General features: G+C 52.5%; 48 protein-coding genes (1 of these 48 only partly in view). 23 read left to right on the forward strand and 25 right to left on the reverse strand.

Annotated elements, in window-relative coordinates; genetic code table 11:
- From B4C79_RS09920 to B4C79_RS09935, 4 genes are all read right to left on the reverse strand, one after another.
- A partial coding sequence (locus B4C79_RS09920; RefSeq protein WP_291751463.1) for a hypothetical protein occupies positions 1–381 on the reverse strand: 381 nt, incomplete at its 3' end.
- A gap of 28 nt (positions 382–409) precedes the next feature.
- Positions 410–856, reverse strand: coding sequence for a hypothetical protein (locus B4C79_RS09925; RefSeq protein WP_291740219.1), 447 nt, complete (start codon positions 854–856; stop codon positions 410–412).
- Positions 857–957: 101 nt separating this feature from the next.
- Positions 958–6,615 carry an excinuclease ABC subunit UvrA gene (uvrA, locus tag B4C79_RS09930; protein WP_291740217.1) on the reverse strand — a complete coding sequence of 1,886 codons (5,658 nt, stop codon included), beginning with the start codon at positions 6,613–6,615 and terminating at the stop codon, positions 958–960.
- A gap of 112 nt (positions 6,616–6,727) precedes the next feature.
- The gene (locus tag B4C79_RS09935) at positions 6,728–7,375 is read right to left on the reverse strand and encodes a hypothetical protein (RefSeq protein ID WP_291740215.1); all 648 of its coding nucleotides are present in this window, start codon (positions 7,373–7,375) and stop codon (positions 6,728–6,730) included.
- Positions 7,376–7,525: 150 nt separating this feature from the next.
- Here B4C79_RS09935 and B4C79_RS09940 point away from each other — a divergent pair, with 150 nt between their 5' ends.
- The gene (locus tag B4C79_RS09940) at positions 7,526–8,758 is read left to right on the forward strand and encodes a YjgN family protein (RefSeq protein WP_291740214.1); all 1,233 of its coding nucleotides are present in this window, start codon (positions 7,526–7,528) and stop codon (positions 8,756–8,758) included.
- Complete coding sequence (locus tag B4C79_RS09945) at positions 8,755–9,768, forward strand: M48 family metallopeptidase (protein WP_422655490.1); 1,014 nt, start codon at positions 8,755–8,757, stop codon at positions 9,766–9,768. Before B4C79_RS09940 ends, B4C79_RS09945 begins: the two co-directional genes overlap by 4 nt.
- Before the next feature lie 170 nt (positions 9,769–9,938).
- Here B4C79_RS09945 and B4C79_RS09950 read toward each other — a convergent pair whose 3' ends face one another.
- Both B4C79_RS09950 and aroG read right to left on the reverse strand, forming a co-directional pair.
- Entirely contained in the window at positions 9,939–10,490 is a 552-nt protein-coding gene (locus B4C79_RS09950; protein WP_105027214.1) for a hypothetical protein, read from the reverse strand.
- 174 nt (positions 10,491–10,664) lie between these two features.
- Positions 10,665–11,729: a 3-deoxy-7-phosphoheptulonate synthase AroG gene (aroG, locus tag B4C79_RS09955; protein WP_291740210.1), complete on the reverse strand. Its 1,065-nt coding sequence runs from the start codon at positions 11,727–11,729 to the stop codon at positions 10,665–10,667.
- A gap of 29 nt (positions 11,730–11,758) precedes the next feature.
- Between aroG and B4C79_RS09960 the strand changes: the two genes are divergently transcribed.
- Complete coding sequence (locus B4C79_RS09960; protein WP_146106550.1) at positions 11,759–12,034, forward strand: hypothetical protein; 276 nt, start codon at positions 11,759–11,761, stop codon at positions 12,032–12,034.
- Between the two features lie 57 nt (positions 12,035–12,091).
- On the forward strand, positions 12,092–12,679 hold the full coding sequence (locus tag B4C79_RS09965; RefSeq protein ID WP_291740209.1) for a hypothetical protein: 588 nt from the start codon (positions 12,092–12,094) through the stop codon (positions 12,677–12,679).
- Between the two features lies 1 nt (position 12,680).
- Here the strand turns inward: B4C79_RS09965 and tldD are convergent, their stop codons facing one another.
- From tldD to B4C79_RS09980, 3 genes are read right to left on the reverse strand one after another with little or no spacing between them, the layout of a single operon-like run.
- A complete protein-coding gene (tldD, locus tag B4C79_RS09970) occupies positions 12,681–14,150 on the reverse strand; it encodes a metalloprotease TldD (RefSeq protein ID WP_105027218.1) in 1,470 nt (489 codons plus the stop codon).
- Positions 14,151–14,160: 10 nt separating this feature from the next.
- Positions 14,161–14,967, reverse strand: a complete 807-nt coding sequence (locus B4C79_RS09975; protein WP_291740203.1) for a carbon-nitrogen hydrolase family protein — start codon at positions 14,965–14,967, stop codon at positions 14,161–14,163.
- A 1-nt stretch (position 14,968) separates the two neighbouring features.
- Entirely contained in the window at positions 14,969–19,015 is a 4,047-nt protein-coding gene (locus B4C79_RS09980; RefSeq protein WP_291751473.1) for a YhdP family protein, read from the reverse strand.
- 75 nt (positions 19,016–19,090) lie between these two features.
- On the opposite strand from B4C79_RS09980, the gene glnE reads away from it, so the two are divergent.
- Positions 19,091–21,805 carry a bifunctional [glutamate--ammonia ligase]-adenylyl-L-tyrosine phosphorylase/[glutamate--ammonia-ligase] adenylyltransferase gene (gene glnE / locus B4C79_RS09985; RefSeq protein ID WP_291739174.1) on the forward strand — a complete coding sequence of 905 codons (2,715 nt, stop codon included), beginning with the start codon at positions 19,091–19,093 and terminating at the stop codon, positions 21,803–21,805.
- Positions 21,806–21,912: 107 nt separating this feature from the next.
- Here glnE and B4C79_RS09990 read toward each other — a convergent pair whose 3' ends face one another.
- The 8 genes from B4C79_RS09990 to mpl form a co-directional block, all read right to left on the reverse strand.
- Positions 21,913–25,737: an SIR2 family protein gene (locus B4C79_RS09990; protein ID WP_291751476.1), complete on the reverse strand. Its 3,825-nt coding sequence runs from the start codon at positions 25,735–25,737 to the stop codon at positions 21,913–21,915.
- Between the two features lie 458 nt (positions 25,738–26,195).
- On the reverse strand, positions 26,196–26,945 hold the full coding sequence (gene mtgA / locus B4C79_RS09995; RefSeq protein WP_171100501.1) for a monofunctional biosynthetic peptidoglycan transglycosylase: 750 nt from the start codon (positions 26,943–26,945) through the stop codon (positions 26,196–26,198).
- Entirely contained in the window at positions 26,942–27,841 is a 900-nt protein-coding gene (gene aroE, locus B4C79_RS10000; RefSeq protein WP_291751479.1) for a shikimate dehydrogenase, read from the reverse strand. The genes mtgA and aroE overlap by 4 nt, the downstream gene beginning before the upstream one ends.
- A gap of 15 nt (positions 27,842–27,856) precedes the next feature.
- Entirely contained in the window at positions 27,857–28,690 is an 834-nt protein-coding gene (locus B4C79_RS10005) for an energy transducer TonB (RefSeq protein WP_291739510.1), read from the reverse strand.
- Entirely contained in the window at positions 28,687–30,702 is a 2,016-nt protein-coding gene (locus B4C79_RS10010) for a ribonuclease catalytic domain-containing protein (protein ID WP_291739509.1), read from the reverse strand. The genes B4C79_RS10005 and B4C79_RS10010 overlap by 4 nt, the downstream gene beginning before the upstream one ends.
- Before the next feature lie 8 nt (positions 30,703–30,710).
- The gene (locus B4C79_RS10015) at positions 30,711–31,274 is read right to left on the reverse strand and encodes a chorismate--pyruvate lyase family protein (RefSeq protein WP_171100508.1); all 564 of its coding nucleotides are present in this window, start codon (positions 31,272–31,274) and stop codon (positions 30,711–30,713) included.
- Positions 31,271–31,915, reverse strand: a complete 645-nt coding sequence (locus B4C79_RS10020) for a YqiA/YcfP family alpha/beta fold hydrolase (protein WP_291739508.1) — start codon at positions 31,913–31,915, stop codon at positions 31,271–31,273. The genes B4C79_RS10015 and B4C79_RS10020 overlap by 4 nt, the downstream gene beginning before the upstream one ends.
- Complete coding sequence (mpl, locus tag B4C79_RS10025; RefSeq protein ID WP_291739507.1) at positions 31,912–33,303, reverse strand: UDP-N-acetylmuramate:L-alanyl-gamma-D-glutamyl-meso-diaminopimelate ligase; 1,392 nt, start codon at positions 33,301–33,303, stop codon at positions 31,912–31,914. Before mpl ends, B4C79_RS10020 begins: the two co-directional genes overlap by 4 nt.
- Before the next feature lie 62 nt (positions 33,304–33,365).
- Between mpl and B4C79_RS10030 the strand changes: the two genes are divergently transcribed.
- The 8 genes from B4C79_RS10030 (at position 33,366) to B4C79_RS10070 (ending at position 39,755) form a co-directional block, all read left to right on the forward strand.
- Positions 33,366–33,977 (forward strand): UDP-N-acetylmuramate--alanine ligase, encoded by a 612-nt coding sequence (locus B4C79_RS10030; protein WP_291739506.1) that lies wholly within the window; start codon positions 33,366–33,368, stop codon positions 33,975–33,977.
- Positions 33,974–34,471 carry a TlpA disulfide reductase family protein gene (locus tag B4C79_RS10035; RefSeq protein ID WP_291739505.1) on the forward strand — a complete coding sequence of 166 codons (498 nt, stop codon included), beginning with the start codon at positions 33,974–33,976 and terminating at the stop codon, positions 34,469–34,471. Before B4C79_RS10030 ends, B4C79_RS10035 begins: the two co-directional genes overlap by 4 nt.
- A 179-nt stretch (positions 34,472–34,650) precedes the next feature.
- Entirely contained in the window at positions 34,651–35,118 is a 468-nt protein-coding gene (accB, locus tag B4C79_RS10040) for an acetyl-CoA carboxylase biotin carboxyl carrier protein (RefSeq protein ID WP_105027231.1), read from the forward strand.
- Positions 35,119–35,134: 16 nt separating this feature from the next.
- Positions 35,135–36,484, forward strand: a complete 1,350-nt coding sequence (gene accC / locus B4C79_RS10045; protein ID WP_291739504.1) for an acetyl-CoA carboxylase biotin carboxylase subunit — start codon at positions 35,135–35,137, stop codon at positions 36,482–36,484.
- The gene (gene prmA / locus B4C79_RS10050) at positions 36,485–37,399 is read left to right on the forward strand and encodes a 50S ribosomal protein L11 methyltransferase (RefSeq protein WP_291739503.1); all 915 of its coding nucleotides are present in this window, start codon (positions 36,485–36,487) and stop codon (positions 37,397–37,399) included.
- Between the two features lie 61 nt (positions 37,400–37,460).
- Entirely contained in the window at positions 37,461–38,261 is an 801-nt protein-coding gene (locus B4C79_RS10060) for a zinc-ribbon and DUF3426 domain-containing protein (RefSeq protein ID WP_371133790.1), read from the forward strand.
- A gap of 37 nt (positions 38,262–38,298) precedes the next feature.
- Complete coding sequence (locus B4C79_RS10065) at positions 38,299–39,255, forward strand: carbohydrate kinase family protein (RefSeq protein WP_291739502.1); 957 nt, start codon at positions 38,299–38,301, stop codon at positions 39,253–39,255.
- Positions 39,256–39,275: 20 nt separating this feature from the next.
- Positions 39,276–39,755 (forward strand): glycine zipper 2TM domain-containing protein, encoded by a 480-nt coding sequence (locus B4C79_RS10070; RefSeq protein WP_291739501.1) that lies wholly within the window; start codon positions 39,276–39,278, stop codon positions 39,753–39,755.
- Between the two features lie 75 nt (positions 39,756–39,830).
- Here the strand turns inward: B4C79_RS10070 and B4C79_RS10075 are convergent, their stop codons facing one another.
- A complete protein-coding gene (locus B4C79_RS10075) occupies positions 39,831–40,400 on the reverse strand; it encodes a YggT family protein (RefSeq protein ID WP_105027235.1) in 570 nt (189 codons plus the stop codon).
- 18 nt (positions 40,401–40,418) lie between these two features.
- Positions 40,419–40,724: a hypothetical protein gene (locus B4C79_RS10080; RefSeq protein ID WP_105027236.1), complete on the reverse strand. Its 306-nt coding sequence runs from the start codon at positions 40,722–40,724 to the stop codon at positions 40,419–40,421.
- Positions 40,725–40,823: 99 nt separating this feature from the next.
- Here B4C79_RS10080 and B4C79_RS10085 point away from each other — a divergent pair, with 99 nt between their 5' ends.
- Positions 40,824–41,072 carry a DUF1653 domain-containing protein gene (locus tag B4C79_RS10085; protein WP_291739500.1) on the forward strand — a complete coding sequence of 83 codons (249 nt, stop codon included), beginning with the start codon at positions 40,824–40,826 and terminating at the stop codon, positions 41,070–41,072.
- Between the two features lie 2 nt (positions 41,073–41,074).
- Here the strand turns inward: B4C79_RS10085 and B4C79_RS10090 are convergent, their stop codons facing one another.
- Positions 41,075–42,583, reverse strand: a complete 1,509-nt coding sequence (locus B4C79_RS10090; protein ID WP_291751482.1) for a flavin-containing monooxygenase — start codon at positions 42,581–42,583, stop codon at positions 41,075–41,077.
- Positions 42,584–42,762: 179 nt separating this feature from the next.
- Here B4C79_RS10090 and B4C79_RS10095 point away from each other — a divergent pair, with 179 nt between their 5' ends.
- Complete coding sequence (locus tag B4C79_RS10095) at positions 42,763–43,662, forward strand: alpha/beta hydrolase (protein ID WP_105027238.1); 900 nt, start codon at positions 42,763–42,765, stop codon at positions 43,660–43,662.
- 53 nt (positions 43,663–43,715) lie between these two features.
- Positions 43,716–44,939, forward strand: a complete 1,224-nt coding sequence (locus tag B4C79_RS10100) for an MBL fold metallo-hydrolase (protein WP_291751484.1) — start codon at positions 43,716–43,718, stop codon at positions 44,937–44,939.
- Here B4C79_RS10100 and B4C79_RS10105 read toward each other — a convergent pair whose 3' ends face one another.
- Both B4C79_RS10105 and B4C79_RS10110 read right to left on the reverse strand, forming a co-directional pair.
- On the reverse strand, positions 44,940–45,776 hold the full coding sequence (locus B4C79_RS10105; protein ID WP_291740082.1) for a DUF4105 domain-containing protein: 837 nt from the start codon (positions 45,774–45,776) through the stop codon (positions 44,940–44,942).
- Positions 45,776–46,549: a helix-turn-helix domain-containing protein gene (locus B4C79_RS10110; RefSeq protein WP_291740084.1), complete on the reverse strand. Its 774-nt coding sequence runs from the start codon at positions 46,547–46,549 to the stop codon at positions 45,776–45,778. Before B4C79_RS10110 ends, B4C79_RS10105 begins: the two co-directional genes overlap by 1 nt.
- Positions 46,550–46,672: 123 nt before the next feature.
- Here B4C79_RS10110 and B4C79_RS10115 point away from each other — a divergent pair, with 123 nt between their 5' ends.
- The 7 genes from B4C79_RS10115 to B4C79_RS10145 all read left to right on the forward strand — a co-directional run bounded on the left by B4C79_RS10115 (position 46,673) and on the right by B4C79_RS10145 (position 53,604).
- Positions 46,673–47,128, forward strand: a complete 456-nt coding sequence (locus tag B4C79_RS10115) for a hypothetical protein (RefSeq protein WP_291740085.1) — start codon at positions 46,673–46,675, stop codon at positions 47,126–47,128.
- A gap of 116 nt (positions 47,129–47,244) precedes the next feature.
- Positions 47,245–48,138, forward strand: a complete 894-nt coding sequence (locus B4C79_RS10120) for a PAAR domain-containing protein (protein ID WP_291740087.1) — start codon at positions 47,245–47,247, stop codon at positions 48,136–48,138.
- Positions 48,089–48,664 (forward strand): hypothetical protein, encoded by a 576-nt coding sequence (locus B4C79_RS10125; protein WP_291740089.1) that lies wholly within the window; start codon positions 48,089–48,091, stop codon positions 48,662–48,664. The genes B4C79_RS10120 and B4C79_RS10125 overlap by 50 nt, the downstream gene beginning before the upstream one ends.
- Before the next feature lie 94 nt (positions 48,665–48,758).
- On the forward strand, positions 48,759–50,381 hold the full coding sequence (locus B4C79_RS10130) for an NAD(P)/FAD-dependent oxidoreductase (protein ID WP_291740091.1): 1,623 nt from the start codon (positions 48,759–48,761) through the stop codon (positions 50,379–50,381).
- Positions 50,382–51,009: 628 nt separating this feature from the next.
- Positions 51,010–51,537, forward strand: a complete 528-nt coding sequence (locus tag B4C79_RS10135; protein WP_291751488.1) for a S24 family peptidase — start codon at positions 51,010–51,012, stop codon at positions 51,535–51,537.
- A gap of 148 nt (positions 51,538–51,685) precedes the next feature.
- Complete coding sequence (locus B4C79_RS10140; RefSeq protein WP_291742094.1) at positions 51,686–52,738, forward strand: hypothetical protein; 1,053 nt, start codon at positions 51,686–51,688, stop codon at positions 52,736–52,738.
- Positions 52,739–52,740: 2 nt separating this feature from the next.
- Positions 52,741–53,604: a hypothetical protein gene (locus B4C79_RS10145; protein ID WP_291742097.1), complete on the forward strand. Its 864-nt coding sequence runs from the start codon at positions 52,741–52,743 to the stop codon at positions 53,602–53,604.
- On the opposite strand, the gene B4C79_RS10150 is transcribed toward B4C79_RS10145, so the two are convergent.
- The 3 genes from B4C79_RS10150 to B4C79_RS10160 form a co-directional block, all read right to left on the reverse strand.
- A complete protein-coding gene (locus B4C79_RS10150; protein ID WP_291742100.1) occupies positions 53,585–54,067 on the reverse strand; it encodes an Hcp family type VI secretion system effector in 483 nt (160 codons plus the stop codon). The two genes, B4C79_RS10145 and B4C79_RS10150, sit on opposite strands and share 20 nt — an antisense overlap.
- 166 nt (positions 54,068–54,233) lie before the next feature.
- The gene (locus tag B4C79_RS10155; protein ID WP_105027253.1) at positions 54,234–55,442 is read right to left on the reverse strand and encodes a ribonucleotide-diphosphate reductase subunit beta; all 1,209 of its coding nucleotides are present in this window, start codon (positions 55,440–55,442) and stop codon (positions 54,234–54,236) included.
- A gap of 118 nt (positions 55,443–55,560) precedes the next feature.
- A protein-coding gene (locus tag B4C79_RS10160) for a ribonucleoside-diphosphate reductase subunit alpha (RefSeq protein ID WP_291742103.1) crosses the window boundary here: on the reverse strand, positions 55,561–57,671 show its 3' portion. 826 nt of this gene lie beyond the right edge of the window; the window shows 2,111 of its 2,937 coding nt (coding positions 827–2,937); its start codon lies beyond the right edge, outside the window — the gene reads right to left on this strand; its stop codon occupies positions 55,561–55,563.

Genomic DNA, 57,671 nt, shown 5'->3' on the forward strand with positions numbered 1-57,671 from the left:
TGGTGTTGCTGCTGGTGTTGCTGCAGCGGGAGTTGCAGCCACTGCTGGGCCTGCTTTTTTCATGAGTCCAATGATGAAATTCTTCACATCATCCGACTTGTGACCACCACCCAGTTTTTCAACACGAACCGCCAACTCATCAACAATCGATTTCAACTCATTACTTACTTCTTCAGTGCCAGCAATCTGATGGCACTCAGTAAGTAACTCGATGACATTGGGCCGCGCCTGTGGTGAGCGTGTGAAATCCGCTTTGGTTTGAGTTGCAAGCAACTGTGAAGAAGGCCGAGGCTGAACCACCGATTTATTGGATGCGGCCGCCGGAATGGGCGGAACAACTGTGCCTTTTGAATTGGATGAAATAGGAGAATGCTGAGTCACGAATTAGCTCCGAGTCTGAATCATGGGGTCAATTTGAAGAATTCTTCTTGAGACTGTGAAGGGTCTGGAGTTGCTTGGAGGTGGTGACAACATTCAACTTTAAAACCGAGAGCAGCTCTTTGATATGGGGGCCGGGGACAAGTAGTCCGTCCGTAGATTGAATTTTCAACCCCAACAATGTTTGTTCAAGCAGATTGAGATTGCCGATAAGATCAGCTTGAAAATCTTCGGGAAGATCCTGGCCACATACTGACCGAGCCAGTTCATCGGCGGTGCTCAGTGCATTTTGCCAATGCAGCGCGGGGTTCTGCTTCAAGTCTGCGCTCAGTTTTTTCCAAATGGCTGATGCAGCCTTTGACAGGCCACCCTCACCCACAGTCTTTGCGCTAGAGGGTGATTTGGCTGCACTTTCCGCAACAACACTTTGAGGAGGTAAGGAGGGTGAATTCCCTACCCCGGAGGAACTGGCCGGCATGTATTCCCCTTGCCTGAAATTCAGTAAAACGACAGGGGAAATATCCCCTTTCATCTAAGGAACAAATGCGGCCGGAAAGTTCCTCCAGCTATTGATACATATCAGTTTCTACTGGCGTAAAACTGCGCCAGCGCGGCTGCAGTGTGCCCCGCTTTCTTGCCTTTCGCATTGGCCAGCGTTTGCGGGCTTCCCTGCGCCACCAATTGACCTCCGCCAATGCCAGCCTCGGGACCCATGTCGATCACCCAGTCTGCCTGGGCGATCAAGTCAAGGTCGTGTTCAATCACCACCACCGTGTGGCCCGCGTCCACCAGCCTGTGCAGCACGGCAATCAGCTTTTCCACGTCGTTCATGTGCAAGCCAACAGTGGGTTCGTCCAACACGTACAAAGTGGGCGGGCTCATTTGTACACCCGCTTTGTTTTCCCGCACCTTCACCAGTTCAGTCACCAGCTTGATCCGCTGCGCCTCGCCACCGCTCAGCGTGGGGCTGGGCTGGCCAATGGTCAGGTAACCGAGGCCAACGTCGTTCAGCAGTTGCAGGGCTTGCGCGATTGCTGGGTGCGCCTCAAAAAACGGCGCCGCCTCTGAACAACTCATGTTCAGAATTTCCGCAGCGGTTTTGTCGCGCCAGGTGACTTGCAAGGTTTCAGGGTTGAATCGTTTGCCTCGGCAGGCCTCGCACACCACTTTCACGTCAGGCAGGAAGTTCATTTCAATGGTTTGCATGCCCTGGCCATCACACACCGGGCAGCGGCCGGGCCCTGCATTGAAACTGAAGCGGTTGGCTGCAAAACCGCGCATGCGGGCTTCAATGGTGTCGGCCAGCACATTGCGAATTCGGTTCCAGAAACCAATATAAGTGGCAGGGCAACTGCGCGGCGTTTTACCGATCGGGGTTTGGTCCACTTCCAGTACACGGGCCACTTGGTCAGCGCCCTCAATGGCATCGCAGGCAAACCAGTTGTGTACGGGCTTGCCTTTCTTGTTTTGGTTCAACACATACTGGCGCATATTGGCCAACAAAATGTCGCGGGCCAGGGTAGATTTTCCGCTACCAGAAACGCCAGTGATGGCCACCAAACGGCCCAGTGGAATATCCACATCCAAACCCGTAATGTTGTGCAGTTTGGCACCCTTGATACTCAATCGTGCTGTGTCTTTTTCAACCAGCCGTTTGGGGCTTGGCAGGTGCGGAATGGGGTTCTTCAGGTAACGGCCTGTCAGCGAATTTTTGTCCGCGGTTACCTCAGCCACTGTGCCTTGGGAAATAATTTCACCACCCAATGTGCCCGCACCAGGGCCAATGTCGACCAAGCGATCAGCGCGCTGCATGGTGTCAATGTCGTGTTCAACAATCACCAGGGTGTTGCCCTTGGCGCGAAGTTCCTCAAGCGCGTCCAGCAGGCGATGGTTGTCGCGGGTGTGCAAACCAATGGTGGGTTCGTCCAGCACGTAACACACACCGCGCAGGTTGGTGCCCAACTGGCTGGCCAAGCGAATGCGCTGGGCTTCACCACCACTCAGGGTGGGCGCGCTGCGGTTCAGGTGGAGGTAATCGAGCCCCACCTGTTTCAAAAACTTCAATCGCCCAGCCATTTCAATGCGAATGTCTTTGGCAATTGCAGTTTCACGTTCATCCAACTCAAGCTGATCCACCCACAGCAAAGCGTCACTGACTGTTTGGTCGGCCAGTTCGGCAATGTTGTTGTTCTTGAACTTCACAGCCAGCGCGGTGGGGTTTAGGCGTTGGCCATTGCATGATGCGCACACCATGCTTTCCCGCAAATAGCTTCCTTCTTCATTTTCAGCATTTTCGTCTGCACTTTTGTCTTGCTCAGAAAGCCACTTGCCTTCTTCGCCTGTGGTTTCAGCATCAAAGCCTTCCACTTCTTCACCCACCCCAAAACAGCTGGCGCACCAGCCATGTTTGCTGTTGTAGCTGAACAAGCGCGGGTCGAGTTCCGGAAAGCTGCGCGCGCAACTGGGGCAGGCACGTTTGGTGGAATAAAAACGAATGGCAGCTGATTCGCCTTTTTTTCCGGGCGCCTCGACCATTACTGTGCCTTTGCCATATTCCAGCGCAAGTGCCAGTACTTCGCGCAGTTCTTTCTCACCTTTGGCTTGAATGCTCAGGGTTTTAACGGGAAGTTCAATGTGGTGTTCCTGATAACGGGCCAATTTGGGCCAGGGGTTGGTGGGCACGTACTCACCATCCACGCGCAGGCGTTCATAACCGCGGTCCACGGCCCATTTTGCAATTTCGTTGTAAATACCTTTACGCCCCTGTACCAGTGGGGCCAGCAAGGTAATCTCCTGCCCTTTGTAATGCTGCATGATTTGCGCCAGCATGCTGTCCATGCTTTGCGGAGCAATGGGCACTTCGCAAGTGGGGCAATGCTGAATGCCCAGCTTCACGAATATCAGGCGCAGGAAGTGGTACACCTCGGTGACTGTGGCTACTGTACTTTTTCGACCACCACGGCTGGTGCGCTGCTCGATCGCCACCGTGGGTGGGATGCCAAAAATAGCATCCACATCGGGCTTGGCAGCAGGCTGCACAAACTGGCGTGCGTAGGCATTCAAACTTTCAAGGTAGCGGCGCTGGCCTTCGGAAAACAAAATATCAAATGCCAGCGTCGATTTTCCGCTGCCCGAAGGCCCGGTAATTACAGTCATTTTTTCACGCGGAATAGTCAAACTGACGTTCTTCAGGTTGTGCTCGCGCGCATGCAAAATTTCAATGCCATCGGTCAAACCTCGGCGGCTACTTGCCGTGTTTAGCCCATACAAGGCGGCAGCCTCGGCCACCATGTGGTCACTACCTTGATCACTGCCTTTGTTCAAATCGGCAGCATCCAGCAAATTGGTTTGCGCCAAATACTGCTTAATTGCAATGCCGGTGTGGCTGGCTTTGTTCTTTGCAAGTTGTTCAGGTGTGCCTTGGGCCACCAGTTCACCACCGTATTCACCCGCTTCAGGGCCAAGGTCGATGAGCCAATCGGCGGCGCATATTACATCCAGGTTGTGTTCAACGATCAGCACACTGTGCCCTGCTTCCTGCAAAAGGCGCAGCGAGCGCATCAGCTTGGCCACATCGTCAAAATGCAAACCGGTGGTGGGCTCATCAAACACAAACAGGTCACCACGCTTGGCCACTTTCTGGCCGCTGGCAGTGGGCTTCAAGTTGGCCAGAAAGCCAGCCAGTTTCAGGCGTTGTGCTTCACCACCGCTGAGCGTGGGCACGGGCTGACCCAGGCGCAAATAATTCAAACCCACTTGTGCAAGCGGTTGCAGTGTTTTTAGCAGTGCGGTGTCTTTCTCAAACAAATCAAGGGCCTGGTCTACAGTCAGTTCAAGCACCTGCGCCATGTTCAACACTTGGCCTTTTCGTTCAAGCGTGACTTCCAGTGCCTCTGGCCGATAGCGTGTGCCATTGCATTCGCCGCAGCGCAAATACACATCGCTTAAAAACTGCATTTCTACATGTTCAAAGCCATTGCCGCCGCACATGGGGCAGCGGCCGTCGCCACTGTTGAAACTGAAAAAGCCGGGTTTGTAATCGCGCTCTACGGCAATTTTTGTTTTTGAAAATAGTTTGCGAAGTTCATCAAATGCACCGACATAACTGGCAGGGTTGCTTCGCGTGGTTTTGCCGATCGGGCTTTGGTCAACAAAGGCAAGTTGTGAAATATGCTCTACACCCTCCAATGAATCAAAGTCACCCGGTGGCTCTGTGGGCTCGCCTTTTATTTTTTTAATGGCGGGTACCAGAACGTCTTGCACCAAAGTGCTTTTGCCCGAACCTGAAACACCAGTGAGTACCACCAGGCGGTTCAGCGGCAATTTGAAATCAATGTTTTTCAAGTTGTTGGCGCGCACACCAGTCAAGGTAATGTGCTCTGTGGAATCGCCCAGCGGCTCGATGTTTTCCACCACCTTCAGTTCGCCCTTCAAGTAGCGGGCAGTCAGCGAATTTGCCTGGGCAATTTTGGCGGGCGCGCCATCAAACACAATATTGCCACCGGCTTCACCCGGGCCTGGACCAATGTCCACGAGCCTGTCAGCCTGGTTCATCAATTGCGGGTCGTGCTCAACCACCACCAAGGTGTTACCGGCCTCTTTCAGACGCTGCATGGCTTGAGCCACGCGCGCAATGTCGCGGGGGTGCAGGCCCACCGAGGGTTCGTCCAATACAAACAAAGTATTCACCAGCGAACTGCCCAGTGCCGTGGTCAAATTGATTCGCTGTACTTCACCACCACTCAGGGTTCTGCTTTGCCTGTCCAGTGTCAGGTAACCCAAGCCCACTTGAATGAGGAAGCCCAAGCGGGTGCGAATTTCTTGCAACACCAAATCACTGGCCTCATCGAGCGCGCCGGGCAGTTGCAGGTTTTTAAACAGTTGAGCCACTTTCAATAGCGGCATCTGCATGATTTCATGAATGCTGTGCTTGCCAGAATCGCTGGGCAACTTCCACAGCAGTGAATCGGGTTTCAAGCGTGCACCGCCGCAATCCCCACAAGGGGTGTAGCTGCGGTATTTGCTCAACATGACCCGCACATGCATTTTGTAGGTGCGACTTTCCAGCCATTCGAAAAAACGGGCCACACCATAGAACAAGTGACCATCCCAATTGCCGTCAAAATTGGCATCGCCTTCAATCACCCACAACTTGTGTTCTTCGGGCAAATGTTTGTAAGCAATATCGGTGGCAATGCCGCGTTTTTTGGCAAATTTCACCAAATCTTTCTGGCAGCTTTTGAAACTCTCCGTGGTCCAGGGCTTTACCGCACCTTCTTCCAGCGATTTGTTTTCATCAGGGATAACAAGGCCATAATCGATTCCAATCACCCGTCCAAAACCACGGCAGGTGTCGCAAGCGCCCAAGGGGGAATTGAAGCTGAAGTGGCTGGGCAGCGGGCTTGAGTAATCCAGATCACAGGTGGCGCAGTGCAGCCCCTCGGAATAGCGCCAGGGCTCTCGTTCTACAGCCCCTTCATCGCCAGTTTCAGGCAGCGCAAACACATTCACTTTGCCTTTGCCGCGGTGCAGGGCGCTGGCCACGGCGTCGCTAAAACGACTTTCCTCAACACCCGCCACGCGGAAGCGGTCTTGCACCACATCGAGCAATTTTTCCACCACGCTGCGGCCTTTTTTAATCGGTGTTTCGCGGTGAATTCGGGTATAACCTTGCGCGCTCAGGAAATCTTCAATCTCCTGAGTCGTAAATTTTGCGGGCACGCGCACGGGAAAGGTAACCACCAAGCGTGGGTCGTTTTGCGCAGCGGCCTTGTCCAGTATCGATTGTTTGATGGTGGCTACGGTGTCTTCACGTACCCACTGGCCACACTGGCGGCAATGCAGGTGGGCGGCGCGAGCGTAAATCAACTTCAGGTGATCATTGATTTCAGTCATTGTGCCCACGGTGCTGCGGGAGGTGCGCACGGGGTTGGCCTGATCGATGGCAATGGCGGGCAACACGCCTTCAATGCTGTCTACATCGGGTTTGTCCATGCGGTCCAGAAACTGGCGTGCATAGGGCGAAAAGGTTTCAACGTAGCGGCGTTGCCCTTCGGCATACAGGGTATCGAACACCAATGAACTTTTACCACTGCCTGACACACCCGTGAACACTGTGATTTCACCGGTTTTGATGTCGATGTCAACGTTTTTCAGATTGTGCTGGCGGGCACCCTTGATGCGAATGATGTTGCCAAGGTATTGGGAATTTTGGTCTTTTTTTGCTTTGCTAGTCATGGGGTGCCTGCAGGGTAAAACAGTTGCTACATGACTTTGATTGTAATGGGTGAGGCGAGCTTAACCGGGCCTAAGCCGCCTGCTTGATTGAAATTATAAAACCCGGCGTTGCCTACTGGCTGAGGGGCAAGGGCTGAACACGATGACGCACGCTTGGCGACTCGATTTGATCCCGCAGATGCATGGCTGCAGCCGTCAACGTGCCTACCCGCAACTGCCCCAGCAGTGGTGTTTGAATACCGGTGGGGATGGAGCCCTGAACCGCCAGATATGCTGAATTCAGGTCACCCAACTGTTGATAATCACGGGGCAGTGCATTGTGGCAGGCTGGTGCATCGCGCCTGGGCAAGACAGTGGCCACCAAACTCTCTGCCAAACGAATGTGGGTTTCAAATGTGGCGGCCTCTTGTTCGGCTTGAACCAGTATTTTTGTAGGTTTCCCCTGATCAGCCCGCTTCAAATCGGGTTTGTAACTGTTTTTCACCACAGCATCCAGACAGCCTTTCAAGTTATCAGCCTGATCGTAAACAAGGCTGCTGAATGCCTGCAAGTTTTCAAGGTTTTGAATCACCGGATTGGCCACACTTGCTGGCGTGGCAAAACGTCGACATTGCTTCAAATAATCTTTTGCCAGCGAGTCGACCGATTTGGTCAATGCACTGGATTCTTTCTTCAAAGTTTGAACATCAGACATGAAACCATCCAGCACCGCGGTACTGTGCTGCAACTGGGCATGCAGATTTCCAATCGGACTTTGCATAATCAACACTCCTGAATCAGTTAAGGAGCGCTTCGTGGGGAAACATACAAGAATGGTTCCTTCTTGGTACCTCTCTGCGGGGAAACGTACAAATGAACTTTCCGATGCGGCAAAGTCACTTACTTTGTTTACATGATTGGCTGTTAGTCCATGCTCGATACCAACACCCCTGACAAGTTCATTTTTCATGGCGCAGGCCGCGAATATTTCAAAATCTGGCTTGTAAACCTTGTACTCACCATCGCAACCTTGGGTATTTACGCGGCATGGGCCAAAGTGCGAACCCGCAAGTATTTCTACCAATCCACTGAATTAAACGGCAACAGGTTTGACTATCACGGCGACCCCAAAGCAATACTGAAAGGCAATTTGCTGGTTGTCTGCATCGCACTGACCTACGTGTTTTCATCGGCTTACTCCCCAGGTTTTGCGGGCCTGATCATGTTGTCGGTGATTTTCCTGATGCCACTGTTTCTGGTCATGAGCCTGCGTTTTCACTTGGCTAACAGCAGCTATAGGGGGTTGCGCTTCCGCTTCAACGGCGCAGCTAAAAGGGCCTATGGCAAATTGATGGTCACCATTTTGATCAGTCTGGGCTTTTTTGTGGTGCTTGGCATGGTGCTCGGAATCGGTAGAGGGCTGATCAACCTGGAATTCTCTGGGGTAACCTCAGTCCTGATGATCATTGCAGCCTCACTGTTGCTAGGCACTGGCATTGCATTCATTCTCGCCATGTTCATCAGCGGCCTGCGCTTGTTTGTCATGAATCACTCAAAGTTCGGCAACGCCGAGCTGAAGTGCGGCGCTCAGTTTGGCGAATTTGGCAAAACCACCCTGAAATCAACATTTTTGGCTGGCCTGGCTTTGTTTCTTCTGGCCATTGCTGCATTTGCCATCAACATGAGCCTATTCACCGACGCGTTCGATTTTTCGATGCCCTTGAGTGAAGAAACCCCCTCGACAGAAGACAGCGCTGCGCAAGAACAAGCACATGTGGCCATGCAAGCCATGGCCATGCTTTCAAGCCTCGGCGCAATTGCATTGCTGGCTTATCTCGTATTGTTTGCATTCGGCGCCTATTTGAAAACCGCCATTGACAACCTGATGTGGAACAACACCACACTTGCAAGCCAGCATCGGTTCAAAAGCACGGCGAGCCCAATCGCGGCCACATGGATCCACATCAGCAATATTCTCCTGATTGTTTGCACCATGGGTTTGTTTCTTCCATTCGCACGAATTCGCTCAACACGCTACAGAATTACACACATGGCATTCGTCCCCGTGGGCAGCATCGACGAGATTATGCGGGAAGAGCAGAGCAAACAAAAAGCTTTCGGTGACAGCATGGGGGATGCACTTGGTTTGGAACTTGGCATTTGAGATCAAACCCGCATCCCACTGCTTTACCGGCCATTTACTTTAACGGGGAGGTACTGAAAGGTACCCCCGTGAATGTCTACAACGATGCTGGGCAATTGGTGTTTTTGGTCAACGATACAAAACATGCCTTTGCTTTGCGCAATATCAAGCGCCCGGAAAGCTTCGGCAATGCGCCAATTGTGCTTGATTTGCCCAACGGGGGCACACTCGAATTTGATAGGGAAAGCTGCTCAAGCACCCTGCAATCCTGGAAAGTACTTTCCTTAAGCTGGTTTGAAAAAGTTCAATACCACCCCACTCAATGGCTACTTATTGGCATCGCGTCTATCGCGTTTGCAATTGGCCTTTACGGCCAAGGCTTGCCTTTGATCAGCAAATGGATCGCGTTTGCCACACCACCAGCCAAGCTGTCGGAATTAATGGGAAACGTGTTGATTGAGCTGGATGATGTTATTTTTCAACCCAGCAATCTAGACGATCAGGCGAAATCTACCTACCAGCAGCAACTGAACTCACTCATCGCAGGCCGCGCAGAGTTGTCCCATGTCAGGCTTGCGTTTCGCAGCAGTAAAATTGGTCCCAACGCCTTTGCCTTACCCGACGGCACCATTATTTTAACCGACGAACTTTTGAACTTCCTACCGGCGAAGACCATTCCTGGTGTTTTGGCGCATGAGTTGGGGCATATTCAACTTCGGCACATGTTCCGTCGATTGCTGCAAAACGCTCTGGCTGGAACCGCAATTGCCATTTTTTCAGGTGATGTTTCAGTCCTGATCAGCACCCTGGGCACGCAATTGATTGCGCAGCACTACAGCAGAGAATTTGAACGGGAAGCTGATTTGTTTGCAATTGAACTGTTTGTTAAACAAGGGCGCGACCTTGCCGCACTTGAATTGCTACATGAAAAGCTCGGCAGCCTGGATGGTTCGGGTTCTACCGACTCGTCCTATCTGGACAGTCACCCAGGTGCTGAAGAACGAATTCAATTAATTCGAGAAAATCAATAAAACACGAAAGCCCGCTAAGCAAGCTTTCGCGGTACGACTATCACGAATTATCCGCCAAGCACTTTTTCGCACATCGTTGCATAAATGGCCTGGGCACAATCAATCCCCTTGAGCTAACACCCCAACAATTCGCTATTTGTTCAATTGGCATGTTATTTCTCATCGGAAAATTAATGAATATTCCTGTTCAAAGCCACAACGTTTGTATCCAAATCCGATTGGATATTTTGGCGAGTATATTGCGCAGCGATTCTCAGGTTGTTGACGGCTGTAGTTACCTTGGGCCCCTGGTCTGCACCAAGCTTGCTTGCTCGTTTCAATATCTTTTCCACTTGACCTGTGCACCAATTTACCTTGTGAGCTTGAGGAATCGCCGCGACATTGCCTTGGAACAAACCATCTTGATGATTCGAAAAGAAATCTACTTCCTGGTCGAGGCTTTTTGCTTTTGACGCAAAACTTTTGAGTGTATCTTTCGCTCCATCCAATAATTTGATTAATTGTTTGGATTGAATTGAATCCCCTTGAGGAGAAAATATCAGGGCTTTGGAGCTACCTGTGGTCGCCACCACATGTGCTCTCATATCTCGCGCAGTTTGCGCCAACTCAGATGCTGCATTGACCAAGGGAGAGATATCTCGTTTCAGGTTACTTAAGTTTTGTTTGTTGATATTGAATTGCTCAACAACCGGGTTGCTGGTAGCAACAGAACTTGAATACATCTTGAATAGTCCTCAAATTTGTGAAAAGGATAAGTCTGTTAACCAACCAAAAAAGAAGTTCGATTTATCAACAAAACTCAATCCGTTCTGCACAACAAAAATCCCGCTCGGGGGTTTGAACCCGGCGGGATTTTCTGAACTACATCAACAGTTGGCGGCGATTAAAACCGGATATCAGACAACCTGTGCAAGCCGGCGTTTGCGTACACCTTGTGCCAAGGTTTCCAGTACTTGCAGGCTGTCGTCCCAGCCCACACAACCATCGGTGATGCTTTGGCCGTAAGTCAACGGCTTGCCGGGCTCGAGGTCCTGGCGACCTTCCACCAAATGGCTTTCAACCATCACGCCCATAATACGGGCGTCACCGGCAGCCAGTTGTTCAGCAATGTTTTCGCACACGCCTACCTGGTTCTTCGGCACCTTGCTGCTGTTGCCATGGCTTGCATCAATCATGATTCGGGCGGCGAGACCCGCCTTGCCAATATCAGCCGCAGCCGCCTCAACAGACGCCGCATCGTAGTTCGGGCCTTTCCCGCCACGCAAAATAATGTGGCAATCTTCGTTGCCCGAGGTGCTCACAATGGCGCTACGCCCTTCCTTGGTCACACTTAAAAAGTGGTGCGGGTGCTGAGCAGCTTTGATGGCATCCACTGCAATTTTTACGTTGCCATCTGTGCCATTCTTGAAACCGACCGGGCAGCTCAGGCCAGATGACAACTCACGGTGAATCTGGCTTTCAGTGGTGCGGGCACCAATGGCGCCCCAGCTGACCAAATCAGCAATGTACTGTGGGGTGATCATGTCGAGAAATTCAGTGCCAGCGGGCAAACCAAGGCCGTTGATGTTCAGCAGCACTTCACGCGCCATGCGCAGGCCTTTGTTAATCTCGAAACTGCCGTCCAGATTGGGGTCATTGATCAAACCCTTCCAACCCACGGTGGTGCGGGGCTTCTCAAAATAAACACGCATCACAATTTCCAGGTCTTCCGCGTATTTTTCGCGGTACACCTTCAGCTTGTTGGCGTACTCCATGGCCGCTTTCACGTCGTGAATGGAGCAAGGCCCCATCACCACGATCAAACGGTCGTCGCCACCGTGCAGAATTTTGTGCAAAGCGGTACGGCAACCTGCGACTGTGTCAGCAATTGCGGGGGTAATGGGCACGTCTGCGATCAAGGCCGCAGGGGTGACCAGTTCTTTAATTTCTTTGATTCTCAAGTCGTCTGTTACCGTGTTCATGCCAATTCTCCTGAATGCTGGCGCGCTTTTTGTTCAAAGTGTCGGTTCAAAAAAAAACCGCCAGGAGGTTCAGGCCTGGCGGTTTTGGGATCTGTTCGAACTATGTGTTTTTACGCACAACCCTCTTCCGCCGCTTGCCCAAACCAGGCAAAGAAGCCAAAAAAAGCATAAAAAGAGTGCGCGAAATTCGTGTTCATCTTTTAAATGTAATCAATTCATGGCCGCTGTGCAAGCGCGCTAAACCAAATTCTAACAAGTCACGGGTGGGTGTGGTTGGCATCCCACTGAAAAACAAGGAACTTTGACAGATTTGAGTCCACTCAGGCGTTCAATTTCAATACACCAACCGACGAATCATGAGCATGAACGGAATCAACCCAATTCAAGTGAACCCATTGAATTTTGCCCCAGCACCTCCCCAGGCCCAACAACGCCCCACCGTGGAAGCGGTCAGGGCTCTGGCCACACAAATCAGGGGGCAGACTGCGACATTAATTCCGCTAGTCAACAATTTCTACACGGCATGGATGGTGTTGCCGCAAGCGCGGGCTGTCGCCGTTTCAGCCACACAACAACTCAAAAGCACGTTCCTGGAACCCGATGAGGGTCATGCGGATTTTCTTCGTAAACTGGAGAACTGTACCGATGAAGTGCGACACAACGCCAGAGAAGTTACTCGTTTGGCCATTTCATTGGACAACAGCTGCTTCGAGGCGCTCGAAATCGCAAGCCATTTGCTTGAGCAAGGTCCGAGCAACTTGCTGGTGACAACACCGTTGGGGCCTTGGTCTTTGTCAAAGCAGGCTATTGACACCAATTTGCTCTACCGGCTTACAGGAGACATAGACCTGCTGCAGGGCCCACAGCCCGGGGACCAAGGCAACCTGGCTGCCTTGCATGCAGAATGGGCGCAAGACGATGCGATCGACCCTTACGGCATGCCGCGCTGAATTACTGCGTACCGCCCATCACCAGCCCATCGATGCGCAGGGTGGGCTGGCCCACACCAACAGGTACGCTTTGACCTTCCTTGCCGCAAGTGCCCACGCCATCGTCAAGCGCCATGTCGTTGCCTACCATTGAAATTTTCGTGAGCGACTCTGGGCCGTTACCGATCAAGGTTGCACCCTTGAGTGGGTAAGTGATTTTGCCGTTTTCAATTTTGTAGGCCAGCGAAGCTGAAAATACAAACTTGCCACTGGTAATATCGACCTGACCTCCGCCAAAGTTCACGGCGTACACACCGTCTTTCACACTGGCGATAATTTCCTCAGGCGTTTTGTCGCCGTTCAACATGTAAGTGTTGGTCATGCGGGGCATGGGCAAATGCGCAAAGCTCTCGCGGCGACCGTTGCCGGTGACCGGCATTTTCATGAGCCTTGCGTTCGTAATGTCTTGAATGTAGCCCTTCAAAATACCGTCTTCAATCAAGGTGGTGCATTCGGTTTTGTTGCCTTCGTCGTCAATGTTCAACGAACCCCGGCGGCTGGCCAAAGTACCATCATCAACAATCGTGACCCCCTTGGCGGCCACGCGCTGGCCAATCATGCCTGAAAATGCGCTACTGCCTTTGCGGTTGAAGTCACCTTCCAGACCGTGGCCAATCGCTTCATGCAACAAAATACCGGGCCAGCCAGAACCCAGCACCACGGTCTGCAAGCCTGCCGGTGCTGGGCGGGCTTCCAGATTGATCAAGGCTTGGTCTACTGCAGTGTGGGCATGGTGCATCAAAAACGCGTCTGTAAACTGTGCAAAGTCGTAACGGCCACCAGCACCCGATGAACCAGTTTCACGACGGCCTTTTTGTTCTACCACCACACTCACGTTCACACGCACCAAGGGGCGCACATCTGCGGCGAGTACACCGTCACTGCGAGCCACCAGTACCACATCATAGGCGCCCACAATATTGGCCATCACTTGCTTCACGCGCTTGTCGCGCTTGCGTGCGAATTGCTCAAGACGCTTGAGCAGGTCTACTTTTTCAGTCGATGTCAGCGTGGGAATCGGGTTCAGAGGGCTGTAGAGTGCCCGGCTTTCAGCGCCAGCGAAGCCCTTGCCAGTTTTCAGGTTGCGATTGGCTGTTTTACCCAAGCTTGCAATTTCACGCACCGATTTGGCCGCTGCCAAAATGGGTTTGAAGGCAATGTCGTCGGAATAAGCGAAAGCAGTTTTATCACCGCTGACAGCGCGCACACCCACGCCCTGCTCAATGTTGTAGCTGCCCGATTTCACAATGCCTTCATCGAGCGACCAACCTTCAATGCAACCGTACTGAAAGTACAGGTCGGCAAAATCCACCTTGTGGGAAAAAATTTCACCAAAGGCCTTTTGAATGTGGCCTTCGTCGATACCGTAGGGGGTCCACAACAGGCTTTGGGCGGTGGCCAGGTTGGCGATGGCGGGGTCTACTACTTTCATGTTGAATCCTTTAAAGCACGCGGTGCGCAAGCGCGGGCAAGCTGTTTCGCACATCGACTATCTTAGCAGGGTCAAGCTGGCCCAGCACCACCCCCTCGCCCTCTTCAAGCACATTCTCGACCTCGCCCCACGGGTTGACCAGCATGGAATGGCCCCAGGTACGGCGCCCATTCTCGTGCACACCGCCCTGACCGCAAGCCAGCACATAACACTGGTTTTCAATGGCGCGGGCACGCATCAACACCTCCCAGTGAGCGCGGCCAGTGGTATAGGTGAATGCAGCGGGCATCACGATCAAATCAACAGGTCCCATGGCACGGTAAAGTTCTGGAAAACGCAAGTCATAGCACACGGACAAGCCTATTTTGAAGCCCTCCACATCGGCCACCACAGGTGTTTTTCCGGGAAGTAGCACGCGCGCTTCGTCGTAGCTTTCCTGCCCCTTGGTGAAACAAAACAGGTGAATTTTGTCGTAGCGGGCCGTGCATTCGCCTTGCGGATTGAATACCAGCGTGGTGTTGTACACACGGCCGTCCACCTCGCTGGCAATTGGCAGGGTACCCGCCACAATGTGTAAGTTACGTACCACGGCCTGATCGGCCAGAAATTGCTGGATCGGACCATTGCCGATAGGCTCTGCAATCGCCAGCTTGTCGGTGTCTTTGTGGCCCATCAAGCAAAAATATTCAGGCAGCAACACCATGCGTGCGCCTTGCTTTGCAGCATGCCCGATCAAACGCTGTGCGATGTCCAGATTCCGTTCAAGGTCAGGGGTGGCAATCATTTGCAGGCTTGCAACGGTCATGGACTTGCTCATGCTAATTCCTTGTGTTGGTGTCGTTGGTGGGCGGGGTGACCGGATCGCCCCTGCGCACACGCTCAATAACCGGGGCCACCCACGGGCCGCTCACCTTGTACTGAAAAGAGAAGATTTTCGAAAGCGGATCTTTCAGCACAAAATCGGCAATCAATGATGCAATACCCACCGCCGGGTTGGCTGCAATCACAGAGTAGATCAGTGAACCGCCGGCGGGGTTCAGGTCTGGCAACACAACCACATTCAAGTTTTGCGTTTCGCTTTCCAGGTCCAGTTTTCCGTCCATCAACACGGTGGCGCTAGGTCCGGTCATTTTGAAGTTCTGGGTGCTGGCAATGCCCTCTTTCATGGCCACATCGGCCTCCATGGTGTCGTAGGCAAAGCCCTCGGAAAACACATCCTTGAAATCGAGCGTGAATCGACGCGGAATACTTTGCAAGGAAAGTACGCCCAGCAATTTGGCCACGCCAGGGTCTGCTTTCAAAAACTGCCCCTTGCTGCTTTTCAGCTTGAATTGCCCGCTCAAGCTGCCATAGTCAATGTTCGTGGGGGCATCATTCCAGCGCAACCGCCCAAGCAGCGTACCCTCGCCACCTTGAAACACCCCGGCCATGCCAAGTCGGGTTAACAAGCCTCCCGCATTTTTCACGGTTTGGTCCACTTCAATGTCGGTGCGCTGATTTTTCAGGTTTTCACCGTACTGCCAAACTCCTTTGGCCCGGGTAATCGATTCCGGGTTTTCAATGCGGAGTTCTTCCAGTTTCCATTCTTTCGGGCGTTGACCCAGAGCGGCGCGCGCCTGTTCTTCACGGGTTTGGTTCACCGCGATTAATTTCAGGCTGCCCAGAGTTAAATCATTCAAGGTGAAATTGTCCACCTGCACATCCAACGCTGGAATGCTGGAGGCGGGCTCCTCCACCAAATCACGTAGGTCACTGTCGAGCGTTTTGGGAATGACCAGCGTTTTAAAACGCGCCAACACAGCACCATCAGGCCTTTGTTTGTCAGAAATCCAGGACAGATAACCATCAACCCCCTTGGCTTTCACATCAAACTGCCATCGTTTTTCGACCGTGCGGGCCGCTACCGACACGCCTTCAAATGATTTGCTGCCCACATTCAGGCGTTCGGTGCGGATACCCACCTTTAACTTGATGTCGGTGTCAGCGGTGGGGTCACCCATCAACTCGCCCATCAAGCCCTTGTTGCCCGGGGCCGAGGTGATGTCATTGAAAATAGAGCGCCAAGTGTCCAAATCAATCGCGGGCACCCGAATGTCGCCTTGTATTCCTGCTGTGGGGGCCGCCAGGGGCGCACCGATGGCGAACTGCATGGAATCAATACCCGCTTGACCCGCCTGTTCCAGAACAATCGCACGAAGTTGTGCCAGCGGTTTCGCATCGGGGCCCAAATCCACTTGCCAACGTTCACCCTGGGCTGTGGCGTTTTGGTTCAACTTGAAGGGCAATCTGGCATCTGCTTTTTTGGCGAAAGGCGCAGGCAATTTCACCTCCAAGCCCTGCAACTGACTGTTCACATCCACCGCCACGCCATTCTCACGAGTGGCCACGAGCACCGAATACGGCGTGCTGCCAGCCAGGTAAGGCTCACTCAGGGGGTTCAAATACTGGGCCAAGCCTTTGGCACGCGCAGTGCCATTGGCCCGAATTTCCATACGCCCATTGGCATCTGTGATGCCTTTCACCACCACAGGCCCACCCAGGGCCTGGCCTTGAAGCTGGTCAATAAACAAACCTTTGTTGGAAAACTGGATGACGCCATCCACATTGCTGACCACCGGCATGCCCCTCACCACTCGGATGGAATTGCCTTTCAATTTCAGGTCGCCCTTGACCTGTGTTTTTTCAGGATCAGCAATCGGAATATTCAAACGCAAATCGAGGTTGGCATTGCCTTCCACCTGTGCATTAACAAGTGCCTCGTTCAATATTTCCCGCACCGGGCTTTGATTCACAAAGGCCACCATTTTGCCCAAATCGCCTTGGCCTTGCCCTTTAATTTCAAGCAGTGGTTCCCAAGCGTCCAGGTTGTCAATGGTCGCTTGCACGCCTTTCAGGCCTACCCCGGAAGTTTCAGCTTGCTCCGCTTCAATCAACATGCGTTTGCCAATAAACAAGGCCTTGCCATTCACTTTCTGAATGCCGGGCCAGCCGGGGGCATAAGTCAGTTCACCGTTTTCAAAAGGCACATCGATTCTAAACACACCTGGGTGTTTGGGATCCGCAAAGGGAAAGTCGCTCAAGCGGCCAGACAATTCAAACTGACCGTTTTTTGCCATGCCCGCTTTCAGATTCTCTGTCAGCCATTCACGCGCACTGGCCCCAACCACCAGTGGCAAGTAATTGGCTACACGCGCAAGATTGGCCGATGGCAAGGTGCCCCGGATGTCGATGACATCCGATTCATCCCGGCGAAACTGGTAACTGCCCGCAACCTGGGCCTGAAGGTCTGTGTTGCCGACCTTCAGTTGCTCCACAGAAAATTCCGCTGGCTGATTGGCCGTGAAAACATCTCGCCAACCGCCTCGGCCTTCGATGGAATCAAAGGCCAGGGTTTCAGCTGCAAATATTTCTGGCAGGGAAATTTCAGAATTGCGGCCAACCAAGGTCCATTCGCCTTTGGAATCGCTGCCTTTGAATGTGCCACTGAGGTTCTTGAACCCGGTAATTCGTCCGTTTGATTTTGGCGACGGGTCGCGATACAACACGGTGAGCTTGCTGAAATCAACATCGGATTTGAACGAGACTGATTCCTCAAAGGGCTTGTTACCAGAAGTCCGCCAATCCAGCGCCACACGGTTGATTCGCCCGGCCACTTCGAAAGACTTCAAGGCTTCAAGCCGCTGAAGCTGCCCCAAATGTGGACCCAACTCGAGCACAATTGCCTGGGCCTGAGCCGCGTCCAATTGCTGAATCTGCACACCCCAATCCACCCCCTCTGCACCTGCTTCTTTCTTTAGGGACAAATCGGTCGGGCCAAACTGTTTTTGCCCGGCAATCTGGCCTTTCAGTTGACGGATCGAAATGGCATTCGGCTCAAACAAAGCGTGCTGACCTTGCACCTCGATCAAGGCACTGGTGTTGGTCATGTCAAAAGGGGTGGCCTCAACCTCTGGGTTGGAAAAACGCAACTTTCCAATTCGGGCATCCAGCAAGGAACGCTGCACCAAACCGTCTTCAAAATCGATCCACAGTTTTCCCTGTGGCTGGGTTAAATCCACATCCAGACCGAAAGTTTTGAACACCGACTCAAGCGGCTCCGTTTGATCCACCAAAGCACTGAGATAAAAACTGCCTTTCCATTTGGACACATCGCCCAACTTGCGCTCCAGCAACGGTGTTTTGAAGTTCAAGCGCGCGTTCACAGGCGTTTGAGCCAGCACCGGCAATTTGAAAGTCAGGCCGGCCTCGTGACGGCTGAGGCCATTTTCCAGCAACAGTTCAGCCTCGATGGCTTGAGCGCCGGGGAATTGCCCCATGGCATCCTGCCAGTTCAATACGCCGTTTCTCAGCAACACACGTTGCTGGGCCAACAACCAGTCCAGCCCGGGGTTGCCCTGGCTGCCATCATCGACCAAGGGTATGCCGGCCACTTCGATTACACCCTGTGAATTGCGCACCACACTGAGCGCTGGCGATTGCACTTCCAGGTTTTTCAGGCGTGGATTGAAGGCAAGAATGCTGGGCAAAGACCAGGTTAAGTGAACCCGATCCGCGGTGAAGCCCGGCTCACCATTGGCTTGGGGCAAGCGAATGTTTTGCACCACCAGCAAGGGACCAAAACCGCGCCAGCTGGCCTGAATCTCGCCAATTTCAAGTGCAGTGCCTGTTTGTGTTTGCAAGTACTGCTGAATTTCGGGGCGGTAGCGGTCAATTTCAGGCAAGACCAACCACTTGATGGCCAACAGGGCCATGCACAGGGGGGTATACACCGCAATCAGCACCCAAAACAGCACAGCCCCTGCACGCCGAAGCGCGGGGTTGCCCTTGACTTGTTGCACCAGTGCCTGGTTTGTTCCTTCCTGCAAGAAATACCGCCCGAATAATCGTCAACACCTGTAGTACGCTATTGTAGAACCAAGCTCCCCTTTATTACGACACGCATGAACGACCCACTGGATTTCTATCATCAGGTTTGGCCCAACCACTCCGACTATGCAAAACGCTGGCTTCACCGTTTTCCACAATGGGACAGCACCGAGCACGATGAAGACCACCTTTTGAACTGTATTGAAACCTGGCTGGAGAAAGCGCGCGAGTTAAACGACGAAAAAGCCCTGATGGCAGAACTTCGCCTGGTTCGGCAACGCAGCATGATTGAAATCATGCGCCGCGACCTGCAAGGCAAGGTGGACCTGTTCGAAGTGACAGAGGCCTTGTCCTTTCTGGCCGATGCCGCCGTACAAATTGCACTGAAATTCAGCCACAAAATGCAGGCAGAGCGTTTCGGCGAGCCCGCCGATGGTGATTGCATGATGGTGGTTGGCATGGGCAAGCTGGGCGGTCTTGAATTGAATGCATCCAGCGACATCGACCTGATTTTTTTGTACAACCAGGATGGAGAAACCCTCGGAGGCCCCACGGGTAAAACCCAATCCCATGCAGAATTTTTCACGCAGGTGGGCAAACGGGTCATCAAGATTATTTCGGAAGTGACTGACGAAGGTTTTGTATTCCGGGTCGACATGCGCCTTCGTCCAAATGGCGATTCTGGCCCACTGGTGGTGAGCCTGGATATGCTGGAAGAATACTTTGTGGTGCAGGGCCGCGAATGGGAGCGCTACGCCTGGATCAAGGCCCGCGTGGTGAATTGGGCAGTGGACCCGGCTCAAGATGCCGCTTTTCAACAAAGCCTGGACAACCTGAACAACATTGTCCGCCCCTTTGTATTTCGCAAATACCTGGACTTCGGGTCCATTCGCGCCTTGCGAGCACTGCATGTGCAAATTCGCAATGAGGTGAACAAGCGGGAAAGCCAGCACCCAGGCTCGGTGCATGTCAAACTGGGGCGCGGTGGCATTCGTGAAATTGAATTCACGGCACAGGCTTTTCAGCTGATTCGTGGCGGGCGCGAACCCAAGCTGCAATTGCGGCGTACGGTCGATGTGCTGGAAGTGTGCGTGGAATTGGGGCTGATCACCAAAGACGACCACGACAAAATGGTGGCGGCGTATCGCTTTCTGCGCAACCTTGAACACCGTCTGCAATACGTGGACGATGCCCAAACCCACCGCCTTCCTGCCAGCCCGACCGAGGTACTGCGCATTGCACGATCCATGGGGTTTCAAGACCCGGGCAACTTCATGAAGGCCTTGAACCGCCACATGGATTACGTGGCCAGCCACTTTGATGTGGTGTTTGGCGACAAACAGGAAGACGAAGAAACCCCCAGCCTTGAATTGCCTTGGGCAGACACCCTGACCCAGGGATTCACCAACCCCAAAGCCGCACAAGACCGTTACCAACACTTGATTGAATCGAGCCGGTACCAGGCTTTGCCCAGTGCACATCGGGAACGGGTTGACCGCTTGATGCCCACTTTGCTGGCGGCAGCAGGCGCTTCCTCAGCGCCAGACTCCTGCTGGCGTTACTGCTGCGATCTGATTGAAACCGTGTCGCGGCGCGGGGCCTACCTGAGTTTGCTGGATGAATACCCCATTGCCCGCATGCGGGTCAGCCGAATGCTTGCGGCCAGCCCTTGGGCTGCCAACTTTTTGATCAAACACCCGCTGTTGCTTGATGAGTTACTGGACAGCCGAACCTTGCTGACACCACCCGACTTCAAACAATGGAAGCAACAGCTGAGAGACCTGCTGGACCAAGCCAAACTGCCCGACGGGCAGCCCGACCTTGAACGGCAAATGGATCTGATTCGGGAGCAGCACCATGCACAACTGTTCAGGGTGCTGACGCAGGACCTTGAAAATCTGCTGACTGTTGAGCATGTATCCGATTTGCTGTCCGAACTGGCCGATTGCACGCTTGAGATTATTCTGGAACGTGCATGGGACCAGTTGCCAAAACGGCACCGCGCACAACCGCGATTTGCAGTGGTGGCTTATGGCAAACACGGCGGCAAAGAGTTGGGCTACTCCTCCGACCTGGACCTGATTTTCCTGTTTGAGGATGAGGATGACCGCGCGCCCGATTTGTACGCCCAACTGGCCAAGCGCATGAACCGCTGGCTCACCACTCAAACCGCAGCAGGCACCTTGTTTGAAACTGATTTTCGCTTGCGCCCCAACGGCGAGGCAGGCTTGCTGGTGAGCAGTGTGGAATCGTTTGAAGATTACCAACGCCGCGAAGGCGGAGTGGGTGCGTGGTTTTGGGAACACCAGGCACTGACCCGTGCCCGTTTCTGCGTGGGTGATGTTGAAATTGGAAAAAAATTCGAGACGCTGCGGGAAGAAATTTTACAACTGCCCCGCGACTGGAATAACGTCAAAAAAGAAGTGATTACCATGCGCCAGAAAATGCTGGATGGACACCCCAACCACACCGAGCTGTTTGATGTAAAACACGATTTGGGTGGCATGGTCGATGTGGAATTCATGGTGCAGGCCTTGGTACTGGGCTTCGCCAACAAGTACCCTGAACTGACCAAGAACAAAGGCAATATCGCCCTTTTGAAAAAAGCAGGGGAACTGGGGCTGGTGCCGGCTGAGCTTGCCAATTATGTGGCTGATGCCTACCGACAACTGCGGGCCAAGCAACACGCCTTGCGGCTGGCAGGACATGACAAATCACGCACCAGCGACCCAGCATTAATGGTGATGCGAAAACCCATTCGGAAGCTATGGGAAACTTTGTTGGGGTGAGGTTTCTATCTACACAGATAGCATAGATTTTTTTGTTCAGTTACTCATCTGTTTGCACGATGAGGTATCTGAACTTACAGGCATGAAACACTGAAAACTCAAGATTTTCAAGTCCGCTCAAGCAGATCAATAAGACGCAAATAACGCGGGTCAGAGGTCAGGTCAGGCTTAGTTTCTGAAATTAATGCAAGAACTTTCGGTAACTCATACGCAAGGGGGCCGAGCGTATCTGGCGTAATTCTGTTCATTAAGTCCAAAGTCTTTTCCGGAAACAAGACCGTGATCGGCTGCTCGCCAGCGGCTTCCCTTATGAAACGATATAGTGAGTGACTATTTGTCTCCAAGGGCACCAAGAATTTTTTCACCGCCTCATAGACACTTGGAAAATTCACCCCAGTCTCGCCAAGTAAATTAACCCACGCTTCAGTGGCTGCCATAGTCCTATATCGCCGCTCTCTTGGCCAATCTTCTTCAATCAATGGAAGAACGTGTTTATTCCAGTCATTCTCCTTGTGACGTCCCACCTGGCTCAGCCAGAAGATAAATTGATTCCGGGTACTTTCCGACATTGCCCGAAGAATTGAACGCATTTCATTACACGATAAACCGTAAGACTTATCCCAAGCAAAAACCCGCAACCAACCTAGCCACCGGGCAGCTACATTTGCTAATTTGCCACCCCAAGAAAACTCTTCAATCTTTGGGAAAAGTCCAAGTAACTGCGGTTTAATTATTTCCAACAAAGGTGGGCTAGGTATATTCCCACTATGTAAGAATCCGTTCCATGCAGCTTCTGAACGAGGATGTTGGAAATTCAGCATAGGAATCAACTGCGTATTGCTCCAACCTGGATCGATGAACATCAACCAGTTGAGCCTTCGGCAAGTTACTGAAACCGCATGATCCGAGCCTTCCCCAACTGCCGAAAAAAGACGTTCGACACGAGATTTGATGTGCCCCGGAATAAGCGAACCCGCCTCCAGCTTTTCTACCGTCACGACACGGAAAAGAGCTTCCGTACACATACCGATGGGACCATTAATTGCATGATCATAAGTTCGCCGGGATTGTTGAATGACTTTTCCCCTCAAAGTCACTTCACCACGGCTACTCCCAGTAGCGTCTGCTCCGCCACTCATAATTCCATCAACGATGTGATCGTACAAAGCCCAACCTAGGGCTTCATCAAACTTCAGAATGACATTAAGGTTCTTTTCAAACCATCGTCCCAATGTAAAGCGGAGTTCTACTATCAGCGAATGAGGTAAACGCGATAATCGCCTCAAGAAAACCAGCCTTAACCGCGGCCTTACTTCCTCGGGAAAGTGATTGATCATTTCCGACCAGAAATCTTCCCGGAACTCCCCCTTTTTTCCAGAAATTGTAAGCGCCGCAAGTGCCTTTCTCGGATTGGATTTAACCAAACCAATAAACGGTCTTTTATCGGTGAGACTAAACAAATCCCGCTTTGACGCCTCCTTGGCTTTACTAACCAATTCCCCCACTGGAAGGCTTAAAATTTCATCTGGATTTTCGTCGGTGGACACCCATCCGCCTGAAGAGCCCTGTTTGATTGCAATTGATGAAGCCCAGCTTTCACGCCATTCTGGAAGCTTTTCGATCAATTCTGCGAGTTTTTTAGTATGGTCTACCGTTAGCTCACATCCGTGTAATTGAATATATCTTGCGTAGCTGGCGGCAGACTCATCTCGTAATTTAGGATATTCATCATCAGACCAGTAGGAGCGCTTGTCAGGCCCTTCAAGAATTCTCTTCATCAATCGACTTTTATGATCAATAGAGAACTCATGCCATCGATCAATCAGCAAGAACACAAGCTCTCGAACCAGATCGCTATCCCAGAAAATTTCTTGCTGAATACACAACACTTGCTCAGCAACATAATCCGCTTCAAATAATTCTACTTTGTTAAACGCATACAGCTTTAACCTTCCATAGAATAAAGGATCTGCAATTGGCCAAGTCGTTACATGCGCACGGGCTAACTCTGGATATTCCGCAACCATCCGGTCAAAAAGCTGGATGAACCAAGTCACAGATTGCGCACTTTCTTCTACATGAACTTCCCCCTCAACATCTCGATCAGGGTAGCAAGTAGGTAGCTCAAAATTGTAAATATCCCTATCGATATCCTTAAGCAGGCCTGACACCACCCTAAACTGCGCCTCAATGATGCCAAATACTTCAGGCAAGACCTCATCAGGTACTTCTACATCTTCGTTATAACGCTCAAGGAACTTCACTTCGAATTGACCTAGTCCTCCGAGATCAACATGCTGCCAATCGTCCTGAGGTGGTTTAGCCTTACTCAAGCCATAAGGCGCTTTAACATCCAACCTTGGAGTTGCAAATTTTCGGAAGTCCCTCAGAACATGAGAAGTCCAGCCTTCACTTGCAACTTTGTTTTTGAAATCGAACCAATTCCGATCTTGATGAGCCCTATTTCGAGGATCACGTTGCGCCTCAAGAATCAGATTCCAAATATGTCGAGCTCGCGAATGTAAATTTTTTGAACGTTCGATTTCCCCTCCAAGTTCTCTCAACAATCGGGGATGTATACCTGTTTGACGAATCACCCACCAAGCCAGCACCGGACTATGAATGGACTTAGCAAACCATGTAATCAAGTGACCTAACCTGGCAGAAAGCGGCTCAAAACCTTCAGGCCGCCTTCCACCTATCCGGTGAAAATCATGCGGATTGCCATCTCCCTCTCTCCAAATCAAAAGATCGTCGTTGTTAACAGGTGATTTATTTTTATCATCAGAAAAATCTTCTAAATCGTCATCAAGGCCGTAAGCCGCCCTGGGATCAAAAACCTCTGTATCTTCACCATACCCCTCAACCTGCTCCGCGGAACGCACCATCGCATCCATCACACACACCCATTCTGGATTTGCAGCTGGATCTGCCTGGGAGAATAATTTCGCGCCCTGTACCGTGCGTAAAACATGTGCTACTTGCCCACGCTCATGAGCCGCCAAATCTTTTGGGTCTTGTTGAGTCTTGGCGATCACCGACTCTCGCCATTTACGAGGGTCATCAGCGCGTTCAGCCCAAGCTTGTATGCTCTCCCACAACTTTGGAAAATCAGGAAAGGCTATCGCCGTTACACCAAGATCATGCCACTTTGCTTCTATTTCTTCAGGAGGACCTTTATCAAACGCATACAACCTGGATCGGTCATATTTTCCATCATGGTTAAGGCCTTGTAGGAGGTATTTAATCGGTGGGTCTTCCGCTTTATAGCCTAGCAACACTACGGTATATCGACCCAATAGATCTCGAATAAATTTTGTCGCCCAACCTTCAGAAAGATAGGCTCGACCAAAATCTGCACTACTCAGTACATATGGATGACTTTCAGAATCAGGGTCTTGCAACTTTCCGTGCAGATATGTAATACCCTCGATACTTGAACCGTATCCAAGATCAGGAAAAGCTGGCGGTTCATATGTGTGCTCCTCTTGATCGCGCCCCTCAAACAAGCGATCAAAATTAGTGGTTACGATCTGCGGAATTCCTTTGGCGCTTTTAGAAATTCGCTTGATCAACCCATGCTCATGTCCAATCTTGCCGGAAGGCTTGGCACTTAGCCGTCTTGCCACCAACTGATTAACTTCATGTTTACCGTACTCCATATGGAGAAGATTGAATATCTGGTCTAGTGGAGTTTTTAAGGAAGACTCGTTCCCTTTCTGTTTTTCATCCAACCAAGGCTGAAATGCAATCCTGATTTCCGAGTCAGCTGAAGGGTCAAAGAAATTGATTACGCACTCAGTAAGTTTTACAAAATCAGGCATATTTGACGGTACAGATACTCCCGCACCGCAAAGAAACACCACACGACCCTCATCACAACGATTCAAAAGTATGTCGGGAATGATCGGGCCGTCAGCGTGGAATCTCATAACTTGAATTGAATCACCAGTTGTTTGAATAGATCACAATAAATCTAGTTTCCCAGAAATTCTGCTCTTGCGTGCACACCTCGTAGCGTCACTACACTGCTATCACACTGTAACTTCACCAACTCAAACTACCAAGTTAGACAATCCGGCCAGACTATCTGCCCGCGCTCAGAATTCATTCCAATATTCGTCAAAAATAAACACATTCAAACGCATTCTCAAACAAATATTTCGTTGCCGAAGTAACGCCTTTTTGCTTGTTCAGGTAGCAATGCCCTTGCAGCGCCATTCAAGAAAGCCTGCCCTTGTAGTCGATTCACCTCCCGTTCGGCAACGCCGGGAGCGCAGCCCGCCCGCTTTGTTAGCGGGGGCGCTCAGGGTGGTTAATCGTCTTCAAGGGGGAACTCAGGCTTTCTGGCGCAAAAGGGTATGCACCTGAACAAGTAAACGTAGACGCATTACTTCGGCACAGTCACTTGGTACATGCGCTTTTGAAGGGTTCCGGTTTTTCGAGCCAGGAAAGGTGAATTTCTGCGTTTGTCAAAATAGCGTGGCGCTGGCAACATGCCCGCCATGCGCGCCGCCTGGTAACTGTTTAATTGTGCGGCACTGACACCATAGTGGTGTTTCGCACCAGCCTGCGCACCATACACGCCATTGCCCCACTCCACCACATTCAGGTACACCTCCAGAATACGGCGTTTGTCCCAAAGCGCCTCAATCATCAAGGCGATGACCAATTCCTGACCTTTGCGAACATAGCTTCGCTTGCTGGTCAAGAACAGGTTCTTGGCCAATTGCTGGGTAATGGTAGAACCACCGTGTGTCACCCTGCCGCGTCTCTCATTGCGCTTGATGGCCAGTTGGATCGCTTCCATTTCCACACCCTTGTGGGTCATGAACCCGCTGTCTTCAGCGGCGATTACGGCACGCTTTAAATTCAGGGAAATTTTGTCGTAAGGCACCCACTCGTGTTTAAGCTGAAAACCAGGCTCGGTCTTGCGAATTTCAGCCAAACGGGTTTGCATGAAACTGGTGCTGCTGGGGTTCACATGCGTCCACACCGCAATTTGTGCCAAATACCAAAGCTGCAACAACACGACAGCACAAAACCCCCAAAAGAAAATTCGCCACAGCCAAACCAATGGATTCAGACTGAATTTACGCTTGCTGCCGCCAGGAGAGGATTTTCTGCGCGCCATGGTCATTGTTGTTTTGCTTTGGCAAGCAAGGCTTGCCGAACTTTGGTTAAGGTTTCAAGTGCATTGGGTGACTGCCCGGTCCACACCTCAAAAGCGAGTTGGGCTTGAAACACCAACATACCCAAACCATCGCTGCATGGTAAATCCAGCTTGCTGAGAGATCGAATGAACGCTGTGGGCTCGGCGGCATACATCATGTCGTACACCAGCACGGCACGCTCGTACCAATCCGGGTGAAGTGCGGGTACGTCCCCTTTCAAACTGCTTGAGGAGGCATTGACAATCACGACAGGCGTACCGGGCAAATCAAAATGTGATGGCGGTGTATCCAGCCCGCCACCCGCCGCCGGAAGGTCAATGGCCTCCGCACGCTGCGCCAGCTGGCGCGCTTTGTCCACAGTTCGGTTAAGTACCGTAAGGTGCTGAACACCCGCTTGCTGAAAAGCCGCAACGCAACCACTGGCAGCGCCACCAGCACCAATCATCAATACCTGGCATTGCTCCAGGTGCAAACCCAGGGTATTTAACTGCCGGTTCAAATCGCGGCACAAGCCGCCGCCATCGGTGTTATCCGCCAGCACCGTGCCATTGGCATTGAATTTCAGAGTATTGGCTGCCTGCGCAAATTCAGCCGCGGGTGTCAGAGAATTGGGTGAGGCACTGGCCAGTGCAAAGGCGTCCAGCTTGAAGGGCACGGTCACGTTGGCCCCTTTCACACCAGCCGCTTGCAGCGCAGCCACTGTTTGCGCAAATCCATCCAAGGGCGCCAGCACGCTTTCATATTGCAGGGGCAAACCAAGCTGCGCTGCAAAATTGGAATGAATGAAAGGCGACATGCTGTGTGCAATTGGATTGCCAATTACAACGTAGCGATCTGCCTGATGGATTAATGCATTCAACACGAAATCTCCATGCCCTTAGTACTCTGTGCTGATGGTGTCACGGCTGAACACCCAAGTGCGGGTAATCGCCAAAATATCGGCCTTCTGTCGCATCTCTGAAGGGAAAGGCGGAAAGGGTGTCGACATTCTTAAAATTCTCAATGCGGCCCGGTCCAGCACGGCTGAGCCCGAGGAACGGTCTACCTCCACGTCTTCCAGCGTGCCGTCTGCGCGCACATAGGCCGTCAACCTCAGCTTGCCGTAAATACGGCCCTTCAGTTCATCGGGGTAATTTGCATTGCCCACCTGTTCTACTTTGGCGCGCCAGGCTTCCTCGTAAATTGCAAAGGCATAGGGCGAGGTGCGTGGCGAGAAAAAATGCTTGCGAGGACGCTCGTTGTAGCTTTTGATGTTGTCGGCAATTTGAGCCTGCAACCGTTTTATTTCAAGCGCGCGCTGGCTTTTCGGATCATTGCCAGGGCGAGTGTCCAACAATTCGTTTTGCGGTGTGGTGCGCAACTCCGCACCGGCCAAATTTCGCTGCAAGGCCTCCAGTTCCTTGAGCCGCTCCTGGCTGGCAATCAGTTCGCGCTGGTTGACCTTGTCGTCGGCTTGCCCGGGCAAGGTGGTCGCTCGGCCCTTGTCGGCTTGCCCGCCACCATCCAGCGCAACCTGTGCAAGCACCTTGGCGTCGGTGGGTGTTTTTTGCGATTGCGCGTTCACCAAAATCACCTCAAGCGGACGGCTAAAAGCGGTGTCTGCTTTAGGTTTTGAGAAATGCACCAGCAACAACAAGGCGTGAAGAAACACCGACAACACCAGTGCCTTTTTCAGGTTTATCTCGCCAATTGGTGCACGCAGCGAATTCAAGCCGCTGAACCTCCCACGGAATCGTCAGGCGGACTCAGCCCCTCTGACTCACCTGCATCAACCACAGCCACTGGTGCCTGCGGAAGTTCAATTTCCTCTTCCTCATCATCATCGAGCAAACGTGTGGGCGTTCCTTTCTTCAAAGCAATCAATTTGCAGGAAACAGTCAAGGTGAGTTCATCCACCTGATCCAACTCAACCTCAACCTGCACGCCGCGGCCTGGCGAAGTAACGCCCACCAGACGAACAAACAGGGGAATGTCGTCCAGGCGCACCAGTTCGTCTTTCACCACCACACCGTCAAACTGCTTGCGGCCCTTTTGCTGAATCCAGCGCAGGCACCAGTAGCGTTCCATGCTTTGCTGAAATTCAGCATAGGCTTTGTAAGTCACATCAAAACTGTTCACTGCTGATAGCAATTCCGCATCGGTTGCGGTGTACACCGGTGGTTCCTGGCGAAGCAGCGAAATCAATTGCTGCTGGTTCACCAAATCAACATAACGGCGCAATGGCGACGTACTCCATGCGTATTGCGGCACGCCCAAACCCACGTGTGGGGCAGCATGGGTCGACATTCGCACGCGACCCATGGGCGGCTGCACACGATAAATGCCGGTGACCTTGCATTCGTCCAGCATGCCACCCCATTCACGGTTCACGTAAATCATCCACTCGGCCACCAACAAATCCAGTGGTGCATCGCGGCGGCGTGGTTGAATTTCAACGGTTCCGTCATCGCTCACATAGAAATTGAAATCAATGCGCGTGTGCTTCTCAGGCTGCCCGCGCACAATTTCGCGCTCCATTCGCAGCACACACGAACTTTTCCACAGCATTTTCAATGCTGGAAAAAACTCGCCCACCACCTCAAGCGCATGCAAATCGGGGTCTTCCAATACCTCTTTGGACAAAGCCGCATCCAGGTGATTGTGGCGCAAGTTCGCTGCCATGGGCACTTGCTCAATGGCGCTGTAGGGCTCGTTGATCAGTTCACCAGTTTCAGTACTTACTTCAACGTAAATACTGACCGATGGAACGGTACGCCCTTCAGCCAGGGTGGCCAGTTCAACCACCTGACCGGGCAGCATGGTGATTTTGTCACCGGGCGCATACACAGTGGACAGGCGCTCGCGGGCCACGCGGTCATAGGGACTGCCGCGCGAAATCAAGAGCGCAGGCGCTGCAATGTGCACGCCAATGCGCGCGCGTTTTTCATCCAGCCACACAACGCTGAATGCATCATCAATTTCCGTGGTTGAAATGTCATCAATCGAGAAAGCACGCACATTGGCCACGGGCAACTCTGCCAACTCGGCGGGCACTTCGGGCGCAGGCAAATCAATTTCCGGCCCTTTGGGAAAATACACCGCCGCAAAACGTGCGCGCATCATTTCATGTACCGATTTGAAGGCACCACATTCAATCAACAACACATCGGGCGACCGGCCGGCTTCTGTGCAGGCCAACATCAATGCTTTGTATTCAGCGCTGTTTTTATCCGGGCGCACCAGCAGTGTGGCTGCCTGTTTTGCAAAACCATCGGGTAGTTCACGGCGCACCAAGGCATCGGCCCAAGCCTGTTGCTGCTCAGCCGCCAAGCGCTTTTTCTCCAGACCCGCCAATGCAGCCTGCAAGATTTCTGGCGGGGCTGCACGGTACATGCCCTTGCCTTTGCGATGAAAATGAATGGGCGCAGCATGCAAAGCCGCAAGGGTAGCTGCCTGCTGCACCACGGTGGGCTTTTCGCCAAAATATTCCTGGGCCATGGCTGTGAAATCAAACTCACCTTCAGGCGAACATTCCCACAAAAACTCGGTGTCCACTTCTTTGGCCAAGGCCTCAACCTGCGCATGGAACTCAGCACATTCCAACGCATCAAACTTCAGCATCACACTGTTGGATTTCACCTTGGTGCGCTTGCCATGCAAGGTTTCGACCTGATAGGCGTTGCCCTGCTCTTGAAGCACTCGGCCCACTTTGAAGGCTCCGGCCTCTTCGTAATACAAATTCATCAACTGTCCTAAAGATAGTGTTCAAGTTGGGGCAGGAATACTTCCATCACCCACAACGGTGTTCTGTTGGGCTTGCGCGAAAAGCGCGCACAACGGGCGTACCACACACGGCCGTTGCCCTGTCTGTTCATCTCGGCTTTCATCGCCGGGGGCAACAAGCGTTGCACCCAAGGCTGCTGCAAAGGCAAACGTGCAAAATAAAGTTTGCCCCGCTTTACCTGCGGGTCGGAAAACAACACCGTGCCCAATGAGCGGGTGCCCAAACCCCGCCAAAAATGCCAATCATTCACTGGGCCATCCATTTCAACCAAAGTTTGGGCCAGCACCACAGGCGCGTTGTTCACATGCAAACGCACCAGTCTCTGGCGCATCATTTGCCCTGTTACACTTTGCCCCCTGGCGCCAGGCCCGTGTTTGATCAACACCTTGGCTTGCACAACAGGCTCTACTTTAAACCCTTGGTTCAGGCGCACCAAACGCTGGGTGAGCGAACCGGGGGTACTCACCCAGTTTCGGGCCCACACAGGCCAGCTTGGCGGGCAATGCCTGCTCCATGCGACACCACCGCTCATGGCAAACCCACAGCCAGTTTCACGAAGGGCAATATTTCATCGAAATCGCTCAAGGCGTGATCAGAACCGAGGAGGTGAAGTTGGTGTGCACCGAGGTAACGCGCCAGCATGGTGTCACAGTTCAGCACCTCATCGTCACGCGCAGCCACCAAAAAGTAACGTTGCGGGTTTGTCAGGCTGGTTTGCTCCATGGCTTTTAAATCGCCCAGGTAGGCGGGTACAAATTCGATTTCTTCATCAGAAAAATACACTTTCTTTTTGCCGATTTGGTCTTGCAAATCGTCATAAGGCTTGATGGCCGGGTTCAACAACACAATCGAAGCCTGAGCGTACAATTCGCCCAACACCGTGGCGTAATAACCGCCAAGAGAACTGCCAATAAAGGTTAATGACAACTCGGGCTGGCTTTGCAAACGCGCATCCAGGTGCTGCTCGATCATGGCCATGGCCCGCGCAGGCGAGGCCGGCAAATCGGGCACCCACAAGTTGCTGCTTAAACCAGCTTGGTCAAAACAATCGATCATCTTCTGGGCCTTTACAGACCTGGACGACGAACGAAAACCATGCAGATACACCACCAGGTCAGCTACGCCTGAAGTGCGCGCAAAGCCGCCGGGGCTATTGAGGGCAAATGGCGTCAAGCCCGCACCCGTGTGGCCAAGGCTTCGATCAGCTTTTGATGAATGCCGCCAAACGAACCATTGCTCATGGCCACTACCCAGTCACCGGGCTGCGCCAGGGAAACAACATGGTCGATCACTTCGTTCAAGTCATCGCTGGTGAACAGCCGCTCGCCCACGCTGCCCAAAGTATCACGCACATTCCATTGAATGCCCGCGGTGTAACACACCACAGCTTGCGCTTCGTCAAATGAAGCTGGCAGGGCTTGTGCAAGTGTTCCCATTTTCATGGTGTTGGAACGGGGCTCAAACAGCGCAATCAAGTTGCCCGTGGGTACACCCGCCCCTGCAGCAATTTCTGTCATTCGGGCTTTCGCACCCTCCAGCGTGGTGGCAATGGCGGTGGGGTGATGCGCAAAATCGTCGTACACCTTGACACCCGCCGCTTCGCCGCGCAATTCCATGCGGCGCTTTACACCCGGGAATTCGCTCAAAGCCTTGCATGCATCCGTTACCTTCACGCCAACAGCATGCGCAGCAGCAATCACCGCCAAGGCATTGTTCACATTGTGCAAGCCCGACCAGTCCCATTCCACCAGGCCTTTCGCCTCTCCATTCATCAACACTTCAAATCGCGAGGCACCCAACACGCGGGCTTGCCAGGGGGCTTCATCGCCATTGGCGGAAAAACGCTCAACTGGTGTCCAGCAACCCCGTTTCAGTACTCGCTCCAGTGACTCGGTATTGGCAGGACAAACCACCCTCCCTTCCGACGGCACGGTGCGCACCAGGTGGTGAAATTGGGTTTCAATCGCAGCAAGATCGGGGAAAATATCGGCGTGGTCAAACTCCAGGTTGTTCAACACAGCCACCACGGGGCGGTAATGCACAAACTTGGAACGCTTGTCGAAGAACGCAGTGTCGTATTCGTCGGCTTCAATCACAAAGCAGTCGCCCTGCCCCAGTGTGGCCGACACACCAAAGCCACCCGGCACACCGCCAATCAAAAATCCGGGGTTCAAATCCGCCTGCTGCAACACCCAGGCCAACATGGAACTGGTGCTGGTTTTGCCATGCGTACCCGCCACAGCCAACACCTTGCGACCGCGCAAAATGTGTTCGCCAACCCACTGCGGGCCACTGGTGTAAGCCAGCCCCTGGTTCAAAATGGCTTCCATCAGTGGGTTACCGCGTGAAACCACATTGCCAACTACCCACAGGTCAGGCTTGATCGCCAGCTGTTCCACACCAAAACCCTCGGTCAATTCAATACCGGCTTGGGTTAGCTGGGTGCTCATGGGAGGGTAAACATTGGCGTCGCAACCGGTCACGGTGTGGCCCAGGGACTTGGCCAACTGGGCGACACCGCCCATGAAGGTGCCACAAATCCCGAGAATGTGGATGTGCATTCTTTCTTCCTTTCAGAACAAGCCCATATTGTAGTGCCTGTGAATTTGGATACACTGCCGGTATGGAAGAATTCTTCGCCCCGCAAGACGAACTTCGCATAGAAATTGCGATGACCGCCGCCCGATTGATCGCCGAGGAAGGCTTGGACTACGCCACTGCACGCAATCAGGCCGTGAAAGCCCTCTTTGGAAAACAGCGTGTGCCCCGTGAACGGCTTCCCTCCGATCAAGACATACAAGACGAACTGCGCGCCTATCAAGCCCTGTTTCAAGCCGACAGCCAGCCCGGTGAATTGAACGAATTGCGCGAAGTTGCACTCCAATTCATGCAAGGAATTCAGCAATTCGAGCCCATTGTGTATGGTGCGGCCGTGAATGGTACAGGTAGCGCACATTCAGATGTTCACATCATTGCCTTTGCCGACGACGAAAAAGAAGTGGATTACTGGTTGTTAAACCAAAATATCAATTTCGACGCCTGCGAAGACGCCTTGCTGGCTGGCAAATCATTCCCCGCCGTGGCCTTTCGCTGGAAACAGCGTTGGTTTCAATTGGGCGTGGCCAGCCCGGTACAACGCCGTGGCCTGCTTAACAGGCAAGCACCTGACGGAACCCTTTTTCAAACTGATACAGCGGGCTTGACCCGTTTGATAAGCCAAATAGAAGCACCATGAAAAACAAACTCATCCCCATCGTGACCGCGGTTCTTGCCTTGGCAATTGGCCTTTATTTTGGGCTGAAACCACAAAGTGGTCCTGATTACCCATTAAGTGGTTATACCTTTGACACGCCCCAAGGCGGATCTCTCGACCTTGGCGCATTGAAAGGAAAGGTGGTTGTTCTTAACTTCTGGGCCACCTGGTGCCCACCCTGCGTGGAAGAAATGCCGGAACTGGACGAGCTGTACCCGCAGCTTCAGGCCCAGAATGTGGAACTGATCGGGATCGCAATTGATTCTGCCGGTAACGTACAGCAATTTCTGCAAAAAACACCTGTAAATTACCCGATCGTGCTTGCAGGCATGACAGGTACAGAACTTGGAAAAGCGCTCGGCAATCAACAGGGCGGATTACCATTTACAGTCATTTTGGACGAAAATGGTAATGAATTGTTGAGAGAAGCCGGCAGAATACAGATGAGTACTATCACTAACGCACTGCAACGTTAAAATCGGGTATGCTCACGCAACGCCTGATTTGGGCGAACCGCGAAGCAAGGTTCACCAATGCCCTCCAAGGTGGAAAATAATTGATTTTCAGTGCACACTAAACGAAGTTAGGCTCAATTCACCTCGCGCTTGGTTGTGTACTGCCATACAAAACCAACCTCCCTAGATGGAGCAAGTAAATGGACCTCAGAAAGCTAAAAACATTGATCGACCTGGTCGCCGAATCTGACATTTCCGAACTGGAAGTGACCGAAGGCGAAGGCAAGGTACGAATTGTCAAAAGCCAGCCCCAGTACACCATGGCCATGCCGCAGCAAATGATGCAGCAAGCACCAGCAGCCATGGCTGCACCCGCTGTCGCAGCAGCAACGCCTGCAGCCACAGAGGCACCGGCAGCGGCACCAGCCGATGCCGGCCACAAAGTAACTTCACCCATGGTGGGCACGTTTTACCGCGCACCCAGCCCCGGCGCCTCCAATTTCGTTGAAATTGGCAGCACTGTGAAGGAAGGCCAAACCATCTGCATTATTGAAGCCATGAAGTTGCTCAACGAAATTGAGTGCGACAAGTCAGGTGTTGTGAAGGCCATCCTGGTCGAAAACGGTCAACCCGTGGAGTTTGGTCAAGCTCTATTCGTCATTGAATAGAACAGGAGCCGCCACCATGTTTGGAAAAATATTGATCGCCAACCGCGGCGAAATAGCCCTGCGCATTCTGCGCGCCTGCAAGGAAATGGGCATTAAAACCGTGGCGGTGTATTCCACCGCAGACGTAGACGCCAAGTATGTAAAGCTGGCCGACGAATCGGTGTGTATTGGCCCCCCCAGCTCCAAAGAAAGTTACCTGAACATTCCAGCCATTATCAGCGCCGCCGAAGTCACTGATTCTGAGGCCATCCACCCCGGCTACGGTTTTCTGTCCGAGAACGCCAGTTTTGCCGACCGTGTCGAAAAAAGCGGATTTGTGTTCATCGGCCCCCGTGCTGAATCCATTCTGCTGATGGGCGACAAAGTGTCTGCCAAGCGGGCCATGATCGCAGCCGGTGTGCCTTGTGTACCCGGCTCAGAGGGTGAATTGCCCGACGATCCACGTGAAATCGTGAAAATTGCACGCCAGGTGGGCTACCCGGTCATTATCAAAGCTGCGGGCGGCGGCGGTGGGCGTGGCATGCGCGTGGTGCACACCGAAGCTGCATTGCTGAATGCCGTCACCATGACCAAAACCGAGGCAGGCTCGGCTTTCAACAACCCCGCGGTTTACATGGAAAAATTCCTTGAAAATCCGCGCCACATTGAAATCCAGATTCTGGCCGACGAACACAAAAATGCCGTCTGGCTTGGTGAACGCGATTGCTCCATGCAGCGCCGCCACCAAAAGGTAATTGAGGAAGCACCGGCGCCGAACATTCCACGCCGCCTGATTGAGCGCATTGGTGAACGCTGCGCTGAAGCTTGCCGCAAAATTGGGTATCGCGGTGCGGGCACATTCGAGTTCCTATACGAAAATGGCGAGTTCTACTTCATCGAGATGAACACTCGCGTACAAGTTGAACACCCGGTTACAGAGATGATCACCGGCGTGGACATTGTGCAGGAACAAATTCGCATTGCCGCTGGCCAGAAACTGCGTTTCCGCCAACGTGACATTGAATTCCGTGGCCACGCCATCGAATGCCGAATCAACGCGGAAGACCCATTCAAGTTTGTGCCCTCACCCGGTCCAATCAAAAACTGGCATGCGCCGGGCGGCCCCGGGGTGCGCGTAGATTCCCATGTGTACAGCGGTTACAACGTGCCTCCTCACTACGATTCCATGATTGCCAAAGTGATTACTTACGGCGAAGACCGCAAGCAGGCCATGGCCCGCATGCGCCAAGCACTTGCCGAACTGGTAGTCGACGGCATCAAAACCAACACAGCCTTGCACCGTGAATTGATGGAAGACGCCCGCTTTGTGGAAGGCGGCACCAGCATTCACTACCTTGAGCACAAACTGGAAGCACGTTTCAAGTAAATGAACCCACAGGCCACACCGCTGATACAAGCCAAACTTACCCTGCCCTTTGAGCAAGCCGATGAAGTTTCCGACCTGCTCATGGAGCTGGGGGCCTTGGCGGTCAGCCTGGAAGATGCCAATGCAGACAGCGAAGACGAACAACCCTTGTTCGGCGAGCCCGGCATGGAGCCGGAATCAGCAGCGTGGAATTTAAACCATGTGGTGGCCCTGTTTCGCAACAAGGCCGAAGGTGAACAAATTTTCGGTGAAATTCCAGCTGAATTGCTGGGAGATGCTGAAATTGATTACACCGAAGTACCTCAGGAAGACTGGGTTCGTTTAACCCAATCCCAATTCGACCCAATCCCAATTTCAGCTCGCTTGTGGATTGTGCCCTCCTGGCACGAACCTCAAGACATCGACGACCGAATCAACCTGGTGCTCGATCCCGGCTTGGCCTTTGGCACCGGTTCACACCCCACCACCGCGCTGTGCCTTCGCTGGCTCAGCGAATTTCCGTTGAAAGGGCAAAGTGTGCTGGATTACGGCTGCGGCTCGGGAATTTTGGGTATTGCTGCACTTAAATTGGGAGCGTCTGAGGCCATCGGCGTGGATATTGATCCCCAAGCGGTCGACAGCACCGCCTACAATGCGGGCAACAATGGCGTTGAAATGCCCTGTGGTTTGCCCGACTTTCCACTGGCCAAACGTCAGTTTCCTGTGGTAGTGGCCAATATTTTGTCGAATCCATTGAAAGTGTTGGCGCCGTCTCTGTGCAACCACGTGGAAGCGGGGGGGCAATTGGTGCTTTCTGGCGTGTTGGCCCGACAGGCTGAAGAAGTGATTGCGCATTACCGCCAATGGATCAAGCTGGCAGTGTGGGCAGAGCGCGATGGCTGGGTATGCCTGCATGGCCAAAAAGCCGCTGACTAAGCTGGCAACCAAGTTGCCAATTAATAATGCTGCCTTTGACGGGCAAGGTTAAACTAGTGCCATGAGCCTTGCCACACGCTGCCCCAACTGTAATACCTTGTTCAAAGTTACCTCTGGCCAACTGCAAATGCACGAGGGCAAGGTGCGTTGTGGTCATTGCCAAACGGTGTTTTCCGGCATTGAACACCTTACGTCAGCCGACACCGAAGCCTGGCAAAAGCTGGACCTAAGCCCCAGGCAAAGCGACGACAACCACACCAGCGACCACAACCTGACAGGCGGAGACGGGACCGGCTCTGAGGCCTTGTTCGCCAACACAGCACCCACCAAACCACTGCTGAATTTCAACCAAGGCAACCCTGCCCTGAAAACCGCCTGTATTGCACTGCTGCTGGCGCTCGGTGTGCAGGCGCTGTGGTGGCAGCGCATAAACCTGTTGCAAGAAACGCCTGAAATAGCCAAGCACATCAACAATGCAGGGCCCGCCATTCAACGGCTGTTTGCTAGCCCTGCCACCCAAGCTTTGCGCGTTGAAGGCAGCGGCCTGCAAGCGCTGGATGAGCACAATTTGCGTGTTGACCTGACCTTGCACAACCCACTTCCCCTGCCCGCCCGATGGCCCCACCTGAAAGTGGAATTGCTCGACCCGCAAGGCCTTGTACTGGCCAGCAAATCGCTGAGCCCCGGCGACTACCAACTGCGTGACGAGAATGCAGCCAGCCAGGCACCATTGATAACTGGCAAAAAAACCGTGGAAGTACTGGCATACTTGAACTTGAGCACCCTAAACACACAACTACCCGAAAGCGCCGCGACTGGCTTTCGGCTTGAATTATTCGACCAAGGCCCAAGCGAACAATAAACGCCAAGCCAATTTTTAAATACTGGACTGTTTCACAATGAATTCCCCAACCAACACCAAACGCGTTTTAATTTGCGGCTCTATCGCATTCGACACCATCATGGTGTTTGAAGGTCGTTTCAAAGACCAAATCCTGCCCGACCAGGTACACATCTTGAACGTTGCATTTCTGGTTCCAAGCCTTCGCAAAGACTGGGGTGGCTGCGCAGGCAACATTGCCTACAGCCTGAACATGCTGGGCGGCAAACCAGTACCCATGGCCACCATTGGACATGATGCCGGTGGATACTTTCAGCGCCTGCAAACCTTGGGCATTGAAACCAGCTGCCTGAAGCAAATTGGCGAGGAGTTTACCGCGCAGGCTTTCATCACCACCGACCTTGACGACAACCAGATTACTGCCTTTCACCCAGGTGCAATGAGCCACTCACACCTGAACAAAGTGAGCGATGCAGGCGACATTGCCTTGGGAATTATCGCCCCCGATGGCCGGGACGGCATGATGCAACACGCCGAGCAGTTTGCGGCAGCGGGCATTCCATTTGTATTTGATCCGGGCCAGGGCCTACCCATGTTCGGCAAACCCGAACTTGACCGTTTTTTGGAACTTGCCACCTACACTGCTGTCAATGACTATGAAGCCAAAATGTTGTGTGACCGAACAGGCCTGACCTTGGAGCAAATTGCCGACAAGCTGGAAGCGCTTGTGGTTACACGCGGTGCGGAAGGTAGCTGGGTGTATACACAGGGTCAACGCCACGACATACCATGCGTTAAAGCAGAACGCATTGCCGACCCCACCGGCTGTGGCGATGCGTACCGCGGCGGCTTGCTCTACGGCCTTACGGAAGGCATGGGCATTGTGAATGCGGCCAGGCTGGCCAGTTTGATGGGTTCACTGAAAATTGAAGTGAAAGGCCCCCAAACCTACCAGTACAGCCGGGAAGAAATTGCGTCCAGGTTTACCGCCGCTTTTGGTCAACAACCCTGGTAACTTGAAAGGAAAATCAAATCATGGCCAAGTCAATTCAGTTCAGTTTTAGAAGCACCGGCGCAGTGGCCCTGATTGCGCTCTCCGCGCTTGCAGGTTGTGCCACGCAAAGCAGCTCGGGCCAGGTGTACCGCGAAGGTGAAACCCGCCGAGCGCAAATTATCGAGCAAGGCACGGTTGAAAGCGTGCGCATGGTGACCATTCAAGGCGACACCAACGGCGTGGGTACGGCTGCTGGCGGTATTATCGGTGGTATTGCGGGCAGCAATGTGGGCGGCGGTAGTGGCCGCGCAGTGGGTGCAATCGTGGGTGCAGTGGCTGGCGGTGTGGCCGGTCAAGCCATTGAGCGCAACGCGTCGACTCGCCAGGGTCTTGAAATCACCGTTCGCATGGACAACGGCACCCTGCGCGCTTATGTTCAAGATGCAGCGGGTGAAGACTTCCGTCCCGGCGACCGCGTTCGGGTTGTAAGTGGCGGTGGTACTTCACGCGTTACACGCTAAAAAGCTACAAGGTTCCAAGCCAAATGAAAAAGAGCACTTTCACAAGTGCTCTTTTTTTATCTTCATTCAATAGAATCAAAAACCTGGCATCAGGCTTTGCAGCACCATCATCACAATTTGCAAAATCAGGAAAAATACCAAGGGCGATAAATCTACATTGCCAATGGTGGGCAATACCCTGCGCAGCGGCTCCAGAAAAGGGCGCGACAATTCATTCAAAATGGATGCGATTGGCGAGAACGGATTCACCCAACTCAAAACCACCTGAATCAACACAATACCCATGAGCAGATAGGCCACATTGCGCAGCACCCAAAAAATGGCAATGGGTATGGTCAGGGTAATCAGCGCGCCCACACCGGGCCCGCCGCTGGAAAGCCCAACCGTAAGCAGCACCAACACAATGTGAAGCACAAAAGACACCACAAAAGCACCAAAAATGGAGGCCCAATCAATGCCACCATAGCCAGGCACGCCCTTGCGCAGCGGCTTCACCAGCCAGTCGGTCATTGAAAAGATAAAGGGCGACAAAGGGTTGCTTGGGTGTATACGCACCCACTGCATCAATGCGCGCAGCAACAGACAAAAAGCAAGCAGGCTGGCGGCTGTTTCCAGCAGTAAGCGCAGAATATCGATTAGAAGCATAGTGAAGCGTTCAGCAGGTTAAGGCCTTGAGCCGGTTGGAAATGGCCAGGTGGTTGTAGCCCCCTTCAATTTTCTGGGCTTTGCGGCACCCGACCTGCGGCGACGCGCGGGCTTGTTGGGCGTCAGCAGGGCCAGCGGTGTTACCTCAGAAGGAGAAAGCGCTGTTTTGGAAGGTTTGCGGGTTGTAGCCACCGGGCGCGCCTTGCTTTCAGGCGTTTCTGCTTTGGCATCCGTAGCCTTTGTGGCTGGCTTTACAGCCGACTTGGTCAAAGGCTTTGTTGCTGGTTTGCTGGTTTCCTCGGTTGCTCGCTTGGTTGCAGGCATTCAGGAACTCCTTTCAATTCTTCAAGGACAGCCGTACAGTTTAACGATATGACCTTGAATATTCAAGAAATAAGACTTTGAACAACACAGGAGACACCCATGAGCCACGTACCGGAACAACTACACAGCGTAAAAGCAGGCGAGCGTTACCGACACTACAAAGGTGGCCTGTATGAAATTATCTGCCAGGCTATTCAGGAAAGCGATTTAAGCCCCGTGGTGGTGTACCGCCCCCTGAGTGGCGACACACACACCGCCTGGACTCGGCCTATGAATGTATTTTTTGAAATGGTACAGGTGGGTGAACGCATGACCCAGCGCTTCACCCTCGTTGACAGCGACAATTAAATTCAAGCCACTGCCTTCAACCTCGGCTTGGCCCTGTTCCCACCAGCCTTTGCTGGCTCAAACACCAAACCGGGCTCATCCACCGGGTCTTCCAGCAAGGTTTTGGTGTCGTGGTAATAGTCTTGCCGATTGTGCCAGGGGTGGGTCTCGCCCTGGCGGGGCAACTGGTCAGCCACGCGTTTCAAGTAGCCTGAATTCAAGCCGCCCAATACTGTAAAGCCTTCCACTGGTTGAACATCGGCTGTTTTGGCCACCGCCACGGCGTGGCCCTTCTTGTCCATGTAGTTCAGTAATCGGCACACAAAACCGCTCACCAAATCCGATTTCAAGGTCCATGAAGCATGCGTGTAGCCCAGAACAATTGCTGCATTGGGCAGGTCTTGAAGCATGGCGCTTTTGTAGAACATTTTTTCACTCAGGTTGACTGCCTTGTCATCCAGCGAAATCTTCATGCCGCCCACCATTTGTACGTTCAAACCAGTGGCAGTCACGATAATGTCGGCCTCAAGAACCTCACCCGAGTTCAACTCGATGCCATTGGCTACAAACTGCTTGATGGTGTCTGTGGCCACACTGGCTTTACCACTTCTCAGGGCTTTGAAAAAATCACCATCGGGCACCAGACACAGACGCTGATCCCATGGCATGTAGTTGGGTGTGAAGTGCTTGATGTCCACATTCGAACCCTTCAACTGCCTGCGCATCATGGCAATCAAAAACCGCCGCACCACTTCCGGCTTGCTTTTGCTGGCCTTGAACATGAAGTGCGCCAAACCAATGGTACGCGTGCGGTTCAGCTTGTAGGCCAGTTTGGAAGGCAGGGTTTTCTGAAGCACTTTGGTGAGTGCATCCACGGAGGGCAATGAAAAAATATAAGACGGCGAACGCTGCAACATGGTGATGTGCTCAACCTTGTCGGCCATGCTGGGGATGAGCGTAACGGCTGTTGCACCACTGCCAATCACCACCACTTTTTTGCCGGTGTAGTCCAGGTTTTCTGGCCAATGCTGTGGATGAACAATCAAGCCTTTGAAGTTTTTCTCACCCGGAAAATCGGGACGATAACCCTGATCGTAATTGTAGTAACCCGCACAGGCCATCATGAATCTGGCGCGGTATTGTTCGGGTTCGCCAGTCGCTTCATTCACGGTATTGATCACCCAGCGCTGTGCATCACTGTCCCAATTCGCATCGCTTACCTTTCGCTGAAAGCGAATATGGTCGAATACCTTGTTTTCGGTGGCGGCCTCGTGCACATAGCTGCGAATGTCATTGCCTTGCGAGAAAAAGTGGGCGTTTTTCCAAGGCTTGAACTTGAAGCCGAAACTGAACATGTCGGAATCGGATCGGATACCGGGGTAACGGAACAGATCCCAAGTGCCACCTATGGTGGTGCGGCGCTCGAGGATGGTGAACTTTCGGTTGGGGCATTCCTTTTTCAAATGGCATGCAGCACTAATGCCTGACAAACCTGCGCCAATGATCAAAATGTCTTCGTCGAATATCGCCATGGTGTCTCCGTGTGGTTTTTCTCTTTTTTTATTGTGCCGATTTTTTCAGACCTGAAAACAGCGTTTGCGAATCCCCTCCAGATTTGTCCGAATTTATCAAGTGCATTGAAAACTCAGGGTAAACTGGCCAGCACTGGCAGTGCTATAAATACTCCACCCCACTTTCAAAGAGGAACACCATGCCGTCTATTCAAGCCAAAGTGATGAACAAAATTGCAAGCATTGCCCTGAAAAGCTACCGGGGCAACGGTGCCGGTTTTGTGCGCAGGTTCCGCATGGTGACAGCCGCATCCAACCTTCTGGCGCCAGTTCCCAAAGGCTTGAAACACATCAAAGGCGCTTTGGGCGGCGTACCTGGCGAGTGGCTGATTCCCGTCAATCCCAAGGGTGCTCTGCTTTACATTCACGGCGGAGGATTTGTGGCGGGTCACCCACCCATGTACCGCCCTTTTTGCGGTGCCTTGGCCAATGCGCTTGGATTTCGAGTGTTCATGCCTGATTATCGCCTTGCGCCAGAAAACCCGTTTCCAGCGCCATTGGACGACTGCATTGCTGCCTTTGAAGCGCTGGTGGCCGACACACCCACTGGCGAGCCAATTTTCGTGGCAGGCGATTCCGCTGGCGGCAATTTGGGATTGGCAGTGCTGCAACATGCATTGAAGAAAAAGTTGCCCGCGCACGGCGGCCTGCTGATTTCGCCAGCCACCGACATGCGCCGCCTGTCACCTTCCATTGAAGGCAATGACAAAACCGACAGCATGTTGTCTTCCCACATGATTGAACATGCCGCCAACTTGTACATGTGCGGTCATGACCCCGCCGATGAACGCGCATCGCCCTTGCTGGGCAAGCTGAAAGGCCTGCCACCACTCATGGTGACCGCCAGTGAAGACGAATGTTTGCTGGACGATTCTGTGTTACTACGCGATGCGGTAGAAAAAGTGGGCGGGCAAATCACCTTACTCACCCGCCCCGGCATGCCGCACATTTGGCCCACGATGAATATTGCTTTGCCGGAAGCGAAAGAAGACTTAACCAAGATCATTCGGTTTTTCTCGCCGCTGGTGAAGGGCATCTAAAACCGCATTGGTAGCAGTACAAGGTGTTGGAGACACATTCAACACCAACAACAATGACTTCTTTCATGTCCCGCGCAGGCCTTCTCGCCTGCGCTCTTCTTTGTGCACCAATCCTGTCCGCTTGTTTGGGAGGCGATTCCGCCACAGGCAGCGCCAGCACAGCAAGAACCAGTCCCAACGAAACACGGCCCAATGTATTCGAGCCCTCAAACTTCGCACCCCTGCCCGCGGCTGGCACTGCGAATGCCGAACTTCAAGCCACACGTGAACGCATTTTGGGCCCCAATGCCATGGACCCTGAACAAGTGAAGTTCTGGTGGGTGGGTGTTTCAAGTTTTATCGTGAGCATGAAGGGCCATTTGTTCTTGATGGACGCTTGGGAAATTGTGGGCGTGCATGCCAACTACGTACCGATTGGCCGCGAGGAACTGGCCGCCATTCAACCCGAGGCAATCTTCATTGGCCACGGCCACTTTGACCACGCTGCGGATGCCGGTTATGTGGCGGGCCTAAGCAACGCCCTGCTGGTTGCAGGCAGCAATGTGTGCGACATCGCCCGCGAACGCGCCGCCAGTGAGGGCATACCCAACACCTTTCCCTGCCTGAACCTCGGCGACCAAACCACCCCCGGTGCTGGAAGCACCCGCGCCATTCAAATTTGGGAAGATGTCGAGCCCGTGCATGTTGTACAGCACACTCACTCCGCCGCTGAACCCACCGACCTGCTCAGCGGTGGTATGCCGCTTGTGTACATTCCCGACGTGCTGACCTACCCCACTTACCTGAACACCAGCCTGGCCGAGGCACTTCGGTTTGTGGGCACACTTCGCGACGACGGTGGTGTGGGCCAACCCGCAGGTGGCACCTGGGCCTATCACTTCCGCGCAGGCGACTTTGCCTGGTTTTGGCACAACTCCACCGGAATGATGAAAGCAGGCAATGCAGAAAGCGAAGCCGTGGCCAACGCCTTGGTCAATTTGCCCGAATGCGTGGATGTGCAACTGAATGCAATTGTGGGTTTTGGTTTGGTGACCAGTGCCTACCGCGACGCCCTGGCCTATGTGGCCTTGACCAAACCCAAAGTGGCCTTGCCCAACCACCATGATGCGTGGACACCCGGCATTGGTGGCGGCGCTTCAGCCTATGAAAACAGTTGGCTAGAGGCGGTTGGCAAGCTGCCCAACCCACCCGAAGTAGATTACCTGCGCGACCCGGTGGACTACATGAAACCGCGCAGCTACAACATCAATGACCCACGCTGGGCGGGTGGATGCTGATTATTTGGCAGGCATGCCTGGCTGCATGCCAGGTACACCCCGGCGGATAACTTCGGAAAAGTTTTCGCCGGCCTGCATGGCCTTGGCACGGGGCACTATGTAGCCTTTTTCTTGAAGTTCGGCATAACTGAACCCCTCGACCAAACCGCCCTGCGCATGCGCGTACTCCGCGAAGTATCCACTAAGCAGCAAGCGGTAATCCAAGGGCAAATCGGGCACAATTCGCTTGGCAATATCGAACACCACCGTGGTGCAATTGCTGGTCAGTGTGTTGTAAAACTCGGGGGTTTTTTCCAGTTTGTTCGCTTGCTCCACATAAGCCAAAAACAAGGTTTTCAATTGTTCGGGCGGAATGGCCAGCCTGTAAATATAAACGTCTTCACCTCGTGCATTGCTGCGGGTTTTAATAATGTCCGCTTCATCGGCCGCCACCAAAATCGCCTCGTACTGCCTAAAAAACCCCTTCCATGCGGAAAACTTTTCCCCTTGCTCTTTTCGAATTTCGAGTGAAAAAGTAAGGTACTGGCCATCGGCAAAACCGAATGAAACAAGCGTGTGTGCAATTTTTGGCCCCATCCAGTACGACAGCACCAAGTCGGCGGTTTTCAACTGGCTTAAATCGTATTCACGTGTTTCCCAGCGCGGTGTGTAATCGGTTTCTGTGCGCCACTCAAAGTTGCGCACATTCTTCAACACCACCTTGTCGCCATTCACATCGGCATGCAGCATGTGGGCCACATCATCAGCCCATTGTCGATTGTGGCTGGGTTTTTGAAGAAACCACCATGTTGCAAATGCCCCCAAGGCGATCAGCAAAAACAACAACAGCGTACGCATCAGGCAAACGCCTTTCGAGTGACCTCGTCAGCGGGGAACAAATGTTCAATTCTTAACGATGCGGCAGTGATGTCCAAAGGCGCCCCGAAACTGGTGAAAGTTGACACAAAGCGAAGCTCACCCACCTTGCTTTTAAACCGGGTTACCAAGGTGGGGTTGTTGAAGTTCTGTGGCTGTTTGGTATCGAACATTGATTGCGGAATTTGCTTCAACATGACCTGTAAGGCGGGCACGTGCAAAGCCTCACGCTGAGCCCTTTTCAGCACATCACCCAGCACCTCGGCCGGGTTCTCCAGGCGCGAGGCCAAGCCACCGGGTGCCGTCAGCGCCAGCAACACATTCGGTGTGGCTTGCAATGCGGCCAAGTCAAATTCCAGCAATTGCAACAAGCGCACAAAGCTGGGATTGAATTTCAGCAAATTCCATTCACTGTCCAACACCATGGCCGGGGCTGCATGCTGCGCAGTCAACATCAAATCAATCACTTCATTGATGGTGTCCATTTCACGATGATCAATCGGTCGACTACCAAACAAGGGCGCAAATCCCGCAGCCACCAGCGCTTCATTGCGCTCATTCAGCGGAGCATCCAAACCCTCCAACAGTGCCAACAGCATGTCTTTGCTGGCGCTGGCTTTGCCTGTTTCAATGCAACTTAAATGGCGCTGGGAAACGCCAACGCGCAAGGCCAAATCAAGTTGGCTGACCTTTTGCCGAGTACGTAAATCGCGTAGGCGAATTCCGGCGGTATGGGTGGGGGCTTGTGTATGCATGTGCTCATACTGCCACGGAAAATTTCTGAAATCTATGACCTCGCAGGTTATTGCTGCAATGACCCTGACCTCATCAAACTGGCCTTGAATTGATTTACCTTCAACCACACCAGGAGACCTGCCATGCAAACCAGCACTACGCACAACCATGCAACAAGCACACCCACCTTTTGGATCAACTGGCTTACTTACACCGCCGAATTCACAGTGCTGTTTGGCCTGCTCATGGTGCTTGCACCGGGGCTGACTCAACAGGCTTTTGGATTGTTGATATTCCAGAACACCGAACAGTTTGCAGCTTTCGATCCACAAGCCACTGCGTATATTGAACTGGCCCATGCGGTGATGGGCTCAGTGTTGGTGGGTTGGGGCGCGCTGATCTTCATGCTGGTGCGCAAGCTGAACATTGGGGACGCCAAACAGACCTGCAACATGATCGCCATTTCTGTATTGCTTTGGTATGTACCCGACACCGCATTTTCGCTGTACAGCGGCTTCTGGCAAAACGCGGTTCTGAATTCCGGGTTTGCTGTGTTGCATGCAATACCCTTGCTGGCTTTGCGCAAGTATTACAAGTAAGGGGTTAAATCCATAAACCATGGATTTAACGCCATGGTTTGTGGATTCGGTGAATTCAAAGGAACCACCGCCACGGATTAATTACTCAAGGAGCTACACCACTTACTTTTGATCGCATGTCATCAAGGCCTCTTATACAAGGTCGCGCACAAATCCTGATCGGCGACACCACCAGCCACGGTGGCGTGGTGATCTCGGGCAGCCCCACCACATCGGTTGAAGGCCGACCCATCGCCAGGGTCGGCGACATGGTCACCTGCCCTTTGTGCAAACCCCATGTATTCCCGATTGTCGAGGGACTCAGCACATTCACCGACAACTACATGGCAGTGGCCCTGCACGGTCACAAAATTGCGTGTGGTGCCACCTTGATAGCGTCAGCCATTAAGCCAGAAACTCCAGACACTCCCGCGCCAGGTTCAACAAGTAACCCATTCGAAAAGGAGCTTGGACAAGACCTCAATGAATTAATAGGCAAATCGCCAACGCTGAGCAAAGACCTGGAAACACTCAGCAAAGAAAAATGGATTATTAAATTTGGAGAGACTGGCGGGGGGTCTTCGGCCAACCGCGATAAAAAATTAATCACCCTCGACCCCACCTTGAAGGGTGATAAAAAAAACCTTGTCAAGGTTCTATCTCATGAAGTGGGGCATGCGCGTCACCCCTTCGAACCCGACTACAGTAGCAAAGCGACTTATTTAAATGATGCCCTGGACGACGAAGGCGCCGCCGTCATGAAGAACATCACAGTGCAGCGGGAAATTCTCAAATCTAGCAAAATTGACATCGGCATCACTGGTCAACCGGTGAATACTCCGATCTACGAGAGGGCTTACGATCAATCGCTTAAAGACGGCGACTATAAGTCAGCAATTAGAAAAATCGGAGACACATTCCGCAAGGGAGAATACACATCGACCACAAAGGAAACTTATGAAGACATGCATGGAAAATGGTATGACAACCAATATGTACCATGGTGTAAAAAATATTGCGGAACTAAATGAGCGAGTGCTTAAAACACTCATCCTGCTCTTGGCACTGCTCGCAACTGCATGCCAATCTTCCTCCTATGCATCAAAGGACAACACCATGATTCAACTCAACCTCTCAGTCTGGCAATTAATCGAGGACATGCAAACTGCCCCATTGTCATTGTCGGGCATTGAAGAAATACTCAACCAAACACTTGTGGAACAAACCCAGCAATCGAATAATTATTTCAGGTTCTATTCCGGTCAACCCGTGTTGCTTGCCGGTCACTCTAAGATTTGGAAAATTGACCTTAGATTGCCTCAACCGTCTCACGATGCCACTGGGTTGTTGGTGTTGGATATAGACGGAGAATGCATCACAGTTGAACAGGTCAACAAAGTATTTCCCAACCTGAACATAACTGGTATGCCACGTGGCGACTCGCTTCTGGAAGCAACCACCTTCACTGATGTAACCACTTGGGGAAAAATCAGTTTTGGTTTTCAAGAAAAGAGACCTGACTGCCTTGGATATTTGGTGTTTGAGCCAAATCGCTAAAGCTTGGAATCGAAATCAAATAAGTGCACTTTGGCGGGTAAAAGCATAAAATACGGCCTTGATCCGAAAAACAGATCCACAAGGTACACCCGCCATGATCCGCTTGTCCGAGCTGAAGCTTCCACTCGACCATCCTGAAGACGCCCTGCCCGCATTAATTTGCAGCACACTGAAAATTTCAGCCAACCAGCTCAAAAGCTTCAGCATTTACAAGCGCAGCTACGACGCGCGCAAACAAAAACTGCTGTTGGTGTACATCGTGGATGTGGAACTGGACAGCGCTCAGCTTGAAGTGCAGCTATTGGCAAAATTCAGTACCAACTCGCACATTCGGCCTGCGCCCGACATGGTCTACCAGTTGCCAGTGAAACTGAACGAAGCCCCAGCCATTCGCCCTGTGGTAATTGGCTTTGGCCCCTGCGGTATTTTTGCAGCGATGATGCTGGCGCAAATGGGCTTCAAACCCATTGTGATTGAGCGTGGCAAACAGGTACGCGAACGCACGAAAGACACCTGGGGCCTGTGGCGCAAACGCGTATTGCACACCGAATCGAACGTGCAGTTTGGCGAAGGCGGAGCAGGCACATTTTCAGACGGCAAACTGTACAGCCAAATCAAAGACCCGCGTTTTCTTGGCCGAAAAGTGATGACCGAGTTTGTAAAGGCTGGTGCACCCGAAGAAATTTTGCTGGTCAGCAAACCACACATTGGCACCTTCCGCCTGGTGAAAGTGGTAGAAAACATGCGCGAACAAATCATCGCCATGGGCGGTGAAATTCGCTTCCAACAGCGCGTATGCGACTTTCACATTGAAGACGGCCACATTCGCGGCCTAACCATTGAGAACCTTGCAGATGGCAGCACTTACGAACTGCGCGCAGACCATGTGGTGCTGGCGCTGGGCCACAGTTCCCGCGACACCTTTGCCAAGCTACACGAGCGCGGCGTGTACATGGAAGCCAAGCCATTTTCAGTGGGCTTTCGCATAGAACACCCGCAAGGGCTGATCGACCGTGCCCGCCTGGGGCAACACGCCGGCCACCCCCTGCTGGGCGCAGCCGACTACAAGCTGGTGCACCATGCTGCCAATGGCCGATCGGTGTACAGCTTTTGCATGTGCCCCGGCGGCACTGTGGTGGCCGCCACGTCAGAAGAACATCGCGTGGTCACCAACGGCATGAGCCAATACTCCCGCAACGAACGCAACGCCAACGCCGGCATTGTGGTGGGCATTAGCCCGGCCGACTATCCCGGTGGCCCACTGGCAGGCATCGCCTTTCAACGCAAGCTTGAATCCAATGCCTTTGTGATGGGCGGCAGCAACTACGAGGCACCCGGACAATTGGTGGGCGACTTCATTGCGGGTAAAGCATCGACTGAACTGGGCAGCGTAGAACCATCGTACAAACCCGGCGTCAAAATGACTGACCTGGCCGACGCATTGCCCGAATACGCAATCACGGCCATGCGTGAAGCCTTGCCGGCATTCGGCAAAAAAATCAAAGGTTTCGACATGCACGACGCCGTGTTGACCGGCGTAGAAACCCGTACTTCGTCGCCACTGCGAATTACGCGCGGCGACGACTTCCAAAGTTTGAATACAAAAGGCCTTTACCCTGCTGGCGAAGGTGCCAGCTACGCTGGTGGTATTTTGTCGGCGGGTGTCGATGGCATTGAAGTGGCCGAAGCAGTGGCGAGAAATTTGGTGGGGGGTTAAATGCTTCAGCCATGTAAGTCTTAATCGTGGCTTTGGGGCAGGTCTGGATGCCTCGGTACACACGGTTCCTCGGCAATGCTGATACCGATGCAACAAGCCACACAACAGGCAGCACTCATAGAGGCAGTAAGAATCGACGCCAAAGAAGCCCCTAATTTCGCACTGACAATCGGCGATGCTATCAATATGCCCAAGGTTCCGGCAGTACCAGTGATTTTCCCCACTAGCGCAGAGTTTCTTCTGCATGGCGACGCCTCAAACTCTCGACGCTCGATATGGTACTCAGCCATGTTACGCGCATGAATTAGATCAGAGTCGCTCATGGTTTGGACAGCAGGGGGACTGATTGCAAATGATGAATTCATATAAACCTCTGTTGTGAGTAAGGACTGCTGAGTAGTCGCTTGCATAAAGTGGTTCCATTCCTGTTCAGAACACCTCCACCCATTTGTAGCCCTAAATTACACCTCATCAAATAATTCATTCAACGAAGGTTTCCTGATACATTCGAAGAGATGATCGTACACACCGGCTACAGATCGAACTTCCTCGACGACGAGTCATACGATCAAATTCAAGAAGTCTTTCACCGACAAGAAAACACGCACAAACTTTCAGGTACCGGTGAATGGTTTTCAAACACATGGAGGCCGTACCCATGTTGAACAAATATGAGGGGTTGAACCTGCCGATCGTGCAAGCCTGTCAGAATGCCGCCAACAGCGTACCGGTTATCGATTTGAAGTTTGCCGCCAAGCAGTTTAGCAACTACCAACAAGCCGACACATTTGACCATGTAGTACTGCCCGCCCACCTGCACGCGAGCGAGGGCTATTTTGTAGCCCGTGTTGAAGGTGATTCGATGAACAAACGCATACCACCCGGCGCATGGTGCCTGTTTCACTTCAACCCGCAAGGCACACGCAACGGAAAAATTGTGGTGGTACAACACCGCCGCATTTCAGACCCTGAGCTGGGTGGGCAATACACCATTAAACGCTACAAAAGCGAAAAACATTTTGGTGAAAATGGCGTGGTGAACAGCGTGATTGTGTTGAAACCAGAATCGACGAACGACAAGCATGAAGCGATCGTACTCAGTGCTGAGGATGCTGACGAAATGTTGGTGGTGGCGGAGTTTTTGACCGTGATTTGAAGAGCTGGCTATTGCTCCTCCCCCTCTTCTCACACCAGTCAATTCGAACCAAAACATCCCCCTCAACTACTTGGAAGAACCCTTCATTTCTACCTCTTAAAACCTTTCACGCATACTGCGACTTGCCTCGTTTTTATTTTGCTGCCGCATGAACACCCAAGCCCGCACATTTCACGAAGACCACCTGAAGCGCAAAGCGCAATCGCTACAACTCGCTTACACCCGTGCGCTGAATAGCCACGATGGTTCAGCGCCGCTATACCTGCATCAGGAAATGGATTTTCTGGGCCACTTTGAACCCGACACACAAGTAAGCCTGGCGATGGTGCCAGAGGTAATGCAGCAAGACCCTGTGGCTGGGGTCATGCTGATGACATCGCAATTGAACACACAGCAAACCAGTGCGCTAGTAGGTGCATTTGAAAAAGGCACAGTGAGCGCTGCCTTGCTTGCTCAGTTATTTGGTGTAACCAACCTGCCAGGTAACCTGGCTAATTTGATCGAGGCTGCTGCCAAAGCGCGCTTTACTTCAAAAATGAAAACTGAATTGCGAGCCACACTGGCCAGCGGTAAACCGCGCACGGTGAAACTTGGCAACGGTATGGAACTGAAAGCCGTGGGCCTTAAAGGCCCCAACCAGTTTGGCAAACACGCCGACGTGCTTATCCGGGTTCGCCAAACCAATGCCAAACAAATTACCTTGCTGGAGAAAAACCAGTTCGAAAAAATCAGTAAGAACATGAGCACCAAATCACTGGGGCCCAATGCATTCAAATACGACAAGGTTCTCAGCTTGAGCAAGCAAGCCTCAGATGAAATGTGGGAGTTGCGCAGGCTTACAGGATCATCTTTTCTGGGCTCCGCGAGAGTGGGTGGTGTTCTAACGTTCGGCCCCACATTAATCAACGACGTGATGAGCAACTACAACCACAACGCAAAGCTGGATCAAAAATTCAACTACATGCAATTCGCAGTGGATAGCGCCAAGAATCAAACTGGAAATGTTGCGGCTTTGGTAGGTGGGCTCGCATTTGCAAAAGTCGCGGTAGTGGCTTTAGGTATGGCTGGCTTTACTGTCGCAGGTGCACCTCTCGTACTTATCGGGCTAGGTGCTGGCGTTTTGATCGGAGTTGCTTATAACCTGTCTAGCGCGCCGAATCATATTGAGCAGAAAGCGAAAGCTTTTTTCGGGGCAAATTAAGCATGATTAAATCCTACCTCCCCTTCAATGATTTTTTTACCTCTTCCTTTTGCCTCGCGTTCTTCTATGCCTATGGGGTTGTAGTTCCGTTAGCCTACTTATTTGACCTTTCCGAACAGGCTATCACCGCATTATTCGCAACCGTTAGCTTGCTCGTGATTTCAGTTTTGTATTACGTCGTGTTTGTTGCACAGGTCAACATTGCAAATGCTCTCAAGCTTTCAATCTTTATTCTCCCAATCACATGCCTGACAACTTTTCCTGAAGTCTTGGGCATGGTACTAGACGCTCCAATTTTTCTGAGCAACGAATCCCGTTACTTCAACTCTTGGTACGCACTTGCTGTCGCAACAATCAGTTACATCTGGGCCTTAATTGATACAAACGTACAGATCAACAAAGGCAAAGTTGACATTCGGAAGCCCATCGAACTATGGACTATTAACGTCTATCTTGCAGATCATTCTTTTGAGGACAGAGACAAACAAAAGAGCCTAACTGCATTGGTCATAACCTGGGTTTTGATTGGGGTCATGATGATCTACGTTTTTGTTCTGCCAACAATCACTACGGAACCAGATGATCTAAAACTATTACTCGCCAAGGTTGGGGCGATGATACCCACAGCTGCGTTGGTTGGCATCCTCTTCATGTTTATGGGACAAACAACCAGTGTGATGAGACTAGAACGCGAATTGGGCAATCCACTTACTTTTCGAAATCATCATTTGCGTATGAAATGGCGCCACGACTACGTGAAGTACCACCTGCCCGCCCCAATCCGCAAACTTAACCTGCGCTTGTTCAACCAGCATGTGGAGGCGTATGAACGCCTCCAGAACGAAGTTAAATCTTCACGCACTTAATGCAGTTGTACCCTGCGGTGACAGCAGCACCGCCCGTGCCATCGCCATTCTGCGGTTTGTATTCTTCCTGATACTCTGTGAATGCGAAGGTGACCACTTCTAGGTCACCATCGTCACCTGCGCCCAGCGAAATATCAATGTCACTCACAATCACGTCTTTGAAAGTAATGCGCAAATATTCAAGCGGCACCAGACCTGACTTTCTCTTGGTCAACACCATGGTGTCGTAAAGCTGACCGATACAAGTTTGTGCATGCAGCGTGGGGGAAGCACGATCAACGCGCTTTTCAACACGCAAGGCTTTTACCTCGGCACGCCCTGCAGGTGCCAGTACACCCCCATTGGCACCCACCGCCACCTGCATGCCCCAACGTGCACTTAGCAGCTCCATTTCGCCCGCGTGCTTCAAGTCAACCGACTCGCCTTTCACATTGCCCAATTTCAAAAACAGATCTGCTGGCATGGTGCCCCAACTCCAAGAATTTAAATAATCAAGAAGTGTAGTCAGCCTGAGATAGAGGGTAGAAATTTAGGTTGCTGTCACCCACTCAGGGTGATACTTGAAAAGCCCAAATAAAAAAGCAGCCCGAAGGCTGCTTTCTTTTACATCACGGCTTGCAACTGAAAAATTAATCCCAGCTCAACGCACCGCCAGTTTGGTACTCCGTCACACGGCGCTCAAAGAAGTTGGTTTCTTTCTTCAAGTCCATCATTTCGCTCATCCATGGGAATGGGTTGCTTGCGCCTTCGTACAAGGTGCCCAAGCCAATCTGGTTGGAACGGCGGTTGCAAATAAACTTCATGTATTCCATAAACTGGGCAGAATTCAAGCCCAACACGCCGCGTGGCATGGTGTCTACGGCATACGCGTGTTCAAGTTCAACAGCCTTGCGGAACATGGCCTTGATCTCTTCCTTGAATTCCGGGGTCCAAAGGTGTGGGTTTTCCAGTTTCACGGTGTTGATCAGGTCGATACCGAATGTGCAGTGTGCAGATTCGTCGCGCAAAATGTACTGGAACTGCTCGGCAGCACCAATCATTTTGTTCTGGCGGCCCAGCGCCAGAATTTGCACAAAGCCCACGTAGAAGAACATGCCTTCCATGATGCAGGCAAAGGCGATCAAGCTCTTCAGCAGTGTTTGGTCTGCTTCAAGCGTGCCGGTTTTGAATGAGGGGTCAGTCAACACATCAATGAACGGCAGCAAGAAATCGTCTTTGGCCTTGATGCAGGAAATTTCGTTGTACGCGTTGAATGTTTCCGCTTCAGGAATACCCAGGCTTTCTACGATGTACTGGTAAGCGTGGGTGTGAATGGCTTCATCAAACGCCTGGCGCAGCAAAAACTGGCGGCACTCGGGCGCTGTAATGTGGCGGTAGGTACCCAGCACAATGTTGTTGGCAGCCAGTGAATCGGCTGTTACAAAAAAGCCCAGGTTACGCTTCACGATCAGGCGCTCGTCTTCAGTCAAACCGTTGGGGTCTTTCCAAAGCGCAATGTCGCGATCCATGTTGATTTCTTGTGGCATCCAGTGGTTGGCGCACTGGCTCAGGTACTTTTCCCAAGCCCACTTGTACTTGAAGGGCACAAGCTGGTTCACGTCGGTTGTACCGTTAATTACGCGCTTGTCGGCAGCGTTTACACGGCCAGCCTTTGCACCTTCAGCGGCAGGCTGCTGCACCACAGGGCGCGCAGCTTGCTGATACAAACCTTGGCTGGCTGCAGGCGCAGCAAAACCCGAGGCCACAGACCCCATGGCAGGCGGCATTTGCACGGGGGGCTTGGCAGCAGTTGCTGTTTTGCCCATGGCTGCATCAAACTCATCGTCCCAAGACAGCATATTTTCTAACTCCTTAACTAATACACTGTATAAAGTCACAGTGTCATTATGTTCATTTTTATTCACTTGGGCAAGTCTTGGTAACTTGCACAAATCGCTGGTCTTTTATTCAAAAAACTTACTGGCAAGCCTCGCACTCGTCGAAGCCTGCATCGCCTGGGCGCATGGTGCACACCTTGCCTTCAATTTCTTGCTCAGGCAGGTTGGGCACCAGGCCAGTGGCCGGGGCCGATGTAAACGCGGCAGACGCACCACCTTCCGCATTCACGGAATTCAACTCACCACCGGCCAAAGTTGATTTCTCGGCGTGTGTGGCACCAATGGTGCGCAGGTAGTAGGTTGTTTTCAAACCGCGAATCCAGGCCAGTTTGTACGTGTCATCCAAACGCTTGCCGCTGACGCCAGCCATATAAATGTTCAAGCTTTGGCCTTGGTCAATCCATTTCTGGCGACGGGCTGCAGCTTCAACCAGCCAGCGTGGGTCCATTTCAAACGCAGTGGCGTACAGGCGCTTCAGGTCTTCCGGAATACGGTCAATCTTCATCACTGAACCATCAAAATACTTCAGGTCAGAAATCATCACTTCGTCCCAAATGCCCAGGCGCTTCAAGTCGCGCACCAAGTGTTCATTCACGATGGTGAATTCACCTGAAAGGTTCGACTTCACATACAGGTTCTGGAATGTCGGTTCAATGGAAGCGGCCACACCAATGATGTTGGAAATGGTTGCAGTGGGCGCAATGGCCACGCAGTTGGAGTTGCGCATGCCGTGCTTCTTGATGCGAGCGCGCAGTGCGTCCCAATCCATGCGGCTGCTTGTATCCACTTCCACGTAACCGCCACGCTCTTCTTCCAGTAGCTTGAGCGAATCCAAAGGCATGATGCCCTTGTCCCACAGCGAACCCTTGAAGGTGCTATACGCACCGCGCTCGGCAGCCAACTCTGTTGAAGCTTCGTAAGCGTAGTAGCAAATGGCTTCCATGCTTTCGTCGGCAAATTCAACTGCATCGCGTGAAGCATAGGGCTTGCGCATCATGTGGAGCGCATCTTGAAAGCCCATCATGCCCATGCCCACAGGGCGGTGACGCAGGTTGGAATTGCGCGCCTTGGCCACTGCGTAGTAGTTGATGTCGATCACGTTGTCCAGCATGCGCATGGCCACGCCCACAGTTTTCTGCAGCTTCTCGTGGTCCAGCACCAGCTCGCCGTTGTCGGCAGGCTTCAGGTGGCGCGTCAGGTTCACAGAACCCAGGTTACACACCGCAATTTCGTTCTCGTTGGTGTTCAGGGTAATTTCTGTACACAGGTTGGATGAGTGCACCACGCCCACGTGTTGCTGGGGGCTGCGAATGTTGCAAGGGTCTTTGAACGTAATCCAGGGGTGGCCGGTTTCAAACAGCATGGAGAGAATTTTTCTCCACAGCTTGGCTGCTTCCACGGTTTTGAACAATTTCAAATCGCCACGCGCGGCTTTTTCTTCGTAGCCCACATAGGCTTTCTCGAAGGCTTTGCCGTACAGGTCGTGCAGATCGGGGCAGTCGGATGGGCTGAACAGGGTCCAGTTACCGCCTTCCATCACACGCTTCATGAACAGGTCGGGAATCCAGTTCGCGGTGTTCATGTCGTGGGTGCGGCGGCGATCATCGCCAGTGTTCTTGCGCAGTTCCAGGAATTCTTCAATGTCCAGGTGCCATGTTTCCAGGTAGGCACACACCGCGCCTTTGCGCTTGCCACCCTGGTTAACAGCAACAGCCGTGTCGTTCACCACTTTCAGGAATGGCACCACACCTTGTGATTTGCCGTTGGTGCCCTTGATGTGGCTGCCCAATGCACGCACGGGGGTCCAGTCGTTGCCCAGGCCGCCAGCAAACTTGGAAAGCAATGCGTTTTCCTTGATGCCTTCGTAAATGTCGTCCAGATCGTCGCCAATGGTGGTGAGGTAGCAAGAAGACAACTGCGAACGAATGGTGCCGCTGTTGAACAATGTGGGCGTAGAGCTCATGAAGTCGAATGTGGACAACACTTCATAGAATTCAATGGCGCGTGCTTCACGGTCCACTTCGTTTAAGGCCAGACCCATGGCCACGCGCATGTAAAACGCCTGTGGCATTTCAATGCGGGTGCCTTCCACGTGCAGGAAGTAGCGGTCGTACAAAGTTTGCAGACCCAGGTAATCGAACTGCAAATCGCGTTCGTACTTCAGGGCTGCGCCCAACTTCTTCATGTCAA

Origin of the sequence: Limnobacter sp. UBA7229, assembly GCF_002473065.1 — a bacterium.
GTDB lineage: Bacteria > Pseudomonadota > Gammaproteobacteria > Burkholderiales > Burkholderiaceae_B > Limnobacter > Limnobacter profundi.

Bases quoted from the DNA above. Each gene is read 5' to 3' on its own strand.
- B4C79_RS10105 (WP_291740082.1), bottom strand. From the start codon at position 45,776: ATGCGTACGCTGTTGTTGTTTTTGCTGATCGCCTTGGGGGCATTTGCA.
- accC (WP_291739504.1), top strand. From the start codon at position 35,135: ATGTTTGGAAAAATATTGATCGCCAACCGCGGCGAAATAGCCCTGCGC.
- B4C79_RS09990 (WP_291751476.1), bottom strand. From the start codon at position 25,737: ATGAGATTCCACGCTGACGGCCCGATCATTCCCGACATACTTTTGAAT.
- mpl (WP_291739507.1), bottom strand. From the start codon at position 33,303: ATGCACATCCACATTCTCGGGATTTGTGGCACCTTCATGGGCGGTGTC.
- B4C79_RS09925 (WP_291740219.1), bottom strand. From the start codon at position 856: ATGCCGGCCAGTTCCTCCGGGGTAGGGAATTCACCCTCCTTACCTCCT.
- B4C79_RS10145 (WP_291742097.1), top strand. From the start codon at position 52,741: ATGATTAAATCCTACCTCCCCTTCAATGATTTTTTTACCTCTTCCTTT.
- B4C79_RS10100 (WP_291751484.1), top strand. From the start codon at position 43,716: ATGACTTCTTTCATGTCCCGCGCAGGCCTTCTCGCCTGCGCTCTTCTT.
- B4C79_RS10115 (WP_291740085.1), top strand. From the start codon at position 46,673: ATGCAAACCAGCACTACGCACAACCATGCAACAAGCACACCCACCTTT.
- B4C79_RS10085 (WP_291739500.1), top strand. From the start codon at position 40,824: ATGAGCCACGTACCGGAACAACTACACAGCGTAAAAGCAGGCGAGCGT.
- mtgA (WP_171100501.1), bottom strand. From the start codon at position 26,945: ATGACCATGGCGCGCAGAAAATCCTCTCCTGGCGGCAGCAAGCGTAAA.
- B4C79_RS10065 (WP_291739502.1), top strand. From the start codon at position 38,299: ATGAATTCCCCAACCAACACCAAACGCGTTTTAATTTGCGGCTCTATC.
- B4C79_RS10090 (WP_291751482.1), bottom strand. From the start codon at position 42,583: ATGGCGATATTCGACGAAGACATTTTGATCATTGGCGCAGGTTTGTCA.
- B4C79_RS10015 (WP_171100508.1), bottom strand. From the start codon at position 31,274: ATGAGCGGTGGTGTCGCATGGAGCAGGCATTGCCCGCCAAGCTGGCCT.
- B4C79_RS10140 (WP_291742094.1), top strand. From the start codon at position 51,686: ATGAACACCCAAGCCCGCACATTTCACGAAGACCACCTGAAGCGCAAA.
- B4C79_RS09965 (WP_291740209.1), top strand. From the start codon at position 12,092: ATGAACGGAATCAACCCAATTCAAGTGAACCCATTGAATTTTGCCCCA.
- B4C79_RS10135 (WP_291751488.1), top strand. From the start codon at position 51,010: ATGGTTTTCAAACACATGGAGGCCGTACCCATGTTGAACAAATATGAG.
- B4C79_RS09935 (WP_291740215.1), bottom strand. From the start codon at position 7,375: ATGCAAAGTCCGATTGGAAATCTGCATGCCCAGTTGCAGCACAGTACC.
- B4C79_RS10095 (WP_105027238.1), top strand. From the start codon at position 42,763: ATGCCGTCTATTCAAGCCAAAGTGATGAACAAAATTGCAAGCATTGCC.
- B4C79_RS09940 (WP_291740214.1), top strand. From the start codon at position 7,526: ATGCTCGATACCAACACCCCTGACAAGTTCATTTTTCATGGCGCAGGC.
- prmA (WP_291739503.1), top strand. From the start codon at position 36,485: ATGAACCCACAGGCCACACCGCTGATACAAGCCAAACTTACCCTGCCC.
- B4C79_RS10150 (WP_291742100.1), bottom strand. From the start codon at position 54,067: ATGCCAGCAGATCTGTTTTTGAAATTGGGCAATGTGAAAGGCGAGTCG.
- B4C79_RS10120 (WP_291740087.1), top strand. From the start codon at position 47,245: ATGTCATCAAGGCCTCTTATACAAGGTCGCGCACAAATCCTGATCGGC.
- B4C79_RS10155 (WP_105027253.1), bottom strand. From the start codon at position 55,442: ATGCTGTCTTGGGACGATGAGTTTGATGCAGCCATGGGCAAAACAGCA.
- B4C79_RS10130 (WP_291740091.1), top strand. From the start codon at position 48,759: ATGATCCGCTTGTCCGAGCTGAAGCTTCCACTCGACCATCCTGAAGAC.
- glnE (WP_291739174.1), top strand. From the start codon at position 19,091: ATGAACGACCCACTGGATTTCTATCATCAGGTTTGGCCCAACCACTCC.
- B4C79_RS10030 (WP_291739506.1), top strand. From the start codon at position 33,366: ATGGAAGAATTCTTCGCCCCGCAAGACGAACTTCGCATAGAAATTGCG.
- uvrA (WP_291740217.1), bottom strand. From the start codon at position 6,615: ATGACTAGCAAAGCAAAAAAAGACCAAAATTCCCAATACCTTGGCAAC.
- B4C79_RS10110 (WP_291740084.1), bottom strand. From the start codon at position 46,549: ATGCATACACAAGCCCCCACCCATACCGCCGGAATTCGCCTACGCGAT.
- accB (WP_105027231.1), top strand. From the start codon at position 34,651: ATGGACCTCAGAAAGCTAAAAACATTGATCGACCTGGTCGCCGAATCT.
- B4C79_RS10125 (WP_291740089.1), top strand. From the start codon at position 48,089: ATGACAACCAATATGTACCATGGTGTAAAAAATATTGCGGAACTAAAT.
- B4C79_RS10010 (WP_291739509.1), bottom strand. From the start codon at position 30,702: ATGAATTTGTATTACGAAGAGGCCGGAGCCTTCAAAGTGGGCCGAGTG.
- B4C79_RS09975 (WP_291740203.1), bottom strand. From the start codon at position 14,967: ATGAGCAAGTCCATGACCGTTGCAAGCCTGCAAATGATTGCCACCCCT.
- B4C79_RS10075 (WP_105027235.1), bottom strand. From the start codon at position 40,400: ATGCTTCTAATCGATATTCTGCGCTTACTGCTGGAAACAGCCGCCAGC.
- tldD (WP_105027218.1), bottom strand. From the start codon at position 14,150: ATGAAAGTAGTAGACCCCGCCATCGCCAACCTGGCCACCGCCCAAAGC.
- B4C79_RS10060 (WP_371133790.1), top strand. From the start codon at position 37,461: ATGAGCCTTGCCACACGCTGCCCCAACTGTAATACCTTGTTCAAAGTT.
- B4C79_RS10080 (WP_105027236.1), bottom strand. From the start codon at position 40,724: ATGCCTGCAACCAAGCGAGCAACCGAGGAAACCAGCAAACCAGCAACA.
- B4C79_RS10070 (WP_291739501.1), top strand. From the start codon at position 39,276: ATGGCCAAGTCAATTCAGTTCAGTTTTAGAAGCACCGGCGCAGTGGCC.
- aroG (WP_291740210.1), bottom strand. From the start codon at position 11,729: ATGAACACGGTAACAGACGACTTGAGAATCAAAGAAATTAAAGAACTG.
- B4C79_RS09950 (WP_105027214.1), bottom strand. From the start codon at position 10,490: ATGTATTCAAGTTCTGTTGCTACCAGCAACCCGGTTGTTGAGCAATTC.
- B4C79_RS10035 (WP_291739505.1), top strand. From the start codon at position 33,974: ATGAAAAACAAACTCATCCCCATCGTGACCGCGGTTCTTGCCTTGGCA.